This is a genomic window from Streptomyces sp. I05A-00742, assembly GCF_013055795.1.
Classification (GTDB): Bacteria; Actinomycetota; Actinomycetes; order Streptomycetales; family Streptomycetaceae; genus Streptomyces.
Map to the genome: position 1 here is coordinate 114,941 of NZ_JABETO010000004.1, position 57,671 is coordinate 172,611.

43 protein-coding genes and 1 pseudogene (1 of these 44 cut by a window edge) are annotated in these 57,671 nt (G+C 73.4%); 22 read left to right on the forward strand and 22 right to left on the reverse strand.

The window, feature by feature from the left end; genetic code table 11:
• Window positions 1-67 precede the first annotated feature (67 nt).
• The 4 genes from HN013_RS32725 to HN013_RS05375 all read right to left on the reverse strand — a co-directional run bounded on the left by HN013_RS32725 (window position 68) and on the right by HN013_RS05375 (window position 3,239).
• Window positions 68-856 carry a GNAT family N-acetyltransferase gene (locus HN013_RS32725; protein ID WP_312018501.1) on the reverse strand — a complete coding sequence of 263 codons (789 nt, stop codon included), beginning with the start codon at window positions 854-856 and terminating at the stop codon, window positions 68-70.
• Window positions 857-970: 114 nt separating this feature from the next.
• Window positions 971-2,452 (reverse strand): helix-turn-helix domain-containing protein, encoded by a 1,482-nt coding sequence (locus tag HN013_RS05365; protein WP_171163499.1) that lies wholly within the window; start codon window positions 2,450-2,452, stop codon window positions 971-973.
• A 13-nt stretch (window positions 2,453-2,465) separates the two neighbouring features.
• Window positions 2,466-2,798 carry a hypothetical protein gene (locus tag HN013_RS05370; protein ID WP_171163503.1) on the reverse strand — a complete coding sequence of 111 codons (333 nt, stop codon included), beginning with the start codon at window positions 2,796-2,798 and terminating at the stop codon, window positions 2,466-2,468.
• A gap of 132 nt (window positions 2,799-2,930) precedes the next feature.
• Window positions 2,931-3,239, reverse strand: coding sequence for a hypothetical protein (locus HN013_RS05375; protein ID WP_171163505.1), 309 nt, complete (start codon window positions 3,237-3,239; stop codon window positions 2,931-2,933).
• Between HN013_RS05375 and HN013_RS32730 the strand changes: the two genes are divergently transcribed.
• Together HN013_RS32730 and HN013_RS05385 are read left to right on the forward strand one after the other, a co-directional pair.
• Window positions 3,222-3,431: a hypothetical protein gene (locus HN013_RS32730; RefSeq protein ID WP_249374746.1), complete on the forward strand. Its 210-nt coding sequence runs from the start codon at window positions 3,222-3,224 to the stop codon at window positions 3,429-3,431. The two genes, HN013_RS05375 and HN013_RS32730, sit on opposite strands and share 18 nt — an antisense overlap.
• Window positions 3,432-3,999: 568 nt before the next feature.
• The gene (locus HN013_RS05385) at window positions 4,000-4,374 is read left to right on the forward strand and encodes a S26 family signal peptidase (protein ID WP_171163507.1); all 375 of its coding nucleotides are present in this window, start codon (window positions 4,000-4,002) and stop codon (window positions 4,372-4,374) included.
• A 37-nt stretch (window positions 4,375-4,411) separates the two neighbouring features.
• On the opposite strand, the gene HN013_RS32735 is transcribed toward HN013_RS05385, so the two are convergent.
• Window positions 4,412-5,110 carry a hypothetical protein gene (locus HN013_RS32735; protein WP_249374747.1) on the reverse strand — a complete coding sequence of 233 codons (699 nt, stop codon included), beginning with the start codon at window positions 5,108-5,110 and terminating at the stop codon, window positions 4,412-4,414.
• Window positions 5,111-5,336: 226 nt separating this feature from the next.
• Between HN013_RS32735 and HN013_RS05395 the strand changes: the two genes are divergently transcribed.
• The 7 genes from HN013_RS05395 (at window position 5,337) to HN013_RS05425 (ending at window position 14,446) form a co-directional block, all read left to right on the forward strand.
• Window positions 5,337-6,335, forward strand: coding sequence for a serine protease (locus HN013_RS05395; RefSeq protein WP_171163509.1), 999 nt, complete (start codon window positions 5,337-5,339; stop codon window positions 6,333-6,335).
• A 273-nt stretch (window positions 6,336-6,608) separates the two neighbouring features.
• Entirely contained in the window at window positions 6,609-8,135 is a 1,527-nt protein-coding gene (locus tag HN013_RS05400; protein WP_312018502.1) for a M28 family metallopeptidase, read from the forward strand.
• Window positions 8,136-8,562: 427 nt separating this feature from the next.
• Window positions 8,563-8,712: a hypothetical protein gene (locus tag HN013_RS05405; protein ID WP_171163511.1), complete on the forward strand. Its 150-nt coding sequence runs from the start codon at window positions 8,563-8,565 to the stop codon at window positions 8,710-8,712.
• A gap of 105 nt (window positions 8,713-8,817) precedes the next feature.
• Entirely contained in the window at window positions 8,818-11,265 is a 2,448-nt protein-coding gene (locus HN013_RS05410) for a DUF4135 domain-containing protein (protein WP_171163513.1), read from the forward strand.
• Entirely contained in the window at window positions 11,262-12,455 is a 1,194-nt protein-coding gene (locus tag HN013_RS05415) for a hypothetical protein (RefSeq protein ID WP_171163515.1), read from the forward strand. Before HN013_RS05410 ends, HN013_RS05415 begins: the two co-directional genes overlap by 4 nt.
• Window positions 12,452-13,729 (forward strand): cupin, encoded by a 1,278-nt coding sequence (locus HN013_RS05420; protein WP_171163517.1) that lies wholly within the window; start codon window positions 12,452-12,454, stop codon window positions 13,727-13,729. The genes HN013_RS05415 and HN013_RS05420 overlap by 4 nt, the downstream gene beginning before the upstream one ends.
• Window positions 13,730-13,873: 144 nt before the next feature.
• Window positions 13,874-14,446, forward strand: a complete 573-nt coding sequence (locus HN013_RS05425) for a GNAT family N-acetyltransferase (RefSeq protein WP_171163519.1) — start codon at window positions 13,874-13,876, stop codon at window positions 14,444-14,446.
• A gap of 86 nt (window positions 14,447-14,532) precedes the next feature.
• Here HN013_RS05425 and HN013_RS05430 read toward each other — a convergent pair whose 3' ends face one another.
• Together HN013_RS05430 and HN013_RS05435 are read right to left on the reverse strand one after the other, a co-directional pair.
• Window positions 14,533-16,104 (reverse strand): acyl-CoA dehydrogenase family protein, encoded by a 1,572-nt coding sequence (locus HN013_RS05430; protein ID WP_171163521.1) that lies wholly within the window; start codon window positions 16,102-16,104, stop codon window positions 14,533-14,535.
• A gap of 98 nt (window positions 16,105-16,202) precedes the next feature.
• Window positions 16,203-23,750 (reverse strand): type I polyketide synthase, encoded by a 7,548-nt coding sequence (locus HN013_RS05435; RefSeq protein ID WP_171163523.1) that lies wholly within the window; start codon window positions 23,748-23,750, stop codon window positions 16,203-16,205.
• A gap of 224 nt (window positions 23,751-23,974) precedes the next feature.
• Between HN013_RS05435 and HN013_RS05440 the strand changes: the two genes are divergently transcribed.
• The gene (locus tag HN013_RS05440) at window positions 23,975-24,598 is read left to right on the forward strand and encodes a hypothetical protein (RefSeq protein WP_171163525.1); all 624 of its coding nucleotides are present in this window, start codon (window positions 23,975-23,977) and stop codon (window positions 24,596-24,598) included.
• Window positions 24,599-24,619: 21 nt separating this feature from the next.
• Here HN013_RS05440 and HN013_RS05445 read toward each other — a convergent pair whose 3' ends face one another.
• From HN013_RS05445 to HN013_RS33855, 5 genes are all read right to left on the reverse strand, one after another.
• Complete coding sequence (locus tag HN013_RS05445; RefSeq protein ID WP_171163527.1) at window positions 24,620-24,766, reverse strand: hypothetical protein; 147 nt, start codon at window positions 24,764-24,766, stop codon at window positions 24,620-24,622.
• Complete coding sequence (locus HN013_RS05450; RefSeq protein WP_212763987.1) at window positions 24,763-25,542, reverse strand: hypothetical protein; 780 nt, start codon at window positions 25,540-25,542, stop codon at window positions 24,763-24,765. Before HN013_RS05450 ends, HN013_RS05445 begins: the two co-directional genes overlap by 4 nt.
• A gap of 244 nt (window positions 25,543-25,786) precedes the next feature.
• Window positions 25,787-26,746: a DUF1152 domain-containing protein gene (locus HN013_RS05455; protein WP_171163529.1), complete on the reverse strand. Its 960-nt coding sequence runs from the start codon at window positions 26,744-26,746 to the stop codon at window positions 25,787-25,789.
• An 80-nt stretch (window positions 26,747-26,826) separates the two neighbouring features.
• Complete coding sequence (locus HN013_RS05460) at window positions 26,827-27,573, reverse strand: polysaccharide deacetylase family protein (RefSeq protein ID WP_171163531.1); 747 nt, start codon at window positions 27,571-27,573, stop codon at window positions 26,827-26,829.
• Window positions 27,574-27,960: 387 nt separating this feature from the next.
• Entirely contained in the window at window positions 27,961-28,314 is a 354-nt protein-coding gene (locus HN013_RS33855; protein ID WP_171163533.1) for an SH3 domain-containing protein, read from the reverse strand.
• A gap of 136 nt (window positions 28,315-28,450) precedes the next feature.
• On the opposite strand from HN013_RS33855, the gene HN013_RS05470 reads away from it, so the two are divergent.
• From HN013_RS05470 to HN013_RS32290, 3 genes are all read left to right on the forward strand, one after another.
• Window positions 28,451-29,464, forward strand: coding sequence for an SDR family oxidoreductase (locus HN013_RS05470; RefSeq protein WP_171163535.1), 1,014 nt, complete (start codon window positions 28,451-28,453; stop codon window positions 29,462-29,464).
• A 279-nt stretch (window positions 29,465-29,743) separates the two neighbouring features.
• Window positions 29,744-30,193, forward strand: a complete 450-nt coding sequence (locus HN013_RS05475) for a hypothetical protein (protein WP_171163536.1) — start codon at window positions 29,744-29,746, stop codon at window positions 30,191-30,193.
• A gap of 1 nt (window position 30,194) precedes the next feature.
• Window positions 30,195-31,877 (forward strand): M64 family metallopeptidase, encoded by a 1,683-nt coding sequence (locus tag HN013_RS32290; protein WP_212763988.1) that lies wholly within the window; start codon window positions 30,195-30,197, stop codon window positions 31,875-31,877.
• 182 nt (window positions 31,878-32,059) lie between these two features.
• Here HN013_RS32290 and HN013_RS05485 read toward each other — a convergent pair whose 3' ends face one another.
• From HN013_RS05485 to HN013_RS32750, 6 genes are read right to left on the reverse strand one after another with little or no spacing between them, the layout of a single operon-like run.
• On the reverse strand, window positions 32,060-33,850 hold the full coding sequence (locus tag HN013_RS05485) for a complex I subunit 5 family protein (RefSeq protein ID WP_171163539.1): 1,791 nt from the start codon (window positions 33,848-33,850) through the stop codon (window positions 32,060-32,062).
• Between the two features lie 6 nt (window positions 33,851-33,856).
• Window positions 33,857-34,207, reverse strand: a complete 351-nt coding sequence (locus HN013_RS05490) for a sodium:proton antiporter (protein WP_171163541.1) — start codon at window positions 34,205-34,207, stop codon at window positions 33,857-33,859.
• Window positions 34,204-34,998, reverse strand: a complete 795-nt coding sequence (locus HN013_RS05495; protein WP_171163543.1) for an MnhB domain-containing protein — start codon at window positions 34,996-34,998, stop codon at window positions 34,204-34,206. Before HN013_RS05495 ends, HN013_RS05490 begins: the two co-directional genes overlap by 4 nt.
• Window positions 34,995-35,294: a hydrogenase subunit MbhD domain-containing protein gene (locus HN013_RS05500; protein WP_171163545.1), complete on the reverse strand. Its 300-nt coding sequence runs from the start codon at window positions 35,292-35,294 to the stop codon at window positions 34,995-34,997. The genes HN013_RS05495 and HN013_RS05500 overlap by 4 nt, the downstream gene beginning before the upstream one ends.
• A complete protein-coding gene (locus HN013_RS32745; RefSeq protein ID WP_312018503.1) occupies window positions 35,287-35,733 on the reverse strand; it encodes a monovalent cation/H+ antiporter complex subunit F in 447 nt (148 codons plus the stop codon). Before HN013_RS32745 ends, HN013_RS05500 begins: the two co-directional genes overlap by 8 nt.
• The gene (locus tag HN013_RS32750; RefSeq protein WP_249374790.1) at window positions 35,730-35,909 is read right to left on the reverse strand and encodes a hypothetical protein; all 180 of its coding nucleotides are present in this window, start codon (window positions 35,907-35,909) and stop codon (window positions 35,730-35,732) included. Before HN013_RS32750 ends, HN013_RS32745 begins: the two co-directional genes overlap by 4 nt.
• A gap of 235 nt (window positions 35,910-36,144) precedes the next feature.
• Here HN013_RS32750 and HN013_RS05510 point away from each other — a divergent pair, with 235 nt between their 5' ends.
• The 3 genes from HN013_RS05510 to HN013_RS05520 all read left to right on the forward strand — a co-directional run bounded on the left by HN013_RS05510 (window position 36,145) and on the right by HN013_RS05520 (window position 38,210).
• Complete coding sequence (locus HN013_RS05510; protein ID WP_171163549.1) at window positions 36,145-37,239, forward strand: glutamate--cysteine ligase; 1,095 nt, start codon at window positions 36,145-36,147, stop codon at window positions 37,237-37,239.
• A gap of 132 nt (window positions 37,240-37,371) precedes the next feature.
• On the forward strand, window positions 37,372-38,019 hold the full coding sequence (locus HN013_RS05515; RefSeq protein ID WP_312018504.1) for a DUF6338 family protein: 648 nt from the start codon (window positions 37,372-37,374) through the stop codon (window positions 38,017-38,019).
• A gap of 17 nt (window positions 38,020-38,036) precedes the next feature.
• Window positions 38,037-38,210: a hypothetical protein gene (locus HN013_RS05520; RefSeq protein ID WP_171163553.1), complete on the forward strand. Its 174-nt coding sequence runs from the start codon at window positions 38,037-38,039 to the stop codon at window positions 38,208-38,210.
• An 18-nt stretch (window positions 38,211-38,228) separates the two neighbouring features.
• On the opposite strand, the gene HN013_RS05525 is transcribed toward HN013_RS05520, so the two are convergent.
• From HN013_RS05525 to HN013_RS05540, 4 genes are all read right to left on the reverse strand, one after another.
• Entirely contained in the window at window positions 38,229-43,052 is a 4,824-nt protein-coding gene (locus tag HN013_RS05525) for a CHAT domain-containing protein (RefSeq protein WP_171163555.1), read from the reverse strand.
• A complete protein-coding gene (locus HN013_RS33860; protein ID WP_171163557.1) occupies window positions 43,049-46,525 on the reverse strand; it encodes a right-handed parallel beta-helix repeat-containing protein in 3,477 nt (1,158 codons plus the stop codon). The genes HN013_RS05525 and HN013_RS33860 overlap by 4 nt, the downstream gene beginning before the upstream one ends.
• Window positions 46,526-46,808: 283 nt before the next feature.
• The gene (locus HN013_RS05535) at window positions 46,809-47,456 is read right to left on the reverse strand and encodes a hypothetical protein (RefSeq protein WP_171163559.1); all 648 of its coding nucleotides are present in this window, start codon (window positions 47,454-47,456) and stop codon (window positions 46,809-46,811) included.
• A gap of 50 nt (window positions 47,457-47,506) precedes the next feature.
• On the reverse strand, window positions 47,507-48,289 hold the full coding sequence (locus HN013_RS05540; protein WP_171163561.1) for an aminoglycoside phosphotransferase family protein: 783 nt from the start codon (window positions 48,287-48,289) through the stop codon (window positions 47,507-47,509).
• A gap of 211 nt (window positions 48,290-48,500) precedes the next feature.
• Here HN013_RS05540 and HN013_RS05545 point away from each other — a divergent pair, with 211 nt between their 5' ends.
• From HN013_RS05545 to HN013_RS32760, 6 genes and pseudogenes are all read left to right on the forward strand, one after another.
• On the forward strand, window positions 48,501-49,466 hold the full coding sequence (locus tag HN013_RS05545) for a TIGR03557 family F420-dependent LLM class oxidoreductase (RefSeq protein WP_171163562.1): 966 nt from the start codon (window positions 48,501-48,503) through the stop codon (window positions 49,464-49,466).
• 66 nt (window positions 49,467-49,532) lie between these two features.
• A complete protein-coding gene (locus HN013_RS05550; RefSeq protein ID WP_171163564.1) occupies window positions 49,533-51,332 on the forward strand; it encodes a thiamine pyrophosphate-requiring protein in 1,800 nt (599 codons plus the stop codon).
• Window positions 51,333-51,399: 67 nt separating this feature from the next.
• Complete coding sequence (locus tag HN013_RS05555) at window positions 51,400-52,503, forward strand: enolase C-terminal domain-like protein (RefSeq protein WP_171163566.1); 1,104 nt, start codon at window positions 51,400-51,402, stop codon at window positions 52,501-52,503.
• Between the two features lie 167 nt (window positions 52,504-52,670).
• Complete coding sequence (locus HN013_RS05560) at window positions 52,671-53,255, forward strand: diguanylate cyclase (RefSeq protein WP_249374782.1); 585 nt, start codon at window positions 52,671-52,673, stop codon at window positions 53,253-53,255.
• A 117-nt stretch (window positions 53,256-53,372) separates the two neighbouring features.
• Window positions 53,373-54,497: a hypothetical protein gene (locus HN013_RS05565; RefSeq protein WP_171163568.1), complete on the forward strand. Its 1,125-nt coding sequence runs from the start codon at window positions 53,373-53,375 to the stop codon at window positions 54,495-54,497.
• 391 nt (window positions 54,498-54,888) lie between these two features.
• Window positions 54,889-57,671, forward strand: a pseudogene (locus HN013_RS32760) (type I polyketide synthase); its annotated part runs 304 nt beyond the window's last position; the annotation flags it as partial.

The window sequence follows — 57,671 nt, forward strand, 5'->3', positions numbered from 1 at the left end:
TCCTCCACGGCACCGTCACTACGGTCGCAATCCCGCTTTGACTCAGGGGTTGAGTGGACCTGTTGTTTCAGTCTCCGAGGAACCACAGGTAGAGGTGTTGTCCGTCGAGAACCATCTGGCCCAGGTCCAGGAGCTCACGCGTGAACTCCTGGGTGACCACACCCTGCGGCAGCCGCGATAGTTCTTCAAGCAAGGTGGCCACCTGGCGGCTGTTGAAAACAGTGTCCGCATAGGGCAGCAGGTGCCCCAGCATCGGGAACACCGACTGGTCAAGAGCGGCCAACTCCGCTCCCCAGGCCACACCATGCTCGGATCGAGCCTCAACCCTGCCGTTCTCACTACGGACCTGCAGGTTAATCATGCTTCGACCCCAGGGCCTCAAGCCCCCGGACAGACCCCAGGCGGTGCGATGCGTCGGGTCGGTCAGCGACTTGAACAGGTGGACATCCGCGTGGCCTCCGGGGATGCCCAGGGTTCGGCCGGTCTCGGTGTAGCCGTGGCGCTGGTAGAAACCGGGGGCCTGGAAGGTGAAGGAGGAGACGGTGATGCGATCGCAACCGCGTCGCCGTGCCTCTGTCTCGGCTGCCTGCAGGATTCTGCTGCCCCAGCCGTCTTTGCGGCTGTCCTCGCGGACCCACAACAGCTCGATGCCGCAGAGGCCGCCCCAGGTCCATGCGGCGAGTCCGCCGACCAGTTCACCCGCTTCGTCGGTGACCTTGACCGAGAGCGTGCCGCGGTCGGTCTCACCTGTGGCGGCGGTGTTGAAGGCGACCAGTTCCTCGGTCAACCGGTCGTTGAGTTGGGTATCGCGCTCGCCGGTGGTCAGAGTCGGGCCGGGGCGGTGGTCAGTTGTCACGGCGCGGAGTATGTCAGTGCGTCCGGCTCCGCGGCACGGGATTAATCACCGCCTTGATCCGTCTTCTCAACTCGGCTTGGTGGAACTGAGGGTGGGCCACTATTGCCGCTGCTGTTACTGGTCTGTGGTGGGATCGGTTCCGGCGGTGTAGGTGTCTTTGATTTTGACTTCGGTCACGCCGCGTCCTTCGGCGAAGACACGGTGCCAGTCGCCGATGACGTGGAGTTCGTCGGTGCCCATCACGCGGACGACGGTCAGGCCCTCGTTGTGGGCTTTGAGGGCTTTCATCCAGAGGTTCGCGAAGGCCTGGGAGCGGATGATGTGCATCCAGTCCGGGCGGTAGAGCTCCCGGTTGTAGTTGGATTCGCCCATGGTGGAGACGAATTTGGAGTACATCGCCTTCACGTACTCCAGTGTCACCGTGTCGCCTTGTTCGATGGCCGTGTCCCGGGCGTCCTTCAGGGCGATGCGGAACTTTTCCAGGAGGTTCTCCGTGGCGCCGGAGGTGTAGGACTCATGGATCTGCGGTGGTGCGCACAGGTTGTAGGGGGGGCCGGACAGACGCAGCAGGAGGCGGAGGGTGGGTTCGGTGATCCAGAGGGGGCCGGGTTCGTCGCGTTGGCCGATGGGGTTGGGGAGTTCGTGCTGGTGTGGCCAGGCGGGTGGGGTGATGAGGTGGATTCCGGCGCGGCGGCGGTCGTGGGTGGGGTGGGAGGAGTGTTCGAGCTGGCCGATGGGGAGGTGGGTTTTGAGGGCGCTGAGGTAGGCGCCGTTGATGTCGAGTGCGGTGATTTCGTGGTGGCCGGGGGGGAGGTCGTGGCGGGTCCATTTGGGGCGGGCTTCCCAGATCTGGTCGGCGCCGCGGGAGGTCTGTTTTTTGAGGATGTCGGGGAGCCAGGGGTGGGCGATGACGTCGTAACGTGCTCCCTTGCGGGTCTGGTCGAGCAGGTGCATCGCGTCCGGGATGGCCTTTTTCAGGAGTGCCGCGGTGGCGGTGTCCATGTTGCCGGCGTGTTCGGCGAGGGTGTGCTGGACGGTGTCGTGGATGAGGTCGGCCGGGGTGGAGGGTTCGCGGAACGGCCGTCGGGCCGGTGACTGGGGGCGGCCGGTGGGGCGGGGCGGTGGACTCTGTTCGGTGGCGGAAGCGGGTGCGGGGGTAGGGGTGGCTGCCGGAGGTGTGGAGGGTGGGGGCGGGTTGTGGCAGTCGGCCGGGGTGAGGTGCTGGGGGAATCCTTCTACTTGCCGGGTGGCCGGGTGGCCGCACAGGACGCACGGTGGCGGGACGGCGAGCGTTTCCCCGTCGTCGTCCGTGTCCTGATGGTGCGGCTCCGGTGCTGGCGGCGTCCCGGGTTCGGTGGCGAGTTTGGCGGCCAGGCCGTCGAGCAAGTACGCGTATTTGGTGCGGGTCTCGCCCGCGGGGTCCCGGCCGGATTCCCATCCGGTGACGGTGGAGGGGCTGACTCCCAGGACGCGGGCCAGGTGGGCCTTGGACAGGTGGGCCCGTTCCCTCAGGTCGCGGCGCGTGGCGGGGTCGGGGAGCTCGGCCTGGGGGCCGACGGATGCGAGCAGCGAGTCGATCGCGTCGAAGTCACTCACCGGGCCACCTTCTTCAGATGTAGGTCACGGGATTGCGGGACAGGTGCGGGCTGGGGGTGGGCCGGCCGACGCGTGGGTCGCCGCGCAGGAGGCGGCCTTCGAGGGCGTAGCGGTCACCGTGTTTGGAGATGCCGGTAATGGTGGCGATGGCGAGGACGGTTCCCTGGGTGTTGATGATCTGTACTTCGTTCTGGGACAGGGCGCGGTCGGCGTTGAATTTCCAGATGCCGCGGCCGGCTTGCCAGGCTTGGTCTTCGCTCATGCCGGGTCGCCATCCGAGGGTGGTGCGCTTGAGCTGATCGCCCGGGCCGGCGGGGCGTTCGGGGCCGATCTGGATCTGCAGCACGCGTCCACCCTCCGGATACTCTTCAACTTGTTGGGAAGTTATCAGCCGGGTGGCTTGCTTTGCAACGAGTTGGGTCGTTGGGGGCATTGGGGGCGTTTGCCGGATCCCTGGTTCACCTGACGTGTCCGAGAATCAGGAGGTAGAGAACGTGCAGCAGGAGGCTGCCGTCGGTGGCCCGTTGCCCGCGCGGAAGAGGTCCGTCAGGGCGGCCCGGAGGGCCGCACGGTGCGCTCGCAGCGGGTCGGGCTTGTTCTCGAAGACGCGCACGGCGTGTTCGCCCGAGGGGTACGCCACCTGGACGTGCCGCACACGCGTCCGCACGACGGCCGGGAGCGGCGCGAACCAGGGCCGTATCTGTCCGGGATCGCCCCAGCGGGTGGGGGCCGGGCCGGACGGCGGTGTGTCCAGGTGGGTCAGGACGGTGTGGGCGATCCGGCCCATCACGCCGTCGGGAGTCCAGGAGGCGACGGCGAGCACCGCGCCCGGGCCCTGGCGGCCAAGACCGGGGGCTCCCTGCGCGACGGCCACCACGCGGCGTCGGCCGCGGACATCGCCATGACCGTCCTCGGCCCCGAGACGTACGCGCTGCTCGTCACCGGCCGCGGCTGGCCGCCCGAGCGCCGGCAGCGCTGAGCCGCGGACTCGCACACGCGCCAGCTCCTGCCCTGACCGGGCCGGGCTGGGCTGGGCCGGGCCGGACTGGGCCGGACTGGTGCCTGATCGTGGAGCGGTCGGATCCCCGCGCGGGCTACGGCAGGCCGGCCCAGGCCGCGTCGAGGTGGCGCCGGCCGACGACGGGACGCTGTTACGGGACGCCGTTCGCCGGGCCCCTGGGCGAGACGGTCCTGACGGTGGAGGCGACGGCGGAGCCCCGCACGGGGTGCACCGCACCGGACATCACGTTCGGCTCCGGCCGCGTCCGCTGCGCGAGCCGGGACGGCGCCCTGCGCCTGTCCGTCCGCCGGACGCCACCCGCCGGACGCCCGGGCATCCGGCAGCCACAGCAGCGACAGCAGCGACAGCGACAGCCACAGCGACGGTACGAGCGCGCGGCTTCGGGGCTGTGGCGGCGAGGTCGGCGAGAGCCAGGCCGCGTTGGTCCGTCCAAGCCAGTGCCGCAGCAGACATCGTTCGTCTCGCCGGTGGAGCACGGGGAAGTAAATCGGTGGGGTGGTGCAGGGAAATCTGTCACGATCACCGGATGGGTGCATTGGATGCCGTGGCAGGCAGGGTTGCCGGTGGCGCCACCGTGGCGTTCCGGCCCAGCGGCTCGTCGATGGTCCCGCTGATACGCAGTCGGCAGCAGGTGGTCGTCGCTCCGGTCGCCCCGTCGAAGCTGGAGGTCGGCGACATCGTCCTCGCCCGTGTCGCCGGGACGGTCTACTTGCACTTGGTGTCGTCTGTGGACCCCGCCAGGAAGCGGGTGCGGATCAGTAACAACCGTGGCCGCGTCAATGGCTGGACCAGCCACGACCGTGTCTTCGGCATCTGTGTGGCAGTCGACGGCGTCACCCGGCCAGGAGTCGCGGGCAAAACGCTCGCGCCCGACTCCAGCAACTCCAGCGACTCCTCCTGAACTGACGCAAAGCGTTGCCTGATCCGGCCCTCCGGCCCTACACCTGCTCCTGGCAGACTCTGATCCGGGCGGGCTTGAAGGTACGGATGGTTGTCCAGGCCGCCCGCCCGCTCAGCCCTCGGGCCCACTCGTCGAGATCGTCGCCCGCGCCGTGGAAGAACCACGAGTCGAAGCTGCCCAGAGCCTGCAGGGCTGGTGCGAATCCGTATTGAAGCTCGCACTCAACCTGGACGAAGTGGTCGTGATCGCCTTGGCCGTCCGTGACCTGGAACTGCCGGGTGAGGCTCAGCGTGAACGCCGCAGGGCCGTTGAACGAATAGATCCCGTACTGGAACAGAAGGCCATCGGCATCCGGTGCGCCCGAGACGTCGAACAGCCGTCGGCCGAACCGGAGATAGGCAGACCAGGCATCCTCCGTGTCCAGGTCGGCAAGCCCCCGCCCCCCGGCCTCCAGTTCGCTCTCGAGCAGCCCCACGGCCTCGTCCATCGACGGTCTTCGCATCATGCCCGCTCTCCTCGTCCACCACAGCGGGCTCAGCGTACTCAACCGGCGGACCTTCCCGGTCACAGCACCAGGGATCCGGGCGCAGCCCCAGCGCAGCGCTGTGCAGAACGAGTCCGGCTTCCGGCGCGTCAACTCCGGCGGTTTCGCCTGGAGATCGGAGGACATCGCCTCACCGAGCACGAAGGCGCCCACCACCAACTCAGGCATCAAGGAGTCGTGGTCATCGTCCATGCCTCGCGCGCCGGGCTCGGCGACCCGCACCCCCGCCCGTCGAACGAATCGCCCGGCCGCCGCCCGGACTTGACTTGACGCGCCCCTGTCAATCAGGGCTCACCCGTGGCACTCTTTCCGACGCACGTCGAAACCGCACCACTCGTCTGCCCGGCCCGCACCCCCACGGCCCGGCCCCCACACGGCCCGCGCGCCCCGCGCGCCGGCCTTGGCAGAAGGAGTACGCGTGAGACGCCACCCCCGCACGACCGCCACCGCCGCAGGCGCGCTGCTGGCCGCCTGCTCGCTGGCCGTTCCCGGCCTCGCGGCCGGCGCGGCCGACGCGGCGCCGCCGCCGGTCGCCGAGCGCACCGCAGCCGCCACGGCGGAGGCGCGGCAGCGGACCGCCGACTTCTGGACGCCGGAACGGATGCGGTCGGCCACCCCGCTCGACGTCACCGTGGACCGGATCGCGGCGCCGTCCGCCCCCGCGCCGGGCGGACGGCACACCACCGTCGCGCCGACGGCCGCAGGTACGGGACGGGCCTCGGCCGACGTCCGCTCGTTCCCGCAGGCGGGCGGCCCCTGGACGGGGGGCGGGGCGGTGGTCAAGACGTCCGGCCGGGTGTTCTTCACCATGCAGGGACGCACGGCCTCCTGCTCCGGGGACGCCGTGACCAGCGGCAACCGCAGCACGGTGATCACAGCGGGCCACTGCGTCAAGTACCAGGGCAACTGGCACACCAACTGGACGTTCGCGCCCGGCTACCACGACGGTCAGGCCCCGTACGGCACGTGGGCGGCGGCGAAGACGCTCTCCACCCCGCAGTGGACGGCGAGCGAGGACATGAACTTCGACATCGGCGCCGCCGTCGTGGGCCCGCTCGACGGGAAGCGGCTCACGGACGTCGTCGGCGGCCAGGGACTGGACTTCAACGGCGGCTACAACAAGCGCATGTACTCCTTCGGCTTCCCGGCGGCCTCGCCGTACGACGGCAGCAAGCTCATCCACTGCAGCGGCAACGCCACGAAGGACTTCCTGCTCACCAAGGACCACGGACTGGGCTGCAACATGACCGGCGGGTCGAGCGGCGGCCCGTGGTTCACCTCGTTCGACGAGGCCACCGGCACCGGGCTCCAGGCGTCGGTGAACAGCTTCGGCTACACCTTCCTGCCGAACACGATGTTCGGGCCGTACTTCGGTGACGAGGCCAAGGCGCTGTACAACCAGGCGCAGGCGGGCTGAGTCCCGGGCGCGGGCCGTGCACGCCGCCCACCCGGCGACGGCACGGCCCCCGCACGTCCGGCATGGCCACCATGGCCACCATGGCCGACATGCACGGTGTAACCGGCGTGGCCGATACGCCCGGCGTGACCGGCGTGACCGGCGTGTGGCGATCTTGTGTCGGGACCCGGCGAGGGCTCCCGCGAGACCGGTAACGGTCCCTAAGGTCCGTACCACTGCGCTCACCGCACCGGGAGCGCCACCACCCCCCGCAGACCTTCCGAGAGGACCCCCGTGCGTCTCCACCGACCCCGCGGCCGCCGGGCTCTGACCGCCCTGATATCCACCGCCGTCGCCGCCCCCGTGCTGCTCGGCGCCGCCCCCGCCGACGCCAGGACCGCCGACGCCAGGACCGCCGACGGACCGGCCCGGCAGCACCAACGGGCCGAACGGCTCGCGAAGAAGCTGGAGCGCGACGCGTCGGCCAAGGGCGCCTACCGCCACCTCAAGGCGTTCCAGCGCATCGCCGACGCCCACGGCGGCAACCGCGCCGCGGGCACGCCCGGGCACGAGGCGTCGGCCGCGTACGTGTACCGGCTGCTGAAGCGGGCCGGCTACCGGGTCGCGTACCAGGAGTTCGACATCTGGCAGGCGAAGACCCTCACCGAGAAGCTGTCCGTCCTCTCCCCCGACGCCCGGGACCTGAAGGTCTCGGCGGCCGAGTTCTCCCCGTCCACCCCGCAGGGCGGCCTCCGGGCGCCCCTCGCCCTCGCCCGGGTGGACGAGACCCCCGGCTGCACGCCCGACGACTACGCCTCCGACACGTTCACCGGGCGGATCGCGCTGATCAAGCGCGGCGGCTGCACCTTCGCCGAGAAGCAGAAGGCCGCCGCGCAGGCGGGCGCCGTCGGCGCGATCATCTACAACGGCGCCGCGAGCGGCGTGGTCAGACCCTCGTTCGACAGCCCGGCCGACGGCAAGGTGCCGACCGCGGGCATCTCCCGGGCGGACGGCGAGGCACTGGCCGCCGCGGCGGGCAAGGGCGAGGTCCGGGTCGCCCTGGACGTCCAGCAGCAGCACACCAAGCAGCCGACCCGCAACGTGATCGCCGAGACCCGCGGCGGCGACCCGCGCCACGTGGTCGCCCTCGGCAGCCACCTCGACTCCGTCCCCGAGGGGCCCGGCATCAACGACAACGGCTCCGGCTCCGCCGGCCTGCTGGAGGTCGCCCTCAAGCTCGCCGACCGCACCCGCCGGACCGGCGAACAGCCCACCAACAAGGTCCGGTTCGCCTGGTGGTCGGGCGAGGAACTGGGCCTCCTGGGCTCCAGGCACTACGTGGCCCGGCTCCCCGAGGCCGAGCGCAAGAAGATCGCCCTCTACCTCAACTTCGACATGATCGCCTCCCCCAACCCCGCCCAGCTCGTCTACGACGGCGACGACTCCGACCACAAGGGCTCAGGCCCCGGCCCCCAGGGCTCTGCCCAGATCGAGCAGCTCATCACCACCTACCTCGACCGCAAGGGCAAGCCCCACGAGGGCACCGACTTCGACGGCCGCTCCGACTACGGCCCCTTCATCGCCACCGGCATCCCCGCAGGCGGCACCTTCACCGGCGCCGAGGGCATCAAGTCCCCCGCACAGGCCGAGAAGTTCGGCGGCCGGGCCGGCGCCCCGTACGACCCGAACTACCACGCCAAGGGCGACGACCTGAACAACCTCGACCTGGCGGCGTTCGACACCAACATCGACGTCATCGCCCACGCGGTGGGCACGTACGCGCACGACCTGAGCTCACTGGGCGGCGCCACACGGCCCTGACCAGGACGGCTCGTCCCGGGACCCGGGACGAGCTTCTCCGGATCGCACGGCAATGGACGAGCCGGGAACAACGGCAGAGGACGGAAAGTCCCCATTTCGCTACCCGACAAGCCTCGAAAAACCGACCAACCTGACGGAATATCCGATTCCGAGCGGCTTTCCGAAGGCATTCAAACGGAGGAATTCCGCACCGATTTCTCCCCGGCACACTCCGATCGGGACAACCCATGCATGATTGCGGCACAGTGCACCTCAAGGAGACCATATGCACCATGCCTCAACCGATACCGATGGCTTCTCAGCTCTTGACATCGCCGATCATTGCCCATGACAGTGATCGCGCAGCACTCGCCATGCAAATACCGGCGGGCCATGGAGCACTGAAGTGGATTTCCTGCATCCCGCCCGGAACGGAAGGAAAGCAATCGTGAGCACCCAGCTGACCGACATGCCCAAGGCCGACGAGGCATTCGACCTCGTGGTCGGAAACCTGGAGGTCGAAATGCCGGCCGACGAGGCCGCCCAGTTCCCGGGCAACAACCCGTCCTGCATCCCGCGCTACGGGTACTGCGCGTAAACAGGCCAGCCGTCGCGGCCCCCGGCCGCGGCCGTTTCGCGCGTCCGGCCGGACCCGTCCACCACGAGTTCGGCCGGACGCGCCACAGCAGGAGGTCCGCCCACCATGCCGGTATCCGGCCCCACGGCTCCTGCCCTGTCGCGTGAGGTCCTGGACCCCGTTACACGGCTCGTGCTCCACGTCCGCGACGAGGGCGCGTGCGGCATGTTCCCTCCGGTCGCCGCCCCCGGCCCACAGGGCCTGCTGGCACACGACCGTGACCTGCGCGGCGTCGACGACGCCCAGGCACTCGAACGCACCCTGGCACACGAGGAGTTCAACCCCTTCGTGGAAGCTCTGTGCGACCTGGACGCGTGGTGTGCGCGAACCGCTCCCGACACGGACCGACTGCTGGCACCCGGCGTGCTGGCGGTGACGAACACGGCACTGTTCGGCCCACCGCTGGCGGAGATCTTCGAGGCGTGCCGGCTCGCTCCGGCCGCCGTCGCACGACACCTGGCCACCATACGCACCGCACAATGGATCGCGTTCCTCGGCCGGTTCCTGGAACGACTCGACCGCGACCTGTCCGCACTGCGACCGGACACACCCGCCCCGCTCGGGCCGGTCACCGGTCTGTGGGCCCACGGCGACGAGACCCACAACGGCGGTCGCCGCGTGCTCCGTCTGACCTTCGCCGACGGGGGCAGCGTCGCCTACAAGGACCGTCCGGCCGGCGGCGAAGCACTGTTCCTTGCCGCGAGAAGGCCGGGCAACTCTGGCCCGGCCTCAGTGTTCGACCTGCTCAACGGCCTGCCGCCGGCCTCCGGACCAACACGTCTGCCCGTTTTCTCCGTACAGAGCCGCCGGGACGCGTCGGGCCCCTACAGCTGGCAGGAGTGGGTCGAACCACCCAAAACCCAGGGCGTGTTGCGTGAAGAGGGCGGCCGCCGGATCACCGGCACCGTCCTCACCCTCGAGCACGCGCACCGTTTCTGGCGCGACGCGGGAGCGCTGGCCGCCACCACCTTTGGCCTGGGAGTGGTCGACCTGAACGCGGACAACGTCCTGTCCGGCCGACGCCGCGGACGCGATGAGGGGCCGCTCGCATATCCGGTGGACCTGGAGGTGTTCTTCGCCGACGTACGGCGACTGCACCACACGGGACTCACCGGTGATGGAAGGATCGCCGGCACCCACCACGTGGGCTTCGAGAACGAACCTCGCTGGTGCGGACACGGCGGACCGGCACTGGTCTGGCACCCCCGACCGGACGGCAGCCTGGAACTGATTCCGTACGACCGGCCGTTCACCCGGACGAGCACCCGGTCGGTAGTCGGGGACACGGCGGGCCGGACGGGCTACGGACCTCATCTGGCCACGCTGATGCGAGGCATGTTCGACGCGTGGACGCTGTTGTGCCGACATCGCGCCGCCGTCCTGGAACACCTCGCGGAGCATGCCCCCACCACCTATGTGCGGATCATTCCCCGGCCTACCGGGGAGTACCACGACGCGCTCGTCACACGCCTGCGCGGCGACACCGACGAATGCGACTTCTCCCCTGCGGAACTGCGGCAGCTGGACCGGTGGGACATCCCCTACTTCTTCCGGACCGCGGACGGCGGTCCACTGCTCACAGTGGACGGTCCGGCACCGGAAATGGCCGAGTCCGGGTTCCCTCCCGTCGACGCCGTACGGCACGGTGAGCGCCTGACCCTCGCAGGGCTGGGCGCGGCCCTGCGGGACGCGGCTGAGGGGGTCTTCGACGATGTACCGGAACTCACCGTGCGGGACACCGGGGCCGGGGTCTCCCTGCGGCTGGACTCCCCGCTCGACGGCCATGTCTCCTTCGACTGGCCCGAGACCGGCCGCCGGATCACCTACCTGTGGAACGCCACGACGCTGCGGCTGCGCGTCGAGGATCTCGGGCAACCGCCCGCCCCCGTACCCGAGGCCCCGGCCGGCGGGGTACGCCGACGGCTGCTCCGACTGAACGAAACGGACACGGCTCTGCGCACCCCGTGGGCCGTCCAGGGCTTCGCGGACGACATCGCGGGCGCGAGGCTGGAGCAGCTGACCGAGGCCGGTCTGTCCTGGCTCCGCACGGTCGTCGCCGAGCACGGCTGGCCCGGGCGGTCCCTCGTCGGCACCGTCGCCGCCGGTGCCGCCTGCCGACTGCTCCAGCACACGACCAGTGATCTCGATTTCCGACGGCACTGCCTGGAACTGGTGCGGGCCGCCGCCGGCATCGGGGACGTGCCGTGGCGCGACGTGGCCTACCTGACCGACACAATCCGCCTCGCGGAGGGCCGCCCCCAGGTGTACGGGACCAAGTTCGACCGCGTCGACGGACGGCTGCGGCCGTTCCCGATGGAGGACCCCGAGGCGGTGGACAAGCGCCGGGCGGCCCTGGGCATGGAACCGCTGAAACAGTACGCCCGACGGCTGTGCGCACTGTTCCCCGATCCCGCCGACATCCCCCGTTCCCCCGCCGCACACGGCACCTCGCGCCCCACCGACCATCCGGAGGCCCGCCCCGCGGCCTCCCCGCACACCATGGAGACGTCGTGACCGTCGCCGACTGGGCATCGTCGGTGGAGAGGGCCTGGGACAAGGAGCCGGTGGTCCTTCCCGCTCCGTCGCCGCTCGACCCGCACGAGGTGTTCCCCCTGCTGGTGGACCGGGCCGATCCGTTCCGCGCCGGTACCCGGATCGATTCCCGTTCCCCCGTCCGGTTCCGCACCACACGGGGCAGACTCGCCGCTCCCGGCGGCCTGCTGCCCACCGCCGAGGACACCGACCTGGACAGCTACGCAAACCGCCTGCACAAGGCCGGTGCGGCACCCGGCTGGCTGCTGACCGTCGACAATCCCTTCGAGCACTCGTTCGCGGCTTGGTCCCGGCTCCGGGACCGGATGAGCGAACTGTGGCGCAGAATCGGCTGGCCGAGTGTCCCGGTGGCGGTCGAGCTGGCCATGGGCCACGCCTATGAACGACCGCCCGTTCCGGAGCCCGATCACGCGGTGTTCACCTGGGTGCTGCGCGGCCGTCTCCACGCCTGGACGGACGGATCGGACACGGCGGCCGGTGGGGACGAACTTCATGCCGGTGCGGGTGACTTCATCTACTGGCCCGCCGGACGGAGGGTCGCCGAGACCTACGCGGACCGTTGCGCGCTCCTGCGGGTTCTGGTGCCGTCGGACCCGCGAGCCGCCTTCACCGTTGTGCGCGACGCCGTGCGGAACGCCGTCCGGCCGGGTGAGTCCGCGCATCCGCTGCCCTACCTGCCCTTCCCTTGCGGAAGCGCGTCCGGCAGATCCGGCTCCGTTGCCACGCCCACGGCCGCACCGATACTGGAGATCGCCGATGCGGTCGGACGAGCCCTTACAGCCCCGGAGTTCGCCAGGTCCCTGCGCCACGGTTGGGCCGCCCGCCGCTCAGCTGCCGGACTCGAACCCGTACCCGCCCCCGGCCCTGTCTCGGACCTGGACTACGGGCAGCGCTTCCGGGTCACCGCCGAGATCGTGACGATGCCGGACGGGCCGGCCGACGCGGTGTGGGCAGTCAACGGTCACCTCCTGCCCGTCGGTGGAGCCGCCGCGGCCCGGGTCCTGGCCGCCCTGCCGCCCGGGGGCGAGACGGAAGCGAGTGAAGTCTGCCGGAGCACGGGTGCCGGTGCACGTCACGACGGTGTGCTGCGCCTGCTGCGCTCCCTGCACCGGCTCCGGGGCATCGAGGTACTGGAGGGTTCGCGGGCATGACACGATCGATCGACACCATCCCCCTGGACTGGGATCTCTTCGTAGAACGGTACTGGGACCGCGAACCCGTCCGGATCCGCCCCGGGGGTGAAGTCCCGTTTGTCGCCGACGAGGTGTTCGACGCCCTCGTCGCCGCGACCCGGCCGTCGGCCACCGGCACCCTGCCGCTCAACACCCGCATCGGCATCGGCCGGGATCTGCCCGAGACACCGGGGGACTTGCTCCCGACGACCACCGACGGCTCGCTGGACGCCTATGCCCGGCGCATGGAACAGCACCTTGAAGGGCGGCCCTACGCGCTCACGGTCGGCACCTTCCACGTGTTCCACCACCCGCAGTGGGCCCGCCAGCGTGCCTTCTACGCCGGATTGTGGGATCGCGTCGGCCTGCCGCTGAACCCCGCAATCACCAGTCTGTTCCACGGGAGCTACGAGCACAGCCCGGCCGGTGTGCACCGCGACCGGTTCGCGACCTTCATGTTCGCTCTTGAAGGCCGCAAACGCATGCGGTTCTGGCCGTCCTGCCCCTGGCCGGGGAACACCACGACCGTGCTCGACTACGAGCCCTACCTGGAGAGTTCCTTCAGCGTCGAGATCGAGCCGGGCGAGTTGCTGTACTGGCCATCGAGCTACTACCACGTCGGCGAAAGCGACCTCAACACCGGCGGGCGCGGCCCGGGAGCCGCCACGAGCGTCAACGTCGGCGTCCCGCGTGACGTGGACCGGAGCCACTTCGACGTCATGGACTTCTTCCATGACCCCAGGCACGAGACGCTGCTCAGTACCGCCCCGGACCTTACCCCGCTGCCGCGCGTCGAGGGGCCGGTGATGTCCGTCGCCGGGCCGGCGCTTGCCGAGGAACTGCCGCCCGCACTCGCCCAGGCGCTGGGCGCCTTCCGGACGGAAACGGAGGAGCACCGGATCCGTGAGCGGACGGGCGTGCTGTCGCTGCGCCGCTTCACGTCCGGCGGATTCCATCCTGTTCCGCCGCCGGCCGCGCCGCGCCCGCTGGACGGGAGCACTCAAGTGGTGCGAGTGGAGCCGGTCCTGTGGACCAACACTGGCACCGCACGACTCTGTGGTGCGGCCGGTCACACGGCACTGACCTCACTCGCCCCGGACCACCTCACCCATCTCCTGGCCGCCCTGCACTCCGGCCCGGTGCCCGTCATGGCGGTGGTGGCCACAGTGCCTCCCGAGGAGCGGGGGGAGGCACTCCGACTCCTGGAGGAGCTGGAATCGTTCCGCGCGATCGCGCGAAGCGGCGGTTCCTGACGGCGGTGGCTGTGCTCGCCCGGCCCGGGCGAGCACGGCCCATCCCTGCACCGCGCGGCCTCGGCTCGGCCTCACCCCGGCGACCTCGCAGGTCCGTGAGAAAGGAGAGGGAGATTCCGCCCCGCCGAGGTCTAGCCTCCGCACATGCATCCGATCACCGTCACCGGCCCCCGCCTCCGGCTCCGCGAACTCCGCCGTCGGGACCTGAACGCCCTCCACGCCGTCCAGGGCCATGCCGACGTCGCGCAGCACATGAAGGGCCGGCCACAGACCCGCGACGAGGTCGCGGGCTCGGTCTCCCGCGCGACGGCCCAAGCGGGCGCGGAACCGCGCGTGGTTTATATGCTCGGCGTGGTCCGCTCGGCAGACGGGCAGTTGATCGGGCGGGCCGACCTGGACCTGGATCCGTTCTCCGAGCGGGCGGGGACCATCGGCTTCATGCTCCGCCCGGACACCTGGGGAGCCGGTCTGGGGACCGAGACGGTCCACCTGCTGTGTGCCCTCGGCTTCCGGCAGCTGGGGCTGCACCGGATCTGGGCCACCCGGTCGCCGTCCAACACGGCTTGCGGGAAGACGTTGCTGAAGGCGGGGCTGGCCGAGGAGGGCCGGATACGGGAGCAGTTCTTCGTGGACGGAGCGTGGCGGGACTCGGTCGTGCACGCGGTGCTGGAGCGGGAGTGGCGGGCGCCGGAGGGGTTTTCGGTCCGGCCGCGGTGAAGTCGGAGCCCGCCGTCGGTCGTCCGGGGCAGCCTGGACGCCGGGACCACGCGCGCCGCGCCACTCGATGGGGACGTCGGGCCCGGTCAGGCTCTCGGGACGACGCCCAGCAGGGGATCCAGGACCGTCCGCTCCCCGGGCAAGGACTGTTCGAGGTCGCCGATCCGGTCGCTGTAGGCGGCCACGGTGGAGGTGAGCTCCTCGGGCGGCATCACGGCGACCGTGCGCGGCCCGCCGCCTGAGCGGACGTCACGCAGCGCCTGCGCGAATCGCGCCTCCGCGACCGCGGCGGCGTGCGGGCCGGACGGCGGGCGGGCCCGTACCGCCGCCACCGCGAAGGCCCAGGCCAGTGCCGGTCCGGCCAGGGCACGCTGCCGGTCGTGGTCGGTGGCGGGGCCGGCCGCGAGGGCTTCGGCGAGGCGGGCCGCCACTTGCTCGTCGGCGATGAGCGCCGCGATGCGCTCCGGCTGGGTCAGGGCGCGGGTGCCGAGGAAGTCCAGGAGGGCTTCGGTCGCTCCTTCGAAGATCCGGTACACCCGGACGTCCCGGTACAGCCGGGCGGCGGGGTTCGCCTCGTCGTAGCCGCGCCCACCGAGCAGTTGGAGGAGCCGGTCGGCGGCCTGTCCGAGCCATTCGCTGGTCATGACCTTGGCCGCGGTCACCGATTCCAGGGCGACCGGGCGGCCCTGGTCGAGCTGTTCCGCAAGCCCGTACACCAGTGACTCGCCGATCGCCGTGTACGCGCACATCTCCCCCAGTGCCTCCCGGGTGACCGTCCGCTCGCACAGGCGCCGGCCCGCGAGTGTTCGGCGGGTGGAGAAGCGCAGTGCCAGTTGCAGGACGCGTCTGGTCGCACCCAGGGCGGCCGCGGCGAGGGCGAAGCGGGTCATCGCCATGGAGTCGACGGCGACCTGGATGCCCTCTCCCTCGCCGAGCAGGAGGGACCGGTCGAGCGCCACGGTGTCGAAGGTCAGTCCGCTCTGCACCATGCCCCGCAGCCCGAGCGACAGGTGCTCCTCGCCGAAGCGCACGCCGGGGACGTCCAGGGGAACGGCGAAGGCCACCAGCCGGGCCGGGGCGTCCTGTTCGTCGACGAGCCGGCAGAGGATGGTGGCCACCGAGGCCCAGGAGCCGTTGCCGACCCAGTATTTGTGGCCGCTGAGTGTCCACCCGTGCGGGGCCGGCCGGGCCCGGGTGGTGATCCGGGTGAAGTCGCTGCCCGTCTCCGGCTCGGTCTGCCCGTACGCCCCCAGCAGCCTCCCGGAGGCCAGCCCGGTCAGCCATCCGGCCTTCAGCTCCGGTGTACCCCACGCCGACAGCGCCCGGGTGCCGGGGAACACCGAGGTCAAGTGCCAGGTGCCGAGGCCGACATCGATGGCCGCCAGTTGCTCCAGCACACGGGCGATGTCGGCGAAACGCAGGGCCTGCCCTCCGTACTCCTCCTCGATCAGCAGCCCGAACAGTCCGGCGTTGCCGAAGTCCAGGGCGATGTACGGGGGGATGCACCGGCGTTCGTCGATGAGCAGGGAATTGACGCGCCGTCCGGCGTAGTCGCGCAGCCATGCGATCTGGGCGTCGGCGCGGCCACGGCTGTCCTCGGCGGATGCCGTGCGGATTCGGGCGGTCAGGGCCCAGGGTGACGGGGCGAGGCGTTCCATGGGTCCATTAGGGCGGTGGACCGGGGGAAAGTCCTGGCTCACACGCTGCCGGGTACCCCGATCGGCCAGGAGGCCGGACCGCCGGCCGGGCCATCGGGTCAGGTGGGTGCCGGGACGGCGTCGGCACGGCGGGCGAGGACCCGTTCGGCGAGTGCGGTGAGGCCGGTGCCTCCCAGCAGTTCCATGGTGGGAATCGCGCAGCCGAAGCGGCGTTGCACCAGTGCGGTGAGTTCCGCGGCCATGAGGGAGTCGACGCCGAGCTGTTCGAGGGTCCGCCGCCGGTCGATGCGGGCGGCGTCCGTCTGCAGGACCCCGGCCAGCAGTTCGACCAGCGCGTCCGTCACGCCCTCCGGGTCGCGGGGCACTTCGGTGGGCGACACGTCCGGGGGCCCGCCCGTCTCGGCGGGCAGCAAGGGGGCGGTACGCGGAGCGGACAGGCCGTGCAGGATGCGCCCGGCCCGTCCCCAGTCGAAGCGGCAGACCGCCACGACGTCCGCGCCCGGGTCCGCCATCAGCTCGTCCAGCGCACTCAGCGCCTCGTTCACGGACAGGTCGCCCGCGGAGAACGGGGTGACCACCGACCCCGTCTGCCGCACGCGGTGCGCGTGGCCCGTTCCCGCGATGACTCCCCACTGCACGGCCAGCCCCGGCAGTCCGGTACGACGGCGTTCGCGGACCAGGGCCTCCAGAGCGAGGTTTCCGGCCACGTAGGGAGCCTGGTGCACATTGCCCAGGACTACCGCCGCCGAGCTGTGGACGACGAAGAAGTCGAGATCACGGTGGCGGGTGAGGTCGTCCAGCACATGCCCCGCGGTCATCTTGGCGGTCAGAACCGCCCTGACCCGGTCGTCGGGGAGGTCCCGCAGCGGGGCGTCGTCCAGCACCATCGCGGCATGCACGACCCCGGCCAGCCGACGGCCCGAGGCGTCGATGCCGTCCATCACCGCGCGCATGGCGGCGAGGTCGGCCGCGTCCACCGCGTGGACGGTGACGTCGACGCCCTGCCGTTCCAGGTCGGCCAGCAGGTCCGGGGCCTCCGGCGTACGGGCGCCCCGGCGGCCGACCAGGGTCAGGTGGCGGGCCCCGCGGGCCGCCAGGTGCGCGGCCGTCGCCGCGCCGAACCCGCCGAGGCCGCCGGTGACGAGGTAGGTGGCCCGCGCGTCCAGCGCCCTCGGAGCGGCCGGACGGACGGGCGGTACGGGCAGCAGGGGCGGTACGGGCTCGTCCAGGGTGATCACCAGCTTCCCCGTGTGCCGGGAGTGCTGGAGACAGGTGAACGCCTCCTGGACCCGGCCGGCCGGGTAGGTGCGGTGCGGCAGCGGCCGGTGGACGCCGTGGTGGAGCGCCTCCCGGATCGCCGCGAGGTGGCCGTCGGCCAGTGCGCTGGGCCGGTGGCACCACGGGAGGATGTCGACGCCGAAGAACGACAGGGCGCGGTCGAAGGCTCCCAGGGGCAGCGGGTTGTCCTCCAGGAAGTCCCGCTTGCCCAGTTCGACGAACCGGCCCTCGGGCCTGAGCAGGTCCAGGCCGCGGACCATCGCCTCGCCGGCCAGGGAGTTGAGCAGCACGTCGACGCCCTCGCCGCCGGTGAGGTCACGGACCTGCTCGACGAAGCCCAGCCCGCGTGAGGGGAGGACATGTTCGACGCCGAGCAGGTGCAACAGGTCACGCTTGGCCCGGCTGCCCGCCGTGGCGATCACCCGGGCGCCCACGTGCTGGGCGTACTGGACGGCGGCCAGGCCCACCCCGCCCGCACCACCGTGCACCAGCACGGTCTCCCCCGCGCCGAGCCGTGCGAGGTGCCCCAGCCCGTGCCGGACGGTCAGGAAGGCGGCCGGGACGGTGGCGGCCTCGGCGAAGCTCATGTGCTCGGGAATCTCCACGGCCCGGTCGGCCCGCCCCCGTACATGGGAGGCGAGGCAGCCGGTGGCCAGTCCCATCACCCGGTCGCCCGGGGCCGGGGTACGCACCCCGGGCCCCACGGCGGTCACGGTACCGGCGTACTCCAGCCCGAGCGTGGTGGTGGGCAGCGGAATCAGGGCGGTGGCGGTCAGTACGTCACGGTAGTTCAGGCCGACCGCCGCGACCCTGACGACGATCTCGCCGGGACCGGGCACCGGCAGCTCGCCGGGACGCCAGTCGAGGCGGTACCGCGTTCCGGGGTCGGCCAGGGTCAGCACGGAGGGGGTGACGGGCTGCCCGGCGCCCGGGGAGCGGCGCCGGAACGGGACGAGGCGGGAGACGAACCGGCCGTCCGGGGTGAGCAGTACCTCGTCCTCGTCGGCGCCGACGCCGACGCCGACGCCGGCATCGGCATCGGCATCGGCATCGGCATCGGCCAGGATCTCCGTCGCGAGGTGCCCGGCTGTCGGACCGGCGCAGTCGGCCCCGGTCAGCGCGACCTTGCGCACGCGCAGGCCCGGATGCTCGTTGGCCAGGCTCCGGGCCGCGCCCCACAGGGCCGCGCCGGTGCCGGCGGGGGGCGGGCACCGCCCGTCGAACACGGCGCCGCAGGTGATCAGCCACAGGGTGACCCGGCGGCCGGGGGGCAGGCGGCCGGCGGCGACCGCGACGGCGCGCAGCACGGCCAGACCGTGGACCGCCTCCTCGGTGCGCTCCGCCGGAGCGGTGGCACGGTCCGGCCCGGTCAGCAGCACCACATCGACAGGGCCGGAACCCGGCCCGAACCGTTCCGCCCAGCGGTCCGGATCCGTGTCGGCCACCGCGGCCCGCACCGCGGCCGCGGTGGTGCGGGCGCGCAGGGTGGACATCAGGGGGCCGCCTTCCGCCGTGCCGAGGGGCGTGACCAGCAGGTGCCGTCGCTCCTCATGGGTGGTCGGCACAGGGTGCGCGGTGCGTGCGGAGCGGGGCCGACGGGCCGTCAGGAGGGCGGAGTAGTCGCCGCGGGCGGGTTCGTCGGGGTGCGACACCTGGACGGTCCCGGTGAAGCCGCAGTGTTCGAGCAGGGGCGGCCAGGCGTCGCGGGCGAGCAGCGGGCCGTCGGGGCGCAGGGCGGTGTCCGTGGCGTGCCAGTACGAGTCCATCAGCCCGAATGTGAAGGCCAGCAGGGGGTTGTCGTGGGATTCGAGGGCCAGCAGGTGGCCGTTGTCGGCGAGCAGACGGCCGACGTGACCGAGGGTGCGGGTCAGGTCGTGGGTGGCGTGCAGGACGTTCGAGGCGATCACCAGGTCGAACGCTCCGTCGGTGAAGCCCTGCTCGCCCGGGTCGGTCTCCAGGTCGAGGCGGCGGTAGTCGATGTGGGGGAAGTCCCGGAAGCGGGCGCGCGCCTGGGGGAAGAACGCCGTGGAGGTGTCGGTGTAGGTGTAGTGGGCCTGGACGGTGGGGAGTTCGGGGAGGATCAGCGCTGTGGTGCTCCCTGTGCCGGCGCCGACCTCCAGGACGCGCAGCGGGCGGTCGGCGGGCAGGCCGGTGACCAGGGCGCGCACCAGCAGTCGCGCGATCCGGCTGTTGTGGAGGGCGCCGCAGTTGGCGTCGTAGTAGCGCGCGGCCTGTGAGTCCGGGCCGGACAGCAGCAGTTCCAGCGGGTCCTGTGTGCCGCGGAGTACGGCGGTCAGGTGGCGGCCGCACACCCCGTAGGTGTGGAACGTGGAGATCTCGCCCGGCACGTCACGCACCGCGTCCCGGAACACGCGCTGCGGATCGGGGCGGACGGCGAGTCTCCAGCCGGTGTCGGTGGCGGCGAGCACGCCGCGGTCCGCGGCGGCGGTGATCAGGGTGCGCAGCAGTCGCACGTGGCGGGGCAGCGCGCCGGCCAGGAGCAGGTCCTCGACGGTGAACTCCGCCCGGCCGGGGAGCAGTTCCCGTACCGCTGCGGCGGTGAAGTGCGCGGACAGTTGCTGTGCCCAGCGCCGGACCCGGGCGTAGGGGTGGCTGCCCCGGTGCTCGGGGAGCGCGGTCAGGTCGTGGGCGCACGAGGCGAGGACGTCGGCCGGCGCCGGCAGCGGGGAGGGGGAAGAGGGCGCGCCCGGCAGGGGCGCGGCGCGCAGCACTTCGGTCAGCCGGGGCGCGGCGGCCGTGCGGTGGGCGTCGAACCGGCGGGCCCGGGCGCCGAGCAGTTCCAGGGCGACCGTGCCCTGCTCGTCGGCCACCGTCACGTCCCAGGCCGGGCGGCCGGCGGGCGTGGTGCGGACGCTCACCCTCACCGTCCCGGTGGCCGGGAGCGGCCGCCAGCACCGTACTGCCTCGAAGTCGGTGGGCAGGAAGGCCGCTTCCTCGTCCCCTTCCTCGCTCCCGGCGGCCATGAGGAGCGGCAGGGCCGCTTGCAGGGCCCCGTCGAGGACGGCCGGATGGACCTCGTGCGGGGTGTCGGCGTCGAGGGTGGCGGCGTAGTGGGCGAGCACTTCGCCGTCCCCTGGGTGCAGCCGGGTCAGGATCCGGAGGGCCGGTCCGTAGTGCATGCCCGCCCGGGCACAGGCCGCGTAGTGGTCGTCCGCGGTGAGGGTGTTGTCCGGGCGGTCGGTGGCCGCCGCCGGGCCGGGAGCGGGCGGGTGGTCGCGCAGCAGCTTGCGGATCCGGCAGCGGGCGTGGGTCACCCACTCGTCGTCCCGGCTCCGTCTGCCGGACACCGTGAACTCCCCGTCCCTCGACAGGGCGCAGTGCAGCCGTAGTCCGGACGCCGGGTCGTCGGACGCCGGATCGGCGGACACCGGATCGGCGGACACCGGATCGGCGGACACCGGATCGGCGGACGGTACGGTCAGCGGTCGGAGGATGCTGACGCCCGTCGCCTCGACGGGCCCTTCGAAGAGCGTGCGTGCGGCGGCGAGGGCCAGGGCCACGTACGCGGCGGCGGGCATCACGAGCGCGTCGCCGATCCTGTGGTCGGTCAGCCAGGCCGGCCGGTCGGGTCCGATGGTCCGCTGCCAGGCCGGCCGGGCCGTCGGCTGCCGTGCGCCGAGCAGGGGGTGGGGTGCGGCCGGGTCCTCGGCGGCGGCGCCCTCCCGCCACCATGCGGGGCTGCCGTTCCAGTGGCGCTCGCGCTGCCAGGGGTAGGACGGCGCGGTCGTCACCCGGCCCGGGGAGGGGAAGCAGGCGGTCCAGTCCGTGGCGGCACCGGCCGCCAGCAGGTGGGCCTGTGCGGTGTCGAGCGCGTCGTGGCCGGCCGCCGTGCGGCGCATCGTGGGCACGACGGCCACCGGGCCCCCCGCGGCGGTCGCGGCGGACCGGAGGTAGGAGTCGAGCACCGGGTGCGGGCCGATCTGTACGAGCACGTCGCAGCCCTCGGGTCCGGTCAGTGCCGTGACGGCGGACGCGAACCGGACCGGCTCCCGGAGGTTGCGCCACCAGTGGTCGGCGTCCAGGGTGTGGCCGTCCACCCTGCCACCGGTGACGGTGGAGATCATGGTCAGGTGTTCCTCGTGCGGCGTGAGGCCGGACAGACCGTCCTTGAGGACGGTGTGCACGGCGTCCATGGCCGGGCTGTGGAAGGCGTAGTCCAGCACCAGGTCGCGGAAGAACACCCCCTGTCCGGTGAGGTGTTCGCCGAGCATGGCGAGCGCGGGGCCGTCACCCGCCACCGTCACATCGTGGTCACTGTTGATCCCGGCGATGACGACCCGGCCCGACCAGCGGGCATCGGCCAGCAGGCGCCCGGCCTCGGGAGCGCCGAGGCCCACCGCGGCCATACGGCCCGAACCCGCCGTACGGGCCTGAGCCTTCCCGCGCTCGACGACGACCCGGCAGGCGGCGGCCAGGTCCAGGGCGCCCGAGCAGTAGGCCGCCGCCACTTCACCGACGCTGTGGCCGGCCACCGCCGAAGGCCTGATCCCGCGGGCGGCCAGGGCGCCGACCAGCCCGGCCTGGACGGCGAAGAGCAGCGGCTGGGCCACGTCCGTCCGCCGCCAGTGCCCGGGGTCGCCGGGCCGGGCCAGTTCCTCCAGCACCGACCAGCCCAGCCCGGGCGTCAGCTCGTCGTCCACGGCCGCGACCGCCGCCGCGAACGCCGGCTCTTCGGCGAGCAGTTGACGTCCCATTCCGTGCCACTGCGCGCCGTTTCCGCAGAACACGAAGGCCACGCGACCCCGTTCGACCGCTGTCGCCGACGCCGCGCCGTCGGCCGTACCGCCGTCCGCCAGCGCCCGCAGCGCCCCGGCCGCGGAGCCGGCGTCCTCGGCCAGTACCACCGTGCGGTGCTCGTGGAGCGTACGGCGGCGGCAGGCGGTGAACGCGAGGTCGTGGAACTCGGCCGGTTCGGCCCGGCCGAGGCGGTCCGCCCAGGCGCGGGCCGCCTCGGTCAGCGCCCCGGCCGTGCGCGCGGAGACCAGGACCGGTGTGCGGGTGCCGGCCGGCGGGGCGGGGCGAACCTCCTCCGCCGGCTCGTCCGGCCGGGGGGCCGCGGCGGCGAGTACGGCGTGGACGTTGGCTCCCCCGAAACCGAAGGAGTTGACCCCCACCACCCGTCGGCCCTGCCCGGCCAGCGGCCGGGCCTCGGTCACCGGTTCCAGGCCCAGCCCCGCGAAGTCGATCGCCTCGCTCAGGGGCTGTGCGTGGAGCGTCGCGGGGATCCGTTGCTCCCGCAGCACGAGCACGGCCTTGAGGAGCCCGGCCAGGCCGGCCGCCGCTTCCAAGTGCCCCAGATTGGACTTCACCGACCCGATGGGCAGCGCGGACCCGCCGCGGCGGCCCAGCACGCGGCCGAGGGCCTCGCATTCGAGCGGGTCGCCCGCCGGCGTGCCCGTCCCGTGCGCCTCGACGTAGGCCACCTCTTCCGGGGAGATGCCCGCTTGCGCGTACACCTGCCGCAACAGGTCCGCCTGGGCCAGCGGGTTCGGCAGCGACAGACCGGTGGTACGGCCGTCGGAGTTGGCCCCGCTGGCGACGATGACGGCATGCACCCGGTCGCCGTCGGCGAGCGCGGCTCCCAGTGGCTTGAGCACCACCACGCCTGCTCCCTCGGCCCTCACGAAACCGTCCGCCAGGGCCGAGAACGGCCGGCACCGGCCGCCGGTCGAGAGCATCGACGCCTGCGAGAATCCCACGAATCCACCGGGCCCCAGCAGCAGGTTCACCCCGCCGACCAGCGCCAGGCCGCCGCTCCGCGCGCGGAGCATCGCACACGCCTGGTGCACCGCCATCAGCGCGGAGGAGCAGGCGGTGTCCACCGCCAGGGACGGGCCCCGCAGGTCGAGGAAGTGCGAGACGCGGTTGGCGGTGTTGGCCACCGCACTGCCGCTCATGCTGTACGCGTTGGCCGTGGACAGCCGGCGCAGTTGGAGATCGAAGTAGTCGCGGGTGGAGGCCCCCACCACCACGGCCGTGTCGCTGCCCGCCAGCGTGGCGGCGTCGATGCCCGCGTCGTCGAGTGCCTCCACCGCGCACTCCAGCAGCAGCCGCTGCTGCGGGTCGACCCGCGCGGCCTCCTTCGGGGACATCCCGAAGTAGTCGGCGTCGAAGAGGGCCAGGTCGTCGGCGAGGAAGCCGCCCGCGGCCGTGTACGACGCGCCCGGCCGGGCCCCGCCCGTCGGGTCGGTGCCGGTGAAGGACGCCGCGTCGAATCGCTCCGGGGGAACCGTCCCCACCAGGTCGCGTCCCGCGGCCAGCGCGTCCCACAGGGCGTCGAGCGAACGGATCCCGCCGGGCAGCCGGCACCCCGCTCCCACCACGGCGACAGCGTCGGGCTCAGACATGGACGGCTCCCTTCCGGTCGCCCCCCGCTGCACAGAATCCGCCGGGCGGCCGGCGACCGCATCCATGACAGGGGCATTCGGGCTCCGGGCCGTCACCTGGGCGGAGGGCACATCACCCACTCGGCCGACCTCGATTGCGGAGGCTCCCCGGGCCGACAACAGTGCTGAGGGAAGAGCGACGCCAGCTGACATCACCCCGGCCCGCGGGAAAGGTCCACAACATCATGCGTATATCCCGTACCGTCGTGGCCGTCCTCGGCGCGGCGGCGCTCGCGGCGGCCGCCATCACCGTCCAGTCCGCGCACGCCCACGCCCCCGTCACGCTGAACGTGCTCCAGGCCAGTGGGGAATGCAGTGTCTCCTGGAAGAATCCGGGGCTGACCCTCAAGGCCACCGACCCGGGACACGACTCCTCCTCGTACGCACTGACGAACGGTGCGGGAACCGTCACCATCGACCTCGGCCAGGCCGCCGACCCCGTCGCCCTGGCCCAGAGCGTCAGCGTCGGGGGCTCCTTCAGCGGAGGCTTCACCCTCACCGACGCGTCCGGGCGCTCCCTCACCGTCTCCGACGGTCAGGGGACGCTCCCCACCGGAGGCGCCACCTACCTCGTCAAGACACCGGCCGCTCCGGCCGGGACCCGCCTCCCCGTCTACACGTACGAGTCGCCCGCCGTTCTGGTGCCGCAGGTCTCCTCCGTGCTCCCTCCCAAGGTCGGCGTGGAAGTCCCCGAGGTGAAGGTCGCCGTCGCCCCCGAGTTCGCCCAGGCGGTCAACGACACCTTCGGCCCGGGCACGGTGGCCGACGGCACGCCGTTCGGCACGTGTACGGCGACCATCACCACCTGAGGGGGCGCGGGTCCCGTCACGTCAGCGCAGTGCCACCGCCCGTTCCTCCGCGTCGAGTTCGTCGGGCGGCATGTCAGGGCGGCGGCAGCTGCGTCCGGCCTGTTCCATCAGGCCGAGCCGGTGTTCCGGGACATCGGGCGTTTCCGCCCGGGCCGCGGTTCGCCTCACTGCTTCTTGTTGTTCTCCTCCTGCGCGGGCGGGGTGTCGTTCGTGCCCGGAGTGGGCTTGCCCGGAGCGTCGTGGGGAGCCTTGTCGTGGTTCGGGACCTCCACCTTGGTCGGGGAGAGGAACACCTTCCCGTTCTGCGCGCCGCACGACGCCTTTTCGGCATCGGTCATCGGCCGGGTCTTGATGATCACAGCACTCTTGACGCCGTCCGTGTCATTGGGTGCCGGGCTGGTGACGGTGTCGTCCCAGTACCAGTTGTAGTGGCTCCAGTGCGTGTGCTTGTACCAGAGATCCCACCTGCCCTTGACCTGCTGCATGACCTGGGCCCGGGAAATCCAGCCGACCTCACCGGGCTTGACGGTCATGCCCATGCTTCCGCCGTCCGAATGCTCCGTGGTCCACGAGTGCCCGTACTTCGCGGTGACACTGAGGTCGACCAGTCCGGCTATCTTTCCGCCGGCCGTGATCGAGACCTCCGCCGAGTCGGTCGTCCCCACCTTGTCGGACCAGTTCAGACCCTGGGTGGCATCGGAGGTGCTGCAGTTGTAGAGCGTGTCCGACACCTGGTGGAAATCGCCCAGGTACGCCTTCTGGATCTCCGGGTTGGTGAAATTGCAGCTGCTGACGTCGGCGCCGCTGGCGCAGTCGGCCATGACATCGGCCACGGTGGGGCCGCCAACGGCCGAGGCGGGGAGGGTGGCGGCGCCCACCGCCGCGGCCGTGGCCCCGGCCACGAGCAGAACGCGCCCCGTCTTTCCCATGCGGAAGTTCGCCATATCGTCACCTCTGACCTTTCATCTCGCACGGAATGTGCGGTTCCTTTTTCCGTACGGCCCACAATGCTGCGGACACCGACGAGAGGAACACCAAAATCCGGCAAAGGTGAGGCGGAGTGACCTGATTCACCGATCCGTACGGTTCTGTCGAGGTTTTCTTCAGGAGAATAGAATTCTTCTACATATATGGACGCCCGATCGTGGGCCAGTCCTGGAAATCCCCCGCGGGCAGCGCTTCGGAGCACTAGTGGGGGAAACTGCGCGGCGGCCGGGTCACAATCGTTTCGCGGAATGCGGCGATTCGGGAGTGAACCTGGCGCATCAGGTGGGTGTCCTCGATCCGGTCGAGATAGAGGCAGCGGGCCGCCAGGCCGGGCAGGTCGAAGGCGAAGCAGAGGGACATGAGCGGGTTGACGAAGAGCTCGCTGCCGCGGGTGCGGTCGGTGAACCGGACGTCGCCGAACGAGCCGCGGACCGCCGCGGCGATGGAACCGTTCACGATGCTGGGGTGGTCCGGGGTGTGCTCCTGGGCGTGTTCCACCGCGTCGAGGTAGAGCGCGCCCTCGCGGGTGGCGCGCGGTATGGAGAACGCGCCGAGGTACGCGCCGTCGCGTTCCAGGGCGGCGATGTTCTCCAGCACCTGCACATGGTTGACGCCGTGGTACGCGTCCACGCCGAAGCCGACCGACACCACGAGCCGGGTCGGGATGTCGTCCAGACCGGCCAGCGCGGCCACGCCGGCCAGGTCCTCCTCCGGGGTGCCGAGGCCGGCCTCGTCGCCGCGCATCAGGATGTCCGTGCCGCCGTCGACCAGCACCACCGCGTCGACGCGGTGGAGTTCGACCAGCGCCCGGTAGGCGGCGCGCAGCGGGCGCACCCCGGTCCGGGGGAAGGCGTACACGGTGGAGGGGTAGCCGTGCCCGTGCAGCCACTGGGCGAGGGTGCGCTCGGGGAAGTAGCTCTGGTGGAGGCCGGATTCGGGGGTGACGGCGACCAGGTCGGGTGCGGCCCAGTCGTCGGAGGGAAGGCCTTCGAGGGCGCTGAACGAGAGGTTGGCGAGCCGGACCTCCTTGCCCTGGTGGAGGAGGGAGAGGGCCAGCGGCAGGCCGGAGTAGATGTCGAAGCCGCCGCCGGCGCCCGCGACGAGGATCCGTTCGGCGTCGGCGAGCCGGGCGAAGAGCGGGTTGGTGTGGAGTGACGTCATGGTGATCATTGTGCGGGGAAGCCGGAACCGGGCTGGTGAATTCCGGTATGGCTGTACGGCGTTGATCCGCCGGTGGCCCGTCAGGGCCGGCCCCGCAACAGCCCCCGCAGGTCGACGATCTCGTACCCCCGCGCCCGGACCAGATCGATGATCTGGGGCAGCGCCTCGGCGTCGAGGACCTCGCCGGAGCCGTCCGCCGAGCCGACGTGCATCTGGATGATGGCGCCCGGGGCGAGGACGTCGGCGACGCGCTTCACGGCGTGCTGCACGGTCATGCCGCCGGGGGTGCCGAGGTAGCCCTTGGTGTCGGTGGTCCACTCGATGTCGGCGAGGCCGAGGGAGTTGATGTGGGCGATGCCCTGGGGGGTGGTCTCGCCGTAGGGGAAGCGGAAGAACGGGAGCGGCGTGGCTCCGGTGGCGCGGAGGGCGTGGTCGGCGGCGGTCACCTCCTGCTCCACCTCGGCGCGGGTAAGGCGGGAGAAGGGCGGGTGTGTGTGGGAGTGGCTGCCGATGCCGTGCCGTTGGGCCATCGCGCGTACGGCCGCGGGGTGGCGTTCGGCGAAGCGGCCGGTCGGGAAGAAGGTGGCGGGCGCGTCGTGCCGGTCGAGGGTCCGCAGCACGTCGGCCAGGCCGGACTCGTCCCAGGCGGCGTTGAAGGTGAGCGCCACCTGCCGCTGGGTCGTGGGGAAGGTGCGGTTCGCGGAGCCGAAAAGCCGCTCGACCGGGGCCGAGGAGGCCGAGGAGGCGGCGCCCGCGGCGTGCTGCGGCGCGAACAGGGCGAGGACGGCGAGCAGCACGGCGAACGCCGGGGCGCGGTGGCTTCTCATACGCCGAAGCATGGCGGGCGGCGCGGGGCCCTGCCGCGGCGGACGCGCCGGACGGGTGGGCCGCTCGTTGACCCCGGTGGCGTGCGTTGATCCGGTGACGCCTGTTGCCGCGTGACGCCCGTTGGCCGCTCGGCACAACGCCCGGGTGCTGTTGGCCGGGTGCCGTCGCCCGGGTGCCGTTGGCCGGGCGCCGTCGCCCGGTGTTGTTGGCCGGGCGCCGTTGGCCGCGAGGCTCGTCACCCGGGCGCCATGCCCCTTGGAACCCGTCGCCTGGGCGCCGTTCACCCCGGACCCCGTCGCCCGGAACCCGTCGCCCGGGCGCCGCCGACCGGCCGCGGCACCCGGGCCGTCAGATCAGATGCAGATCAACCGCGGATCAGCGGCGAATCAGCCGCAGAACGGCGGAATGATGTTCTTGTGGGCCACCCAGCCGCGCGTGCCCTTGGTCAGGCCGCCCCTGCTCTTGGCCTTCAGCTGGACGTAGTCCCAGCTGCCCGACTTCTTCAGGATGCGGATCGGGTCCTTGAAGTACAGCTGGCCCTTGACCGCGCCCGAGGTGCTCGCCTTGGTGCGCAGCCGGGTGCCGTCGGTGTAGATCATGGCGTTGTCCTCGTGGCACGCCTTGGCCGCCGTGGCGGCCCGCGGGGCCGCGGGGGCGGCGGCCTGGGCCGGGGCGGCGAGGGCGGCCGCGGCTGCGGTGACGGCAGCGGCGGTGGTGAGCGCGAGGGATATGCGTCGCACGGATCCTCCGGAACGGAACGGAATAGAACGGAACGTTTGTTCATGGTGCGGCGGGCGCCGCGCGATCACCTTAGACGCTGCCCTTCCGCATTCCGCACGCGCGTTTGCCACGGGCCCCGAGGGGTACCCGGCGGCGGTGAGCATACGTCGCAGGCCGAAGGTCGTCGTGGTGACCGGAGCGAGCGGTGGGGTCGGGCGGGCCACCGCCCGGGCGTTCGCCGCGCGCGGGGACAGCGTCGCCCTGCTGGCGCGGGGCCGGAAGGGCCTCGACGCCGCCGTGCTGGAGGCCGAGAAGGCGGGCGGCAGGGCGCTGGCCCTGCCCGTGGACATGGCCGACGCGCACGCCGTACGGGAGGCCGCGAACCGGGTCGAGGAGGAGTTCGGCCCGGTCGACGTCTGGGTCAACAACGCCTTCACCACCGTCTTCGCGCCGTTCGTGGAGATCGAGCCCGACGAGTTCCGGCGTGCCACGGAGGTCACCTATCTGGGCTGTGTCTACGGCACCCAGGCCGCCCTGTCCCGGATGCTGCCGCGCGACCACGGCACGATCGTGCAGGTGGGCTCGGCCCTCGCCTACCGGGGCATTCCGCTGCAGTCCGCGTACTGCGGCGCCAAGCACGCCATCCAGGGCATGAACGAGTCGCTGCGCTGCGAGCTCCTGCACGAGGGGAGCAGGGTGCGGACGACCATGGTCCAGCTGCCGGCGCTGAACACTCCGCAGTTCCGCTGGGCCCTGTCGCGGCTGCCGCACCGCCCCCAGCCCGTACCGCCCATCTACCAGCCGGAGGTGGCGGCCCGGGCCATCGTGTACGCCGCCGACCATCCGCGCCGGCGCGAGTACTGGATCGGCGGCAGCACCGTCGGCACGCTGCTGGCCAACGCGGTGGTGCCGGGGCTGCTGGACCGCTACCTCGCCCGGACGGCCTTCGCCTCGCAGCAGACGTCCGTGCCGTCGTCGGAGGGGCTGCCCGTCAACCTCTGGCACCCGGAGGACGACACGGGCGGCCACGACTACGGGGCCCACGGCACCTTCGACGACCGGACCGTCGTCCGGGCCGCTCAGCCGTGGGTGTCCCGGCACCGGGGCGGGCTGGCCCTGGCCGCGCTGGCGGCCGGGGTGGGTGTGGCGGGGCTGCGGCGGAGGCGCTGAGCGAGCGCGTGGGGTCCGGCCCCGGCGTCACCCGTTCGGCGGTATTGCGCCACGGTCCCCGACAGCCGCACCATGACCAGTGACGATGCCCGGGAGTCAACGGACGGCATCGTGGGGCGTGACCGACGCGCGCCGTGGCGACGGTCATGAAGCGCGGGCGGACGTCCGAGCCCTCGCACGAGGTCCTCCTGTCCCGCCTCCCGCCCGCCCGGTCAGGGCCGGGCCCGTATCTTCCCGAAGGTTCCCCGTTCGACGGTGCCCTGGAAAAGGGGATGGACCGTGACGACCGAACAGCAGAACGATTCCGGACCGGGGCGGCGGGCCGCCGTCCGGCTGATCTTCGAGTACGCGGGGCCGGACATCCGTCTGGTGTCCCGCCAGCAGGTGGAGGCGGCCCCTCCGCCCAGTGATCCGATCGAGGAGGAGCGCGACGTTCAGGGCTTCTGGGTCGAGCTCCGGGACGCGGAACAGCGTCCGCTGTACCGGCGGGTCATGCACCCTCCGGTGCGCCACGACGCCGAGGTGTTCTCCGACGACCCCGAGCGCTCGATCGCCCGGGTGCCGGTGGAGGAGCCCAGGGGGGCCTTCGCGGTCCTGGTCCCCGACCTCGGGGACGCCGATCACATCGCGCTGGTGAGCAGTCCGCTCACCCCGGGGCCGAGCATCGCTCCCGCGACCGAGGTGGCGCGTTTCACCCTGGGGCCGGGCGCGGACGAGGGGAGCCGCTGAGATGGGAACCGGGGACGGGGCGGTCGTCGGCACCACCAAAATCGTCGACAACGGTCCGGCGGCCGCCCGCTGGAACCTGGTCATCATGGGGGACGGCTACCAGAGCGGCCAGCTCGGCCAGTTCGCGAACGACGCCCAGAACTTCGTCAACGTCCTGTTCGCCACCGCGCCGTTCACGGCGCTGCGCCCCGCGATCAACGTCTACCGCGTGGACGTCCGGTCGACGGACAGCGGCGCGGACGACCCCACGGCCTGCGGTGGCACCGGAGCGGCGCCGCGGACGTACTTCGACGCGGCGTTCTGCAACAACGGGACGCGCAGGCTGCTGACGGTCAACTCGAACACCGCCCTCACGGTGGCGGGGCAGCAGGTGCCGCAGTGGAGCATGGTGATGGTCATCGTCAACTCCACGGTGTACGGCGGCTCCGGCGGGCCGTCGGTCGCGGTGTTCTCCCTCGCGCCGAACGCCAACGAGATCGGCCTGCACGAGATGGGCCACTCCGCTTTCGGGCTCGCGGACGAGTACGAGTACTACCTCGGCTGCGGCGTCGACACCAACCGCAACACCCACCCGGCGGTCGAACCGGCGGAGCCGAACGTCACCATCAACGCCAACAAGGCGACCAACAAGTGGCGGGATCTCGTCGCGCCCGCCACGGCGATGCCGACGACGAAGAACGCCAACTGCGCGGTGTGCGACCCTCAGCCCAACCCGGTCGGCGCGGCGACGGTCGGCGCGTTCGAGGGGGCCCACTACTACCACTGCGCGGCGTTCCGGCCGCAGTACAACTGCCGGATGAGGGTGCTGGGGCAGCCGTTCTGCGCGGTGTGCCAGCGCCGGATCCGGGAGACGCTGGCGCCCCGGCTGCCCCTCGGCCAGGTATCAGTCGTGGCTCGGTCCTCGGGTCACATGGATGTCTTCTGGGTGAACAGGGACGGAAAGGTCTGGAGCAACTGGTGGGACCAGACCACCGGCATGGGCTGGCACGACCACAACGCCTTCCCCATCGCCACCACCTTCCCGTCGCCGGCGGCCCACGACACCGGGATCGCCTCGATCGCCCGGAGCTCCGGCCACATGGACGTCTTCTGGGCGGGAGCAGACGGGAAAATCTGGAGCAACTGGTGGGACCAGACCACCGGCATGGGCTGGTTCAACCACAACCCCTTCCCCATCGGCCGCGACTTCCCGGTCGCCGCCGCGGCCGGTACCGGCATCGCCGTCGTCGCCCGGAACCCCAACCACATGGACGTCTTCTGGGCAGGCACCGACGGGAAAATCTGGAGCAACTGGTGGGACCTGAACACGGGGATGGGCTGGTACGACCACGACACGTTTCCCATCGGCGCCACCTTCCCCGTCCCCGCCGGACCTGGCACCGGCATCGCCGTCGTCGCCCGAAACCCCAACCACATGGACGTCTTCTGGGCAGGCACCGACGGGAAAATCTGGAGCAACTGGTGGGACCTGAACACGGGAATGGGCTGGTACAACCACAACCCCTTCCCCATCGCCACCTCCTTCCCCGTCCCCGCCGCACCCGGCACCGGCATCGCCGTCGTCGCCCGAAACCCCAACCACATGGACGTCTTCTGGGCAGGCACCGACGGGAAAATCTGGAGCAACTGGTGGGACCAGACCACCGGCATGGGCTGGTACGACCACGGGGCGTTCTCCATCTGACGCACCGGGACGGCTGACGAGCCGGAACGGCTGACGAGCGCGGGGTGGCCGGTGCACCAGGACGGCCGGCGCACCGGAACGGACCGGCGGGACGGGAAGCCTGACCGGTGGGGCGGCGCCTCCGAGGGCGCCGTCCCGCCACCCTCATCCACCCCGGCCGCGGGCCGTCCGGACGGCCACCGTCAGCCACCGGGCCACAGGACCAGCGCCGACAGCAGGCCGATCCCGGCCACCGTCCATGCCACGTAGTCGCCGACGTGCCCGGAGTGCAGCCGGCGCAGCAGGGCCGCCCACCCCCGGGCCGGTACCGCGCCCCGTACGCCCAGCGCCGCGAGCCCGGCGGCGAGCAGGGCCGACAGCAGGCCGAGGCCGGCGCCGGTCCAGCTCCACCACGCGTACGGCTGCCCCGGGGCGGCCGCGGCACGCGTGCCGTCCAGGACGGTCGCCGCGTACCCGGCGTGGTCGGTGAAGGAGTGCGCGGCGGCCGCCGCGCCCCGGGCGAGGGCGGGCACGGTACCGACGGCGAGCGAGCCGGCGAGCAGGGCGGCGGCGACCGTCGCCATGGGCGGGGGCAGGCGCCGTACCCGGCGCGCGGTCTCGGGCTCCTCGTCGCCGCCGGCGGTCTCGGCGGCACCTTCCTCCTCGCGGCCGCTGGTGCCGGCCCCCAGGAACACCCGGGCGGCGGCGCGCAGCACCGCGCCGCCGGTCACGGCCGAGACCGCGACGAAGAGGACGGTCAGCCACGCCGTCCGCTCCTCGGCCAGCGCCTTGCCGAGGGCGGTGCCGAACGGCGGCAGTCCGGCCAGGGCGAGCCCGCCGGCCGCGAAGAGCACCCCGAAGCCCCGCATCTCCCGTGCCCGGCCGTGCAGGTGGTGTTCGTCGACGCTGCCGTAGCGGTCGAGGAGCGTGCCCGTGCAGGCGAAGAGGGCGGCCTTGGCGCCCGCGTGCCCCAGGACGTAGAGGAAGACCCCGGTGACGCCCTCGGCCTCCAGCGCGGCCAGCCCGGCGAGGAACAGTCCCGTGTGGGCGACGGTGGAGAAGGCGAGGAGCCGTTTGAGGTGCCGCTGCTGCCAGCAGAGGGCGGCGCCGGTGAGCGCGGTCAGGACGCCGAGGACGGTCAGGGCCCGCCGGAAGTCGTCGGGCGGGACGCCGCCGGGGCCGGCGAAGACGGTGACGTACACCCGTGCGGCCCCGTAGACGCCCATCTCCACCATGACGCCGGAAAGCAGCATGCAGACGGGCGTCGGCGCCACCGCGTGCGCGTCCGGCAGCCAGAAGTGGAAGGGCACGGCCGCGGCCTTGACGAGGAGTCCGGTGAGGACGAGGACGAACGCGGCGAGGACGAGGGCGTCGCGGTGCGGCGCGGCGTCGAGCTCGCGCCCGGCCTGGGCCATGCCGAGTTCGCCGGTGCGGGCGTACAGCAGGGCGATGCCGAGGAGGGTCGCGTAGCCGCCGAGGGAGTTGACGAAGCCGAAGGCGAGCGCGCCCTGCACCGGCCGGGCCTCCTCGACGCGGTAGCCGGTGAGGGCGTAGCCGACGACGCCCATCAGCTCGAAGAAGACGAAGGCGTTGAAGAGGTCGCCGGTGAGGGCGAAGCCGCACATGCCCGCCTGGAAGAGCAGGATCAGCGCGGGGAAGGCGCCGGCGTGGCCGCGGGGCGGTTCGTCGAAGTAGCGCCAGGAGTAGGCGAGGACGGTGACGACGAGCAGCGAGGTGAGGGTGGCCAGGCCCGTTCCGGTGCGGTCGCCCGTCAGGACGATGCCCACGCTGTGGCCGTGGACGGGCCGCCAGCCGCCCGCCCACACGACGTACGGTCCGCCCGCGAGCGCGGCCGCGGCCAGGCCCGCGGAGGCGGTGGCGCAGAGGCAGCCCACGGTCTCCGCCACCGGCCGCGTCATCCGCCGCCCCGCGCCCGCCAGCAGGGCCGCGCCGAGCAGCGGCACCACCACGATCAGCGGGAGCAGCCGTTCCACCGGTCCTCAGCCCTTCAGTTCGGACAGCTCGTCGGGGTCGGTGGTGCCGTGCCGCTTGGCCACCTGGACGACGAGGGCGAGCAGCAGGGCCGTCACCGTGGCGCCGACGACGACGTCGGTGAGGGCGAGGGCCTGGACGACGGGGTCGACGACGGGCCGGCTGCCGGGCCGCAGGTCGGAGAAGACGGGCGCGGTGCCGCCGTCGCGGTAGCCGACGGCGAGCAGCAGGACGTAGGTGGAGGACTGGGTGACGGACAGGCAGCCGACGGCGTGGACCAGGTCGCGGCTGGTGGCCATGCCGTACACCCCGACGAGGAAGATCCAGCCGGCGGTGAGGTAGGGCAGTACGGTCATCATGTCCGGCCCTCCTTCCCCTTCATCCCCTTCCTCCCCTTCTTCCCTTGTCCGCCCTTCTTCCCTTGCCCGCCCTCGATCTCCAGGGCCTGGCCGAGGAACTTGGCCAGCAGGACGACCGCGGCGGCGGCCACCTCGACGCCGACGGCGGCGTTGAGCAGCGGAACGGTGCCGCCCGAGGCGAGGGTGTTGAACGTGCCGTACGGCAGGGTGTTGGCGAGGTACGCGGAGCCGGCGAGCAGCCCGGCCGCGCCGAGGAGGACGTACGCGCCCTCGCCGGCGGCGTCGGCGATCTCGTACGGGCCGAGGGGCCGGACGCGTTCCAGGGCGCGGTAGTCGACGCCGATGTAGAGCAGGTGCAGGGCGGTGGCGACGACGACGCCGCCCTGGAAGCCGCCGCCCGGGCTGAGCTGGCCGTGCGCGACGACGTAGAGGCCGACGAGGAGGGTGACGGGCAGCAGGATCAGCCCGTACCGACGCAGGACGGGCGGCACGTCCTGGGGCTCGGGGGCGGTCCGGTGCTCGTCGCGGGTCTGCCGCAGCAGGACGACGGTGCCGAGGACGGAGGCGAACAGGATGCTCTCCTCGCCGAGGGTGTCCAGGGCCCGCTGGTCGAAGTTGACGGAGGACACGGTGTTGGCGGTGTGCCGGTCGAGGGCGGCGCGCACGGCCCGGTCGCCGTAGGGGTGCCGGGCGGTGCCGAACGGCGGGAGCTCCAGGCAGGCGGCGAGAAACAGGGCGGCGGTGGCGAGCAGCCCCGCGGCCAGGACGCACAGCCGGGCGCGGCGGCTCATCCGCGCCGCTCCTGCTGCCCCCGCCGTTGCGTCTTCCCCTTCTTCCCCTTCTTCTCCTTCTGCCCCCGCCGGACCTTGCGGACCGTCAGCAGGATCATCAGCGGGGTGAGCGCGGACCCCACGGCGAGCTGCGAGAGGCCTACGTCGGGCGCCTGGAGCACCGTGAAGAGGACGGCGAGGCCGAGGCCGAGGAGCGAGAGGACCAGGGCCTGGCGGGCGGGGTCCCGGTTGAGGACGGCGGAGGTGGCGGCGACCGCCACGAAGAGCAGCGCGAGGCCGGTGAGGACGTCATCCACGGCGCACCGCCCGGGCGGTGACGGCTCCCCCGGCGAGCAGCAGCATGCCGATGACGATCAGCTTGACCATGGCCCGGCCGGGGCCGGTGGCCACGCACAGCGGGACCACGGTGGCGACGGTGGCCAGCGCGACGAGCGGGGTGAACAGGTGTGCTCCGGCCGGGTCGCGGTCCGCTTCGTCCTCGCGGCGCGGCTCGTCGAGGAGGCGGACGAAGACCAGGGTTCCGGCCGGGCCGAGCACGGCGGCCACCAGGGCGAGGTCGGTGTAGGCCGGGCGCCCGTACCCCTGCGCCAGCAACAGGAACACCAGGCACAGCAGCAGCGTCGCCGTGTTCTGGGCGGCCATCCGTCGTCCCGTACCGCCGCACGAGACCCCCCACAGGCAGGGCCCCAGCCCGCCGGCCAGCAGCAGGGCCGCGGCCACCAGCCACCCGTTCACCGCCCGGCCGCCCGCCGCGCGCCCCGCGCCAGGCACGCCGCGATCAGCGCGGCCGCCGCGCCCACCGCGATCTCCAGGACGTCGACCGTTCCGATCAGCACCGTCCACAGCAGGGTGAGCCCGGCCCACCACGCGGCCACCTCGGCCACGGCGGCGACACGGACCCTGTGCGGCACGGCCGGCTCCTTCCCGCTCTCGGCTTCCCGCCCGGATACCCGGCGCGCCACCGGCCATGCGGGCGGCGCACCCGGTGAACGCACGAATACCAGACCGGGGGCCGGGCGTCGCCGACCGGCGGCCCCGCGTGTCCGGTGCCCTCCTGCTGCCCTCCTGCGTCCCCTGACCCGGCAAACGGGTGTCGGTCCCGTGCGGGGGTCGCGGCGGCCCCCTGGCGGGGGTACGTCCAAGGTTGTGATCACACTCGGTGTCGAGGAGGAGTACCTCCTGCTTGATCCGGCGACCGCCCTCCCGGTGCCGCTGGCCGACGAGGTCCGGGCCGTCGCGGGCATCCGTGCCCTCGCGACCAGGGAGGAGGTCAAGCCCGAACTGCTCCAGGCGCAGCTGGAGGTCGCCACCCCGGTCTGCGCGGAACTGGCCGAGGCCGGCGGGCACCTGCTCCGGCTGCGGCACGCGGTGGGAGCGGCCGCCGCGGAGGCCGGCTGCCGGGCCATCGCCTCGGGCGCGGCACCCCTGGCCGACGCGCTCGCCGTCCCGGTCACGCCCGACCCCCGCTACCTCCAGCTCCGCGGCCAGGGCCGCAGGCTGATCGAGGAACAGCTCGTCAACGGCATGCACATCCATGTGTCCGTGCCCGACCGGGCCACCGGCGTGGCCGTGCTCAACCGGCTCCGCACCTGGCTGCCGCTGCTGGTGGCGATGGCCGGGAACTCACCCCTGTGGCGCGGGCAGGACACCGGCTTCGCCAGCTGGCGCACCGTCGTCTACGGCCGGTGGCCCGTCAGCGGCCCACCGCCGGAGTTCACCGACGGCGCCGACTACGACCGGCGGGTGAACGCCCTGGTGCGGGCCGGGGCCATCGGCGACACCCGGCAGGTCTACTGGCACGTCCGGCTCTCCGACCGCTACCCCACCGTCGAGGTCCGCTGCTTCGACGTCCAGCTCACCGCGGAGGAGGCCGTGATGTTCGCCGGCATCGTCCGCGGCCTCACCGCCACGGCCCTCCGCGAGCACGCCGACGGCGTCCCGCACGCCTCCTGCCCGCCGGAGATGCTCTCCGCCGCCAACTGGCACGCCGCCCGCTACGGCCTCGGCGGCCGCCTCGTCACCCCCGACGGCCACTGCCGCCCCGCCGGCGACCTCGTCGCCCACCTCCTCGACCACATCACCCCGGCCCTCGACGAGTACGGCGACACCCGCGAGGTGACCTCCCTCCTCCACCGCTTCCTCCAACACGGCGAACCCGCCACCCGCCAACGCCAGGCCCTCGCCTCCGGCGGCATCCAGGCCCTGGTGGACCTGATCGGGCTGCACGCGGGGGACGGCTGAGCGACCCGAGCAGCACGCGGGGCTCCAACATCCGTTCGACGAAGCCCCCCAGATCACGTGACGCCGGTGGTTCGCGTGCGTCATTCTTGGCTGGACCAGGGCGGGTGAGGCGGGCGGGGGCGGGGAGTGACGGTGCCGGGCACGGGGGAGCAGGTGGCCATAGTGCTGGTGCTGGTGCTGCCCGGGGTGTTCTATCAGGCGGTGCGCGAGCGGTTGCGCGGGGCGGTGGCGGCTGAGCAGGAGCCGCAGAACCGGCTGTTGCGGGCGGTCGCGGCCGGGGCGCTGCTCGACGCGCTCTACGGGGCGGCGGCGGGGCCGTGGCTGGTGCGGTTGCTGGCCGGGAACGGGGACGGGCCGGTCGCGGGGGTGCTGCGGCATCCGCGGCAGGCGGCGCTCGCGGCGCTGCTGCTGGTCGTCGTGGTGCCGTCGCTCGCGGCGTGGGCGGAGGCGGCGTGGCGGAGGCGGCGGGCGCGGGCGCGGTACGAGCCGGTGCCGACCGCGTGGGACGCCCTGTTCCATGACCGCGGGTCGTGTTTTGTGCGGGTCCGGTTGAAGAGCGGGCTGTGGGTGGGTGGTTGGCTGGGGTCGCGGTCGGCGGTGGCGGCGTATCCGCAGCAGGGCGACCTGTACTTGCAGGCGCAGTACCGGATGGGACACGACGGGACGTTCCTCGGGCGGGTGCCCGGTACCGGGGGCGTGTACGTGCGGGCGGCCGACGTGGAAGTGCTGGAGGTCCTGTTGCCGCCGGATGCCGGACAGGATCAGGGAGGGAACGCGTAGTGATGGAGCGTCATGACATGGACGACGACGATGCGTTGGAGGAGTTGGTCGAGGAGTTCTCCAACCGCCGGATCTACCGGCCCACCGACGGTGGGGTGGAGCCCGACGAGGTGCCGCAGGGGCCGTCGGGCACGGCCATGGACAGTTCACCCGGGGCGGGGGCCGGGAGTGCGGAGCCTGACGCTCCCTGACGGCGCCCCCGCCCCGGGTCACGGCCCGGAGTGGATGTGCGCCGCCCACAAGTGCGGTGCGCGGGCGTAGCGGTTCCGCAGCGCCCTGAGCGGGCGGTGCAGGGCCAGGGCCGGGTCGACGGGGCGGCCGCGGGCGACGTCCTCGGCGAGCGCGGCGTAGAACTGCTCGGTGAGGCGCGTCGCCAGCTTGTCGGAGACGGTCCACAGGGTGCCGATGACGTGCGGGTAGCCGGCCAGTTGGAATGACGGGGCCAGTTGTACCACCTCGTCGGGCAGGAGGAGGCCGCCCTGGGACGTCGAGCAGGCGGAGAGCACGGCGAGCTCCGGCCGTGCCGGGCGCTGGGCGGCGGCGTCGAAGGCGGTGAGCCGGCCGTCGTGCAGCACCAGGCCGCTCTCCGAGGGGTGCAGCAGGTCGCTGACGCCGTGGCAGCTGAAGTGGACCCAGGGGTGGGCGGGCAGCGCGCGGGCCACCGCCTCCACCGTGGCGTCGGCGCCGGAGAGCAGGCGGCCGTCGGGGAAGAGGTCCGTCAGGAGCTCCGCCTCGCGTGAGGCGCCCGGCAGCGGCGGCCCGCCGGGGGTCTCGGCGAGGGCGACGACCAGGGGGGCCGGGCGGGGCGGGGCGCCGGGGGCGAGCCTGGCGCGGGCCCGGGCCAGGGCGCGCAGCGTGGGGGTGTAGGAGGAGACGGCGCGGTCGAGGACCCAGGTGCCGGAGTCGGCCGTGCCGCGTCCCGCCGCGTGCAGCGGCAGGAAGGACAGCCAGCCGGTGGGACACCACCAGATCCGTGGCCAGGGTTCGCCGTCGAGGGGGACGGTGCGCAGGCCGAGCCGGTCGAGCACCGGTGCGGCCACGGTGTCCCAGAGCCAGCGCAGGGTGCCGGTGAGCGTCCGCATCGCGGCGACGGCGCGCACCGCCCCCTTCTCGCCGTACGCCTCGTCGATGACGTCGACGAACTCCGTCGCCCGTTCGAGGACGCCCTGCGGGGTGAGGCCGGGCAGGGGCAGCACCTCGATGCCGGCGTCGGCGGTGACGAGGAGGGCGTCGGAGCGGTACTCGCTGACGTTGACGACGACGACGGGTCCTTCGGCCGCGGCGGTCAGCAGGTCCGGCAGGGTGGGCGGGCGCAGGAAGCCGTCGAGGCCGGGCAGGGCACGGATCTCGGCGAGGAGTTCGTCCCAGCGCCGGGCCTGGGCGTGCCGGGCCTCGGCGGCCAGGCCGGCGTCGCGTCCCTCGTCGGGCGGGACGGGGACGCCCGTCCCGGGGTGCATCACCGGGGGGCGCGCGGGCGGGGTGCTCAGCCGGTCGCGGATCTCCTCGAACTCGTCGGCGAGGGCGGGGGCGGTGGCGCGCAGCCGGGTCACGTCGCCGCGGTTCTCCAGGCCCTGGGCGAGCAGCACGGCCCGGCCCTCTTCGAGGAGGGCGAGGGCCCGGCCGGGGTCGCCGGCGCGGAGGGCGAGTGCGGCCGCGTCGCTCGCCAGTCCGGGGGTTACCTGCAACCGCGCCTCCTGGTCGGCGCGTTGGAGGCTGCGCGGGGCCGCGTGGCGCAGCAGGCCGACGGCGTACGCGTAGCCGTCGAGGGCGTCGGCGTCCCGGCCCGCCCTGGCCGCGGCCTCGCCCCAGGCGCGGGCGGCGAGCAGGCGGTGGGTGATGGAGGCGGTGGTGTTCCGGGCGGAGGTCCGGGCGAGGCGGGCGGCCTCCGCCAGGTCGACCCGTTCGCCGAGGATGGCGCGGCGCACCTGTGCCATGGCCAGGATCCACTGGGCGCGGGCCTGTTCCGGGCCGCCCTCCGGGACGCGGCCGAGGGCTTCCCGGGCGGCCGAGACGGCCCGGTGCAGCGCCTCCCGGGCCGTGGACCCGGTCTCGTCGTCGGCGAGGTAGGCGGAGCCCATCAGGACGCCGGCCAGGTTCAGCAGGGCGAGGGGCCGCCAGGGGTGGTGCTCGCCGAACGCGGCCACCGCCTCCTCCAGGGCCTCCCTGGACTCGGCGGTGGAGCGGGCGTCGGCTTCGCCCTTCGCCAGGGCCTGGTTGTGGAGCAGGAGGCCGAGGTTGAGCGCGGCCAGGTCCTGGCCGATCCGCTCACCGCGGTCGAGCGCCCTGGCCTCGCGCAGCAGCGCGGCCGCCTCGTCGGCGGCGGCCGGGTCCTCGGTGATCTCGTACCAGCCGCGCAGCGCCTCGGCGAGATTGCTCAGGAGTCCGGCCCGGACGAAGGACGTGGGCGGGCTGTCGGCGACGGACCGGCGCAGGACGGCCACGGCCTCGGCCTGCCAGGTGCGGTCGCCGGTGATCCGGGCGCGGCCCATCAGGGCGGTGCCCAGGTTGGTGTAGAGGCCGCCGTTGCTCACCTGCCCCGGCGGCAGGTCGGCGACGGCCTCGCGGAGCCTGGCGACGGCGGCGTCCATGAGGGCGGGGTCGCCGAGGTCGACGGCCCGGCACCACTCGGCGTGGCCGAGGTCCCCCAGGATCACGGCCCGTTCGCCGGACGTGCGGGGCGTGGCGGCGAGGGCGGCGCGGTAGAACTCCAGGGCCTCGTCGAGCGGCTGCTCCGCCTGCGTGTGGCGGTAGTGGTCCAGGAGGCTGTTGGCGAGGCCGAGCAGCGTTCCGGGTTTCGGGGCTCCGGTGGACGCGGCGACTGCCTCCCGGTGCCACCGGACGGCCTCCTCCAGGGGCGCGGGGTCACCGGTGAAGCGGAAGAGCGAGCGCAGGGCGTGGCCGAGGCGGGTGAGGCACTCCACCCTGCTGGGTGTGTCCGGACGGGAGGCGGCCACCGCCTCGCGCAGGACGGTGATCGCCTCCTGGACGAGGGCCGGGTCCGAGCGGAACTCGGCGAGGTTCTGGAGGGCGTCGCCCAGGTTGCCCATGCGGTGGACGAGGTGGTGGTCGTCCGGCGGGGACAGCTCGACGGCCTGCCGGTGGGCGTCCACGGCCTCGGCCAGCAGGGTGCCGTCGCCGGTCCGGTGGGCGAGTGTGGCCAGTTGCACGCCGAGGTTCGACCGGCACATGGCCTCCTCGGACGCGCTGCCGGCCGGCGCGTGGGCCACCGCCTCCCGTACGAGGCGCAGCGCTTCCTCGTACAGGCCGGTGTCCCCGGTCGCGGCGGCCCGCTCCGCGTGGGCGGCGGCGTGGTCCGACAGGTACTCGGAACGCCGCGCGTCGCCCGGCGGGAGCAGTTCGAGCCCGCGACGCAGCTGTTCGGCCCCCTCGCGCCAGACGGCCTCGTCGTCCGGGCCGGCGCCGCGGGCGAGGGCCGCCCCGAGGGCGAAGCGCGCGGTGGCCTCGAAGGACTCCCCGGGCGGCGGCAGGGTGAGGCATTCCCGGAAGAGGGCGATCGCCTCGGCGGCGAGGGCCGGGTCCGGGGCGGGGCCGGTGTGGGCCGCGGCGTTCAGGCAGCGGGCGAGCGGGAGGAGGACGCGGGCGCGCTCCGCGGACCGCCGCGGCACCTCGTCCGCCAGCCGGCGCAGCAGGGCGAGGGGTTCGGCGAGCCTGTCCGGCGCGCCGGTCGCGTCGGCGTGCAGCCGGAGGAGCTCGGCGAGTTCGATGCCGCGGGACGCCCGGCGGCGCGGGTCGTCGGCCGGTGTCTCCTCCCACGCCCGCCGGGCGTGGACGACGGCCTCGTCCAGGTCGCCGAGGCTGCCCCGGGTCGTGTGGCGGGAGCGGAGCACGCCGGCGAGGACGACGTGGGCCTGGACGGACGACGGGTGTCCGGGCGGCGCGGCGGCGACGGCGTCGCGGGCGGCGGCGTACGCGTCGTCCAGGGCGCCGGGGTGGCCGGTGCGCATGGCGCGGCCGTTGAGGATCAGGCCCAGGTTGGCGAGGTAGAGGACGCGCTCGACGAGGTTGCCCGCCGTGTCGGCGGCGCGGCGGCAGGTGGCGACGCCCTCCTCGTACAGTTCGAGGCCGTCGCCGTCGGACATGGCCCGCATGATCAGGGCCGTGCCCAGGTCGGAGAGGTGGGCGGCGGGCGGCGGGAGGGCGGGGTCCGCCGCCGCGACGGCCTCGCGGAGCAGGCCGATGGCCTCGGGGAGCGCGGCGGGGTCGCCGCGTTCCACGGCCTCGCGGACGATCGCCGTGCCGAGCATGCCGTGGTACAGCGCGTGGTTGGGGTCGCCCGCGGTGCTCAGCTCCACCGCGTGCCGCAGTTCGGCGACGGCTTCCGCGGCGAGGGCGGTGTCCCCGGCCACCTCGGCCCGGTGGGTGAGGACGAAGCCCAGGTTGGCGTGGCGGCGGGCCTGTTCGGGCCGGTCGCCGGGTGCGGCGGCGACGGCGGCGCGGCTGAGCTCGACGGCTTCGGTGAGGGCCTGGTGCCCGGCGCCGTCCCGGGCGGCGTGGAGGTGGACGAGTCCGAGGTCCGACAGGCAGGTGCCGTGTTCGACGCCGCCCGGCGGGAATCCGGCGGCCGCGTGCCGGAGCAGGGCCGCGGCGGGGAGCAGCATCACGGGCATGCGCCGCTGCTGGTAGAGCGTCAGCACCGCGGCGCCCGCCTCGTACGCCTGGCCGGGTTCCGTGCCGGCGCCCTCGGGCGTGCCGTGGAGCGTGGCGAGCACCGGGCGCAGGTCGGGCGGCGTCTGGTCCGGATGCTCACGGTGGAGGTCGGCGAAGCAGAGCACCGCCTCGCCGAGCCCGGCGGCGTCGGTCGCGTCGCTCGCGACGTACCGGCCCCAGCCGGCGTACCCGAGCGCGAGGAGGCCGAGGATCAGCAGCTTCCCGTCGGGCAGCACCAGGCCCGCTCGCACCTCGTCGGCGGCCGCGGCGGCTTCCGGGCCGAGGAACCAGCGCAGGGCGCCGGCGTCCTCGGCCGCCTCGTCCGCCCGCTCCAGGATGCGGCGGGAGGCGTCCTCGACGGTCATGCGGCCGTCCCCGTGGAGCTGGTGGGTCCGGTGGTGCCGGGGACGTCCTCGGCGAGCAGCAGGCCCAGTTCCTCCCGCGTGGGTGCCTCGCAGGGGGCGAGGCGGGCGGCCTGGCGTTCGACCATGGCCTCCAGGAGGGTGCGGGCGTCCCGGGCGTTCGCCGCGTCGCCGCGCCGCTGCCGCCGCTCGAAGCGCTCGGTGAGCAGCGGGCCGACGTCCGGCGCGAGGCGGTAGGCGTGCCGCCGGGCCTGGAGCCGGACGATGTCGGTGAGTTCGGCGGGCTGGTACGCGCCGAACTCCAGGGTGCGCGAGAAGCGGGAGCGCAGACCGGGGTTGGACTCCAGGAAGGCGCTCATCTCCTCGGTGTAGCCCGCCGCGATGACCACGACGTCGTCGCGGTGGTCCTCCATCAGCTTGGTGAGGACGTCGATCGCCTCCTGCCCGAAGTCGGACCCGGCGCCGAAGCGGCGCGCCAGGCTGTACGCCTCGTCGATGAACAGCACGCCCCCGCGGGCCCGTTCGAAGGCCTTCCGGGTCTTCTGGGCGGTGTGGCCGAGGTATTCGCCGACGAGGTCGCCGCGGGCCACTTCGACCAGGTGCCCCTTCTTGAGCGCCCCGAGCGCGGCGAGGATCCGGCCGTACAGCCGGGCGACGCTGGTCTTGCCGGTGCCGGGCGGGCCGGAGAAGACGAGGTGGTGGGCCATGGGCGGGGCGGGGAGCCCGGCGTCGGCGCGCCTGCGGGCGAGCCGGAGGAGGTCGGTCTGCACGGTGACCTGCCGTTTGGCGGCCTCCAGGCCGATCATGCTCTGCAGTTCGGCGAGCGGCCCGGCCTCCGGCTGCCGGGCGTCCTCGGCGGTGCTTCCGGTGCGGACGTTCTCCATGACCACGCGGTCGTTCCCGACGACGGCCTCCCCCTGGTAGCCGGTCACCTCGCAGTCCTCGAACCGCCCGAACACCGAGGCGTCGACGCGTATGCCGTCCTCGCCGCCGCCCCGCAGCACCGCGCGGGAGACGGTGAGGCTGCTGCTGCCCCGGCCCAGGACCCCGCAGCCGCGGGAGGCGGAGACCGTCAGCCGGTCGGCCACCAGGCCGGCGTTGTCGACGGTCAGCACCCCCGCCTCGCCGGGCTCGGTCACGGTGCACTCGCGGGCCGTCAGATGGCTGTCGCCGCGGCAGTTGAAGCCGAAGAGGTGGGCGCGTTCGACGGTGGCACGCTCCGCGGTCACGCGCGCGCCGCCCTCCAGGGCGATGCCCGAGTTGGTCATGTCGCTGATCGTGGCGTCGGCGAGTTCGACGACGACGCCGGTGCCCCGGGCGAGCAGGCCGCTGTTGCCCCCCTCCAGGCGGACGCCGTCCAGCCGCGCGGTCGACTCGTCGCGGACCAGCACGGCGTTCACGGCCTGTCCCCGTACCTCCAGGCCGCTGAAGGTGGCACGGGCCTCCCGGACCACGACGCCGTTCCTGCCGTTCTCGATCCGGCAGTCGCGGACCGTGGGGGCGGCACCGGTGGCGACGGCCAGGCCGGTCTCCGCGGCGGCCTCGACATGACAGCCCGTCAGCCGGCCGAGGCCCTGTTCCGACACGGTGATCCCGGTGCCGAGGCAGTTCTCGAACCGGCAGCCCTTGACCTCCGGATCGGCTCCCCGGGCGATGTACAGGCCGTCCTTGGCCCCGTGGACGGTGGTGTCGTGAAGGGTGCCGCGGCCCTGGTCGTGGAAGGCGACCCCCGTCTCGTGGGCCTCGCGCACCCGGCAGCGGACCACGTCGGCCTCGGCGTGGTCGCCGACGGCGACGGACGCCTTCCCGGTCCCGCGCAGTTCGCACTCCTCCAGGCGGGCCGTCGCGCCGCCCGTCAGCCGGATGCCGTGGCCGCGGCTGCCGTCCACGGTGCAGCCCGTGATCCCGGCACGGGCGCCGTCAGTCAGGAGGACCGCGTCCCCCTTGGCGGCCAGGAACCGGCTGTCCTTCAACGTGCCGCGCGCCCCGGCCAGTTCGGTGCGCCCGACCCGCACCTCGCACTCCTCCAGGGTCACCTCCGCGCCGCGCAGCGCCCGTACGGCGTACTCCCCCAGCCCCTCGACCACACAACGGCGCATCTCCAGACGGCCGTTGACGCGCACGGCGGCCGAGGACCGGTTGACGATCCGCAGCGCGCCGAGCGTGACGTGGCCGGCGCAGTCGACGGTCACCTGGTCCGGCACCTCGATCACCACCGTGTCCGGTCCGCGCGCCGCGCACAGCTCGACCGTCCCGGCGAGCGCGAGGGCCTCCTCGTAGCGGCCCGGCTCGATCAGCACCCGCAGGGGCCGCCCGGCGGGTGCCGCCCGCAGGGCCGACGCGATGGTGCGGTGGTCCGCGTCGCCCTCGGGCGAGACCCGCAGGGTCAGGGGCGCGCCCGTCGCGGCCGGTGCCGTCGGCACCGTCGGGGTGCCGGACGTCACCCCCGGCGCGTCCGTCCCGTCCGGCCCGTCGTATCCGGCCGCGGCGAGCGCGTCGGTCAGCTGCGCGGGGAACACGGCGAGCCCGTGCCGGTGCATGCGGTGCCGGGTGGCCACGGGTACGAGCTCCACGGTGCGCTGCGTCCTGCGGTAGGCGAGGGGCAGGTGGGGCAGCCGGGGCGGGGGCTCGGCGCCGGACGCGAGCCGGACGAGGACCACCGTCGCCCGCGGTTCGCCCGAGACATGGGCCACTCCGACCTTCGCGCTCTCCACGTCCGCGCGCGGCAGGACGCATTCCGCCCCGCCCACACCCAGCCGCAGGACGTGCCGTTCCACCTGGAGCCGGCAGGGCCGCGACAGCCATGTGATCAGCCATGAGCTCACGGCCATGGTCAGGACCGTTCCACCCCCCATGCCCCCGAGCACCGGGACGAGGCCGGTGTCACGGCCCACCGCCCACACCAGGAGGGCGACGGGCACCGCCACGACGAGCAGCGACCGCAGGTGCAGCAGGACCACCGCCGGCCAGGGCAGCACGTCGCCGGTCAGGGTCACCGCGCCCGTCCGGTCGGCGGGAAGCCGGTCCGCGCCGTGCCAACGTCCGTGCGCGTGGCGGGAGATGAGCTCGTCGAGACGGGCGGTCGGCAGGTTCAGCGGCCGGAGGTCGAAGACGACGCCCTGCCGGCGGGCCGACCACCGGGGCGAACCCCTGCGTCCGGTCACCGGCGGCCGGACCCCCGGACGCGTCCGGACGAGGAGCAGCCCCTCGACACCCGACCCCGTCACGGCGGGTCCGGCCCGCGGGACCGGCACCACGCACAGCGCCTCCACCGCGTCCCAGGGCAGCAGCACCCGCCGCGCCCCGCCCCGCAGTTCGAGCCCCTCCGGCGCCACCTCCAGCGCGACCGCCGCCACCAGCCGCCACAGCAGCTGCCCGACGGCCACCACCCACACGGCCACGACCGTGACGGCGTACGCCCGCCACACCGGCGTACCGGACGCATAGGTGTCCGCCGCCAGCTGCCCTCCGGCCACTGATCCGCCGGCCGAGAGCAACAGAAGGCACACGTTCCGGACCCGGTCCCCGACCGCCCGCCCCACCCGCACTCTGCCAACCGCCGCCCCACCCGCACCACGGGTCCCCGAACCCACCGTCTGCACCATCGCTCCCCCGTCGGCAAGTGCCGCCCGTGCCGTCGCACGCCCCGTCAATTGTGCGTGCGCCGGGGCGGAAACGCCACGGGCCTGGGCACGCGGACGGCGCGCGCGCCGGAGCGTCAGCGCCGCGGTCGACCGGGCTCGCGGCCGCGACGCCGCGTCAGGACGCGAGGGGCAAGGCGTACTCCACCGCCCGCCGCTCCGTGGGGACGAAGCCCAGGGCGCGGAAGGCGCCGGTGAGCGAGTCGTCGTCGGGGGCGGCGTATGCCTCGGCGGTGCGGAGGCCGGGGTGGGTTGCGGGGAGGCCGGACAGGGCGGCGGAGAGCAGGGGGATCAGCTGCTCCGGGGTGCCCTCCTCGGCGCGGTCGTGGGACAGGACGGCCCGGTCTCCGTCGATCTCGACCTCGAAGTGGGCGCCTTGCGGGGCGGGTTCCGGGGCGGCTTCCCGTCCCGCCCCGGCATCGGCGTCGGAGAGGCCGAGCCGCCACCAGCGGTAGACCTCCTCTCCCCCGGTCAGCCCCAACTCCCGTGCGGTCGGGGAGACATCGCCGTCGGCTTCCTCGATCCATCGCAGGACGGTCCCGCCGCCCTCGCGCGCCACCTCGGCCGCCGCGCGCATCAGCGGCGCGACTCCCGAGGGACCGCCCTCGGACACGGCGACGAAGCGCAGCGCCGGATCGGGCGCCCCGAGATCGAGGACGACGACCTCCTCGCCCTCGCCGCCGAGGACGACGGCGACCGTCCTCTCGTCGGTCCAGTGATCGGGCACGGCACTGGGGTCACGATGAATCCGCACATTGGTCGACATAACCGCAAGTATGCCAGGGGCTTTACTTCCGCTTTGCCTGGCGGCGCGTCTCAGCCGTCGAGCAGCGCACGCGTCCACTCCTCCTCGCGCTCCTCGGTGTATTCGGCATCGGAGCGCCAGACGTCGCCGTGGCCCTCCGCCCAGTGCGTCGCCCAGGGCTGTTCGCCGAGGGCGGCCCGGTCCCGCAGAAAGTCGTGCATGGAGCGGGAGCGGCGGCCCAGCAGGGGGACGAGGCGGCGGCGTCCGTCCTCGTCGAGTCCGTAGGCGTCGACGAGGACGCGCAGGCGGTGGGCGGCGTCGGCGCGGCAGAGGGCGGGGTCGGCGGAGAGCGGGACGAAGCCGTGCGCGGCGTAGGCGAGGTCCCAGAGGCGGGTGCCGGGGGCGGCCGTGTCCCAGTCGATGAAGGCCCAGCGATCGTCGTCGCCGGTCACGAGGTTCCAGGGGCCGAGGTCGTGGTGGGCGATGATGTCGTGCCCGTCGGCGGGGACCAGCTCCCGCCAGCGGGCGTCGGGCGGCGGGGTGAAGTCCTGGACGGCGTCGTGGAATTCCCCGACGATCCGCCCCACCCGGGCCAGCCGCCGTTCCGGTTCCATCAGGGCGAACCGGTCGGGCCAGACCACGTCGCCCGGTACGTAGGTCAGTACCTCCCGCCCCTGTTCGTCGATGCCGAGCGGGCGGGGCGCCGCGCGGAAGCCCACCGCGTGCAGGTGGGCGAGCAGGGCGTGGACCGCGGGGGTCCACGGTCCGGCGGGTCGTCGGACGGTGTCGCCGACGCGGACGACGCCTCCGCTGACGTTCCCGCCCGGCAGCGACAGCTCTTCCTCATGTGGCATGCGGGCAGTCTCGCCGACCCGGAACGTGCCGACGGCGGCGGGGTCCCGGGCGGGCGTACACCCGTGCGGGGGAACGGCCGCCCGTCCACGGCCCGGACGCCGAGGTTTCGGCGCGGCACCGCCGGGTTACCCGTCCGGTCTGAGCAGCCGGTCCCGGCAGGGAGCAGTGCAGCGAGCGGCGCAGAGAACGGCGAAGGGAGTGCCCGCCCCGATGACCGAGTACGGCTATTTCCTGTCCTGCGAGGAACACTCCCCGGCGGACCTTGTCGAACAGGCCCGGATGGCCGAGGACGCCGGTTTCACCTCGCTGTGGATCTCGGACCACTTCCATCCGTGGACCGGCGAGCAGGGGCAGAGCCCGTTCGTCTGGTCGGTGATCGGGGCGCTGGCACAGGCCGTCTCCCTGCCCGTCGAGACGGCCGTGACCTGTCCGACCGTGCGTATGCACCCGGTCGTCACCGCCCACGCGGCGGCGACCAGCGCCGTACTGCTGGGGCCGGGGCGGTTCCGGCTGGGCGTGGGCAGCGGGGAGGCGCTCAACGAGCACGTCCTGGGCGGCCCGTGGCCGCGGGCGGCGATCCGGCTGGAGATGCTGGAGGAGGCCGTCCGGGTGATGCGGCTGCTGTTCGAGGGCGGTCAGGTGAGCCACAGCGGCCGGCACTACACCGTGGAGAACGCCCGGCTCTACACCCTTCCGGACGAGCCCGTGCCCATCGACGTCTCGGCGTTCGGCCCGGCCGCCACGGACGTGGCGGGGCGGTGCGGCGACGGGCTGATCACCATGAGCCCGGACGCGGGGGCGGTCGCCCGCTTCCGGCGGGCCGGGGGCGAGGGCCTGCCGGTGCAGGGCGGTGTGAAGGTGTGCTGGGGTCCGGACCGGGACGAGGCGCTGCGGACCGCCCACCGGCTGTGGGCGGTGGAGCAGCTGCCCGGCGAGCTCAACCAGGTGCTGCCGACGCCCGCCCACTTCGAGCAGGCGGCGGAGCTGGTCACACCCGAACGGGTGGGCCGCGCGGTGACCTGCGGGAACGACCCGGAGGAGCACGCCGTCGCGCTACGGGCCTACGCGGAAGCGGGCTTCGACCGGGTCCATGTGAGCCAGATCGGCCCCGGCCGGCGCGGCTTCTTCGACTTCTACCGGACCGAGGTACTGCCCCGGCTCGCCGAGCGAACCTGAACGAACCGGAACGGACCGGAACAGACCTGAACGGGACCCGAGCGGACCTGGACAGAGAGGAACACAGTGGCTGAGAAGGTCTCCGACCACATCCTGGCCCGGCTGCGCGAGTGGGGCGTGGAGCGGGTCTTCGGCTATCCCGGCGACGGGATCAACGGGCTGATGGCCGCCTGGGAGCGCGCGGGCGACCGGCCGCGCTTCATCCAGGCGCGGCACGAGGAGATGGCGGCGTTCGAGGCCGTCGGGTACGCGAAGTTCGGGGGCCGGCTCGGCGTGTGCGTCGCCACCTCGGGCCCGGGCGCCATCCACCTGCTCAACGGTCTCTACGACGCCAAGCTCGACCACGTCCCCGTCCTCGCGATCGTGGGCCAGACCGCCAGGACCGCCATGGGCGGCGCGTACCAGCAGGAGGTGGACCTGCACGCGCTGTTCAAGGACGTCGCCTCGGACTTCGTGGAGACCGTCACCGTCCCGGAGCAGCTGCCCAACGTCCTCGACCGGGCCGTGCGCACGGCGCTGTCCCGGCGCGCCCCCACGGCCGTCATCGTCCACGCCGACGTCCAGGAGCTGCCGTACAGCCCCCCGGGCCACGCGTTCAAGATGGTCCCGTCCAGCCTCGACCACAGCGGCTGGCAGTCGGTGCCCTCGGACGAGGCGCTGGAACGGGCGGCGGAGGTGCTCAACTCCGGTCACCGGACGGCGGTGCTGGTCGGCCAGGGGGCGGCCGGGGCCCGTGCCGAGGTGGAGCAGGTCGCCGATCTGCTGGGGGCCGGCGTCGCCAAGGCGCTGCTGGGGATGGACGTGCTCAGCGACGAACTGCCGTACGTCACCGGCTCGATCGGGCTGCTGGGCACCCGGCCGTCCTACGAGCTGATGCGCGACTGCGACACCCTGCTGACCGTCGGTTCGAACTTCCCCTACTCGCAGTTCCTCCCGGAGTTCGGCTCCGCGCGCGCCGTCCAGATCGAGATCGATCCGCGGATGGCCGGCCTGCGCTACCCGTACGAGGTCAACCTCATCGGTGACGCGCGCGCCACCCTCCAGCGGCTCATCCCCCTCCTGCGGCGCAGCACCGACCGTGACTGGCAGCAGAAGGTGGAGGGCGACGTGACCCGCTGGAAGGAGGTGATGGAGCGGCGCGCCGCGGTGTCCGCCGATCCCGTCAACCCGGAGCACGTGGCGCGGGCGCTGTCCCCGCTGCTGCCCGACGACGCGATCGTCACCTGCGACTCCGGCTCGGTGGCCAACTGGTACGCGCGGCACATCGCGATGCGGCCGCCGATGCGCGGTTCGCTCTCCGGCACCCTGGCCACCATGGGCAGCGGCGTGCCGTACGCGATCGGCGCCAAGTTCGCCCATCCGGAGCGGCCGGTGGTGGCGCTCGTGGGGGACGGGGCGATGCAGATGAACGGGCTGGCCGAGCTGATCACGATCGCCAAGTACCGCCTGGAGTGGGAGGATCCGCGCCTGGTGGTCGGGGTCTGGAACAACCACGACCTCAACCAGGTCACCTGGGAGATGCGCGCCATGAGCGGCTCGCCGCAGTTCCTGCCCTCGCAGCAGCTGCCGGACGTCCCGTACGCGGAGTTCGCCCGCTCGATCGGCTTCACCGGCATCCGGGTGGAGAAGCCCGAGGACGTCGGGCCCGCGTGGGAAGAGGCGCTGGCCGCGCGGGGGCCCGCGCTGGTGGAGTTCGTGACGGACCCGGCGGTGCCGCCGATCCCGCCGCACGCGGACTGGGACCAGATCGAGTCGACCGCCAAGTCCATCCTCAAGGGCGACTCCGACCGGGCCGGGATGGTGCGGCAGGGGATCAAGGCGAAGGTCCAGGAGTTCCTGCCGCACCGGCACAAGAAGGGGTCCTGACCGCGCCATGAGGACCGGAACGCCGTGAGGACCGACCCCGTGAGGACCGTGCCATGAGGACCGCGCCATGAGGACCGACGTCAGGATCGACGGGCTGGACGTCGCGGCGTTCACCGTCCCGACCGAGGGCCCCGAGGCCGACGGGACGCTCGCCTGGGACGCCACCACCGTCGTGGTGGTGGAGGCGCACTGCGACGGGGTGACGGGCACCGGCTGGACGTACGCCCCCGCGGAGGCCGGCGCGGCCGTCACCGGGCTGCTGGCCGGGCTGGTCACGGGCCGCAGCGCCCTGGACGTCGCCGGGGCCAACGAGGCGATGGTCCGGGCCGTGCGCGACGCGGGACGGCAGGGGCTGCTGGGCTGCGCGGTGTCGGCGGTGGACATCGCCCTGTGGGACCTCAAGGCCCGGCTGCTGGACCTGCCGCTGCTGCGGCTGGTCGGCGCGGTCACGGAGGAGGTGCCGGTCTACGGGTCGGGCGGCTTCACCACGTACCACGACACGCACCTGGCCGCGCAGCTCACCAGCTGGGTCCACGGCCACGGGATCGACCGGGTCAAGATCAAGATCGGGGAGGACTGGGGCCGGGCCGTCCACCGCGACCTCGACCGCGTACGCCACGCACGGGACACCATCGGCCCGGAGGCCGCCCTGTACGTGGACGCCAACGGCGCCTACACCCGCAAGCAGGCGGTGCGCGTCGGGGAGGTGCTGGCCGAACTGGGCGTGGCCTGGTTCGAGGAACCGGTGCCCTCCGACGACCTGGAGGGGCTGGGGATCGTCCGCGACCAGTGCCGCTGTGATGTGGCGGCCGGTGAATACGGCTACGACCCGGCGTACTTCGGCCGGCTGGCCCGGGTGGTCGACTGCCTCCAGGCGGACGCCACCCGGTGCGGCGGGCTGACGGGCTGGCTGCGGGCGGCGGCCGTCGCCCAGGCGCACGGACTGGAGATCTCGGCGCACTGCGCGCCCCACGCGCACGCCCATGTGGCGGCGTGCGTCCCCAACCTGCGGCACGTGGAGTGGTTCCACGACCACGTCCGCATCGAGTCGGCGCTGTTCTCGGGCGCCCTCGATCCCTCCGGAGGAACGATTCGCCCGGGAGCGGACGACGCACCGGGCCACGGGATGGGCTTCCGCCGGGCGGAGGCGAGCCCGTACCGCGTCCTCTGAACCATCGCTCGCCACCACCCTCGCGGAAGGACCACGCGCGCATGCTTCGCACACCCACCTCCCTGACCTCGGCGGCCTCACTCTCTTCAAAACTCTCTTCAAAAAACGCGGTCTCGAATATCGCGGCCTCGGAGATCGCGGTGGAGAACGCCACCACCCGCTACCTGATGTACGGGCTGCTGCCCTCGTGGTTCGTCCCGGGCGTCGCCGACTGGGTGATGCACCGGCGCACCCGCATCGAGGACACCTCGGGCACCAAGGAATCGCTCATCCACGCGCTGATGATGACCGAGGTCGGCGTTCCCATCGCCCTCACCCTGCTCTGCGAGGTCAATCCGCTCCTGCTCTCGGTGCAGCTCGGCGCGACGGCCTGCCACGAGGCGACGGCCCTGTGGGACGTCCGGACGGCCGTCGACAGCGACCGCGACGTCAAGCCGGTCGAGCAGCACATCCACAGCTTCCTGGAGTCCCTGCCGTTCGCCGCCCTGGCCTCCCTGATGTGCCTCCACCCCGACCAGGTCCGCTCCCTGCTGCGCGGCGGCGCGGGCGACCCGGCGGCCTGGCGGCTCGTCCCGCGCCGCCGCCCGCTGCCGGCGAAGTACCTCGCCGGGATCGCGCTGGCGGTGGGCACGTTCGTGGCGCTGCCCTACGGGGAGGAACTGGTGCGCTGTGTACGCCAGGGCCGCAGGCGGCGGAAGCAGCGGCGGGCGGAGACGAAGGCGCGGCGGTACGAGCGGGCCCTCGCGGGCTGAGGCGGACGGCCCTTCGTCGGCCCGGCGTTGCCGTACCCCGGCCCCGGCCCGGCGTTGCCGTACCCCGGCCCCGGCACCGGCCCGGCGTTGTCGTACCCCACTGCTACGGTCACGACCATGACCCACGACCGCGCCCTGCGCATCCTCCGGCAGCGCCCCGACCTGGCCGCCATCGCGGCGTACCCGTTCGCCTTCGACGTGACAGGGGACGACCACGGCGAGGACGTCGTGCTCGCCTCGGGCGCGCCGCTGCGGCCGGTCGCCGGAGAGGACTCGGGCGGCACGTACTTCCTCTGCGCGGGCGGCGAGGTGCTGCACGCCGACTCGGAGGGCTCGGCCGGGCTGCTCGGCGAGAGCCTGGACGAGGCGCTGGAGATCCTGATCGGCCTGCCGGGCGACGCCGCCTGCCTGTCGCCCGAGGACGACGACGCCACCCTGGCCGCGGGCGTGGCCGAGGCCGAGGAGGAGATCCGCGAGAACTACGGCCCCGGGTTCGACGCGGACCGCGAACGGCTGCTGACCGGCCTCGGCCTGCGCCTGCTGCCGCCGCGCGAACTCCTCGTCCGCGCCGAGCGTGCCGGGCGCCGCACGGAGCCCGACTTCGTCCTCCTCAACGCCGAGGAGGGCTGCGCCTACGAGCTGCACGAGAGCCTGCGCACCCCCGCCTGGCAGACCGCGCTCGCCCCCGGCCGGGCCGATCTGGCGCGGATACGCGCGGACGCCTCCTGCCACGAGGCCGTCGCCTCCGACCCGGGTCGCCGGGCGGGCGTCCTGGCCGCCGTCCGCCACGACCACCGGCCCGAGGACCTGGCGCCGCTGCGTACCCTGCTCCGGCACGGCATCCCGGCCGACGCCCCGGACGACCTCCGCGCGGCGGCCGTCCTGCTGGGCCGGTACGGCGATGCCACGGACCACGCCCTCCTCCTGCCGCTGCGCGCCGCCCTGCCCGGTTTCCCGGACGACGCGCGGGAGTTGCCCCGGTGGGCGACGACCGCTGCTCACCGTGACACCACCGCGCCGGAGGACGAACCCCCGCTCGTCTGGGCCCGTCTCGCCCGCCTCCAGGGCCGGACCGAACTCGCCCGCGTCACCCTGATACGCCTCCTGGACGCGGCCGGGCCGCGCGACGACGCCCTGGTGGCCGAACTCGTCGTCGAGTGCGAGGCGTTGGGGGACGAGTTGCAGGCGGACCGGGCGCGGCGGCGGCTCCCGCGGACGACGGTCGGCGTCGGTCCGCGCTGACCACCCGGCCCTCATGCCGCGGCGACGGCGCGAAGAAGTGCGGTGAGGGCAGGCGGCGGCCTGACCGCACCGCGCGGCGGCGCCGCCGCGCGGAAGCGGCGTACCGGAATGCGGCGCGCCGGAAGGCACGGATGACACGGCCGGAGGAACAGGCGAGCGGAGCTCCGGCCATATAAGCCCATCTCGCTACTTTCCCGGTGCGGCCTTCCTGACGCGGCGCGCCCGCGGCGCGCGGTCGCGCACCGGGTTTTCCGGCATTCCCCGACGGAAAGCCTTCACCGCCGAAGCGGCCGAAGGACGGCAACCGCCCACCCCGCCGAGGGAGATGCCCGTGGACCAGCACGTCGCCGACCGGAACGATTCTGCTCCCGCCCCCGTCGCCGTCGTGGGAATGTCCTGCCGGTTCCCCGGCGGGATCCGCACTCCCGGGGAATTGTGGAACGCGTTGCGCGAGGGCCGTGACCTGGTGACGGAGGTTCCTCCCGAACGCTTCGACAGCGGCCTCTTCGTCGACCCCCGGCGGAAACGCCCCGGCAAGAGCTGCACGGCGGCCGGCGGATTCCTCGACGACATCGAGGGCTTCGACGCCGGCTACTTCGGCATCGCCCCCCGCGAGGCGGCCCGGATGGACCCCCAGCAGCGGCTGCTCCTGGAGACGGCCGTCGAGGCGCTGGACGACGCGGGAATGCGCCGGGACGCGTGGTCCGGTACGGACACCGGGGTGTTCATCGGTGCCTCCAGCCGGGACTTCGGGGAACTCCAGACGGCCCGGCCGGACACCGTCGACGCCTACACCATGACCGGACTGGCCTCGTCCATCACGGCGAACCGGATCTCCCACTTCTTCGACTGGCACGGCGAGAGCATCGCCGTGGACACCGCGTGTTCGTCCGCGCTCACCGCGGTCCACCGTGCCTGCGCCCACCTGCGGACGGGGGCGGGCCCGGCGGCCCTCGCCGGCGGGGTGAACGTCCTGCTCAACCCGTTCGGCTACGCGGGCTTCTCGGCGGCGTCGATGCTCTCGCCGACCGGCCGCTGCCGGCCGTTCGCGGCGGCGGCCGACGGGTTCGTCCGCGCCGAGGCGGCCGCCGTGGTCGTCCTCAGGCGGCTCGCGGACGCCCTGGCGGACGGGGACCGTATCCGCGGTGTGCTCCTGGCCACCGGCGTCAACTGCGACGGCCGCACCCGGGGCCTGGCCCTCCCCCGCCGCGAGACGCAACAGGCCCTGCTGGAGAGGCTGTACGCGGAGGCCGGTATCGACCCGGACGACCTGGTCTACTTCGAGGCCCACGGCACCGGCACCCCGGCCGGCGACCCCGTCGAGTGCGAGGCCATCGGCCGGGCCCTCGGCTCCCGGCGCCGCACCGGCGCGCTGCCCATCGGCTCGGTGAAGTCCAACCTCGGCCACTCGGAGGCGGCTTCGGGCATGGCGGGCCTGCTCAAGGCCCTCCTGGTGCTGGAACACGGCTCCGTACCGCCCACTCTGCACGCCGAACCGCTCCACCCCGGCATCGACTTCGGCCGCTGGCGGCTGCGGCCGGCCGTGCGCGGCGAGCGGCTGGCAAAGAGGCCGCGTCCGGTGGTGGGCGTCAACAGCTTCGGCTTCGGCGGTGCCAACGCCCACGCCGTGCTGGCACCGCCCCCGGTCGGACGGCCGTCCCCGGCCGTCCTGCCCCTCCCCCGGCGGGAGCCCTCCCCGGACCGCCCGTTGCCCGTCGTCGTCACCGCGCACACCCGCCCGGCCCTCGCCGAGGCCGCCCGCCGTATGGCCGACCGGCTGGCCACCGCCGCGGACGAGGAGTTCTACGACATCGCCCGCACGGCGTACCTGCGCCGTACGCTCCACGAGCACCGGGTGGCGGTCCTGGCCGCCCGGCCGAAGGAGGCGGCCGACGGGCTGATGGCGGCCGCCCAGGGGCGCCGCTTCGCCGGGACGGCCTCGGGGCACGCCGCCGGCGGGGGCAGAGTGGCGTTCGCCTTCTCCGGCAACGGCTCGCAGTGGCCCGGGATGTGCGCCGACCTGCTGGCGCACGACCCGGTCTTCCGGGCCGCGGTCCACCGGCACGACGCGGCCCTCCGCCCGCACCTGGGCTGGTCCGTCGCCGACGTGCTGGCCGCCCCGGTCTCCGCCGCCGAGCTGCGCCGCACGGAGGTCGCCCAACCGCTGCTGTACGCCGCGCAGATGGGGCTGGTCGCCGTGCTCGCCGGGGCCGGGGTGCGGCCCGCGGCCGTCCTCGGGCACAGCGTGGGCGAGATCGCCGCCGCGTGCGCGGCCGGCGTCCTGGACGAGGAGACCGCCGCCCGCGTCGTCGCCGGCCGCGGCCGGGCCCAGGCCCCCACCGCCGGCAAGGGCCGCATGGCCGCGGTCGGCCTGCCGGAGGCGGAGGCCCGGGCCGAGGCGGCCGCGTACGACGGCCGGCTGACCGTGGCGGCGGTCAACAGCGCGCGGGACGTGACCCTCGCCGGGGACCCGCGGGACCTGGAGGACCTGGGCGGACGGCTCGCCTCCCGGCACGTCTTCTTCCGCGTGCTGGACGTCGACCACGCCTTCCACAGCCCCGCGATGGACCCGGTCGAGGAGCCGCTGCGGGCCCTGCTCGACGGCGTCCGCCCGGGCCCCGGGACGACGCCGTTCTTCTCGTCCGTCACCGGTGGCCGGCTGCCCGGCGCAGCGCTCGACGCCGCGTACTGGTGGCGCAACGTCCGCGAACCGGTGCTCTTCGCCGCCGCGGCGCGGGCCGCGCTCGACGAGGCGGCCGACCTGTTCGTCGAGATCGGTCCGCACCCGGTGACGGCCGCCTACCTGAGCCGGTTCACCCGGGCCGGCGGCGGCCGGGTGCCGGTCGTGCGGACCTGCGTCCGCCACGGGAACGGGCCGGACGGGATGCGCACGGCGGTCGCCCAGCTCCTCGCCTGCGGGGCCCGGGCCGCCCCGGAGGCACACTTCCCCCGGCCGGGCCGAGTGGTGTCGCTGCCCGCCGTCCCCTGGCAGCGCGAACGGCACTGGAACGGCGCCCCCTCGTGGTGGTCCGCCGGGCGCGACGGGGACGCGCCGGCGCCCGGGCACCCGCTGCTCGGCCCCCGTCTGCCGTCCCTGGAACCGTCCTGGTCGGGGCCGTTGGAGGCGTCCAGGCTGCCCTGGCTGGGGGACCACCGGGTGGGCGACGGCGTCGT

Excerpts from the sequence above, each read along its gene's own strand:
- HN013_RS05490 (WP_171163541.1), bottom strand. The coding sequence starts at position 34,207 with ATGATGACCGTACTGCCCTACCTCACCGCCGGCTGGATCTTCCTCGTC.
- HN013_RS05565 (WP_171163568.1), top strand. The coding sequence starts at position 53,373 with ATGACCCACGACCGCGCCCTGCGCATCCTCCGGCAGCGCCCCGACCTG.
- HN013_RS05495 (WP_171163543.1), bottom strand. The coding sequence starts at position 34,998 with ATGAGCCGCCGCGCCCGGCTGTGCGTCCTGGCCGCGGGGCTGCTCGCC.
- HN013_RS05540 (WP_171163561.1), bottom strand. The coding sequence starts at position 48,289 with ATGCCACATGAGGAAGAGCTGTCGCTGCCGGGCGGGAACGTCAGCGGA.
- HN013_RS32290 (WP_212763988.1), top strand. The coding sequence starts at position 30,195 with ATGGGAACCGGGGACGGGGCGGTCGTCGGCACCACCAAAATCGTCGAC.
- HN013_RS05455 (WP_171163529.1), bottom strand. The coding sequence starts at position 26,746 with ATGACGTCACTCCACACCAACCCGCTCTTCGCCCGGCTCGCCGACGCC.
- HN013_RS05450 (WP_212763987.1), bottom strand. The coding sequence starts at position 25,542 with ATGGCGAACTTCCGCATGGGAAAGACGGGGCGCGTTCTGCTCGTGGCC.
- HN013_RS05545 (WP_171163562.1), top strand. The coding sequence starts at position 48,501 with ATGACCGAGTACGGCTATTTCCTGTCCTGCGAGGAACACTCCCCGGCG.
- HN013_RS05430 (WP_171163521.1), bottom strand. The coding sequence starts at position 16,104 with ATGGAACGCCTCGCCCCGTCACCCTGGGCCCTGACCGCCCGAATCCGC.
- HN013_RS05555 (WP_171163566.1), top strand. The coding sequence starts at position 51,400 with ATGAGGACCGACGTCAGGATCGACGGGCTGGACGTCGCGGCGTTCACC.
- HN013_RS05535 (WP_171163559.1), bottom strand. The coding sequence starts at position 47,456 with ATGTCGACCAATGTGCGGATTCATCGTGACCCCAGTGCCGTGCCCGAT.
- HN013_RS05375 (WP_171163505.1), bottom strand. The coding sequence starts at position 3,239 with ATGGGCCGGATCGCCCACACCGTCCTGACCCACCTGGACACACCGCCG.
- HN013_RS32735 (WP_249374747.1), bottom strand. The coding sequence starts at position 5,110 with ATGGACGATGACCACGACTCCTTGATGCCTGAGTTGGTGGTGGGCGCC.
- HN013_RS05410 (WP_171163513.1), top strand. The coding sequence starts at position 8,818 with ATGCCGGTATCCGGCCCCACGGCTCCTGCCCTGTCGCGTGAGGTCCTG.
- HN013_RS05440 (WP_171163525.1), top strand. The coding sequence starts at position 23,975 with ATGCGTATATCCCGTACCGTCGTGGCCGTCCTCGGCGCGGCGGCGCTC.
- HN013_RS05520 (WP_171163553.1), top strand. The coding sequence starts at position 38,037 with ATGGACGACGACGATGCGTTGGAGGAGTTGGTCGAGGAGTTCTCCAAC.
- HN013_RS05385 (WP_171163507.1), top strand. The coding sequence starts at position 4,000 with ATGGGTGCATTGGATGCCGTGGCAGGCAGGGTTGCCGGTGGCGCCACC.
- HN013_RS05560 (WP_249374782.1), top strand. The coding sequence starts at position 52,671 with ATGTACGGGCTGCTGCCCTCGTGGTTCGTCCCGGGCGTCGCCGACTGG.
- HN013_RS05460 (WP_171163531.1), bottom strand. The coding sequence starts at position 27,573 with ATGAGAAGCCACCGCGCCCCGGCGTTCGCCGTGCTGCTCGCCGTCCTC.
- HN013_RS05425 (WP_171163519.1), top strand. The coding sequence starts at position 13,874 with ATGCATCCGATCACCGTCACCGGCCCCCGCCTCCGGCTCCGCGAACTC.
- HN013_RS05420 (WP_171163517.1), top strand. The coding sequence starts at position 12,452 with ATGACACGATCGATCGACACCATCCCCCTGGACTGGGATCTCTTCGTA.
- HN013_RS05525 (WP_171163555.1), bottom strand. The coding sequence starts at position 43,052 with ATGACCGTCGAGGACGCCTCCCGCCGCATCCTGGAGCGGGCGGACGAG.
- HN013_RS05435 (WP_171163523.1), bottom strand. The coding sequence starts at position 23,750 with ATGTCTGAGCCCGACGCTGTCGCCGTGGTGGGAGCGGGGTGCCGGCTG.